30 protein-coding genes and 1 tRNA gene (1 of these 31 only partly in view) are annotated in these 40489 nt (G+C 44.0%); 13 read left to right on the forward strand and 18 right to left on the reverse strand.

Translation table 11 applies throughout. The features are described from left to right. The 3 genes in view from GTK07_RS14235 to GTK07_RS14245 are tightly spaced (at most 3 nt apart) and all read left to right on the forward strand, a layout consistent with a single transcriptional unit that may run on beyond the window. A protein-coding gene (locus GTK07_RS14235) for a rhomboid family intramembrane serine protease (protein ID WP_163635918.1) crosses the window boundary here: on the forward strand, window positions 1-489 show its 3' portion. 246 nt of this gene lie to the left of the window's left edge; only the last 489 of its 735 coding nucleotides appear in the window; the start codon falls outside the window, past its left edge; the stop codon is at window positions 487-489. Window positions 490-492: 3 nt separating this feature from the next. Next, entirely contained in the window at window positions 493-1359 is an 867-nt protein-coding gene (locus tag GTK07_RS14240) for a rhomboid family intramembrane serine protease (RefSeq protein WP_163635919.1), read from the forward strand. A 3-nt stretch (window positions 1360-1362) separates the two neighbouring features. Further along, window positions 1363-2412, forward strand: coding sequence for an endonuclease/exonuclease/phosphatase family protein (locus GTK07_RS14245; protein ID WP_163635920.1), 1050 nt, complete (start codon window positions 1363-1365; stop codon window positions 2410-2412). Here GTK07_RS14245 and GTK07_RS14250 read toward each other — a convergent pair. The 11 genes from GTK07_RS14250 to udk all read right to left on the reverse strand — a co-directional run bounded on the left by GTK07_RS14250 (window position 2401) and on the right by udk (window position 12696). Further along, complete coding sequence (locus tag GTK07_RS14250) at window positions 2401-2709, reverse strand: DUF6122 family protein (RefSeq protein ID WP_163635921.1); 309 nt, start codon at window positions 2707-2709, stop codon at window positions 2401-2403. The genes GTK07_RS14245 and GTK07_RS14250 overlap by 12 nt on opposite strands. 1 nt (window position 2710) lies before the next feature. Next, window positions 2711-3334: a WbqC family protein gene (locus GTK07_RS14255; RefSeq protein WP_163635922.1), complete on the reverse strand. Its 624-nt coding sequence runs from the start codon at window positions 3332-3334 to the stop codon at window positions 2711-2713. Between the two features lie 18 nt (window positions 3335-3352). Then, on the reverse strand, window positions 3353-5095 hold the full coding sequence (gene lepB, locus GTK07_RS14260; protein WP_163635923.1) for a signal peptidase I: 1743 nt from the start codon (window positions 5093-5095) through the stop codon (window positions 3353-3355). A gap of 48 nt (window positions 5096-5143) precedes the next feature. Further along, window positions 5144-5845, reverse strand: a complete 702-nt coding sequence (dapB, locus tag GTK07_RS14265) for a 4-hydroxy-tetrahydrodipicolinate reductase (RefSeq protein WP_163635924.1) — start codon at window positions 5843-5845, stop codon at window positions 5144-5146. A 3-nt stretch (window positions 5846-5848) separates the two neighbouring features. Further along, window positions 5849-6493, reverse strand: a complete 645-nt coding sequence (locus GTK07_RS14270; protein WP_417939466.1) for a DUF5683 domain-containing protein — start codon at window positions 6491-6493, stop codon at window positions 5849-5851. Continuing rightward, a complete protein-coding gene (locus GTK07_RS14275) occupies window positions 6486-7400 on the reverse strand; it encodes a ParB/RepB/Spo0J family partition protein (protein ID WP_163635925.1) in 915 nt (304 codons plus the stop codon). Before GTK07_RS14275 ends, GTK07_RS14270 begins: the two co-directional genes overlap by 8 nt. Then, entirely contained in the window at window positions 7401-8174 is a 774-nt protein-coding gene (locus tag GTK07_RS14280) for a ParA family protein (RefSeq protein ID WP_163635926.1), read from the reverse strand. A gap of 135 nt (window positions 8175-8309) precedes the next feature. Then, complete coding sequence (gene scpA, locus GTK07_RS14285; protein ID WP_163635927.1) at window positions 8310-10382, reverse strand: methylmalonyl-CoA mutase; 2073 nt, start codon at window positions 10380-10382, stop codon at window positions 8310-8312. Further along, window positions 10375-11760 (reverse strand): methylmalonyl-CoA mutase subunit beta, encoded by a 1386-nt coding sequence (locus GTK07_RS14290; RefSeq protein ID WP_163635928.1) that lies wholly within the window; start codon window positions 11758-11760, stop codon window positions 10375-10377. The genes scpA and GTK07_RS14290 overlap by 8 nt, the downstream gene beginning before the upstream one ends. Next, on the reverse strand, window positions 11753-12085 hold the full coding sequence (locus tag GTK07_RS14295; RefSeq protein WP_163635929.1) for an FtsB family cell division protein: 333 nt from the start codon (window positions 12083-12085) through the stop codon (window positions 11753-11755). Before GTK07_RS14295 ends, GTK07_RS14290 begins: the two co-directional genes overlap by 8 nt. Window positions 12086-12087: 2 nt before the next feature. Next, window positions 12088-12696 (reverse strand): uridine kinase, encoded by a 609-nt coding sequence (gene udk, locus GTK07_RS14300; RefSeq protein WP_163635930.1) that lies wholly within the window; start codon window positions 12694-12696, stop codon window positions 12088-12090. Window positions 12697-12889: 193 nt separating this feature from the next. Between udk and GTK07_RS14305 the strand changes: the two genes are divergently transcribed. The 3 genes from GTK07_RS14305 to GTK07_RS14315 are packed head-to-tail and all read left to right on the forward strand — an operon-like array spanning window position 12890 to window position 16371. Next, window positions 12890-13375, forward strand: a complete 486-nt coding sequence (locus GTK07_RS14305) for an acyl-CoA carboxylase biotin carboxyl carrier protein subunit (RefSeq protein ID WP_235932875.1) — start codon at window positions 12890-12892, stop codon at window positions 13373-13375. Window positions 13376-13381: 6 nt separating this feature from the next. Next, the gene (accC, locus tag GTK07_RS14310; protein ID WP_163635932.1) at window positions 13382-14824 is read left to right on the forward strand and encodes an acetyl-CoA carboxylase biotin carboxylase subunit; all 1443 of its coding nucleotides are present in this window, start codon (window positions 13382-13384) and stop codon (window positions 14822-14824) included. 5 nt (window positions 14825-14829) lie between these two features. After that, window positions 14830-16371 (forward strand): acyl-CoA carboxylase subunit beta, encoded by a 1542-nt coding sequence (locus tag GTK07_RS14315; protein ID WP_163635933.1) that lies wholly within the window; start codon window positions 14830-14832, stop codon window positions 16369-16371. 108 nt (window positions 16372-16479) lie between these two features. Here the strand turns inward: GTK07_RS14315 and GTK07_RS14320 are convergent, their stop codons facing one another. Beyond that, window positions 16480-17541, reverse strand: a complete 1062-nt coding sequence (locus GTK07_RS14320) for a Gfo/Idh/MocA family protein (protein ID WP_163635934.1) — start codon at window positions 17539-17541, stop codon at window positions 16480-16482. A gap of 185 nt (window positions 17542-17726) precedes the next feature. Here GTK07_RS14320 and GTK07_RS14325 point away from each other — a divergent pair, with 185 nt between their 5' ends. Then, the gene (locus tag GTK07_RS14325) at window positions 17727-18935 is read left to right on the forward strand and encodes a multidrug effflux MFS transporter (RefSeq protein ID WP_163635935.1); all 1209 of its coding nucleotides are present in this window, start codon (window positions 17727-17729) and stop codon (window positions 18933-18935) included. On the opposite strand, the gene GTK07_RS14330 is transcribed toward GTK07_RS14325, so the two are convergent. The 5 genes from GTK07_RS14330 to nagB all read right to left on the reverse strand — a co-directional run bounded on the left by GTK07_RS14330 (window position 18932) and on the right by nagB (window position 26404). Beyond that, complete coding sequence (locus GTK07_RS14330) at window positions 18932-20014, reverse strand: anhydro-N-acetylmuramic acid kinase (protein WP_163635936.1); 1083 nt, start codon at window positions 20012-20014, stop codon at window positions 18932-18934. The genes GTK07_RS14325 and GTK07_RS14330 overlap by 4 nt on opposite strands. A 2-nt stretch (window positions 20015-20016) precedes the next feature. Further along, window positions 20017-21606: a glycoside hydrolase family 3 protein gene (locus tag GTK07_RS14335; RefSeq protein WP_163635937.1), complete on the reverse strand. Its 1590-nt coding sequence runs from the start codon at window positions 21604-21606 to the stop codon at window positions 20017-20019. After that, complete coding sequence (locus GTK07_RS14340) at window positions 21599-22879, reverse strand: MFS transporter (protein WP_163635938.1); 1281 nt, start codon at window positions 22877-22879, stop codon at window positions 21599-21601. The genes GTK07_RS14335 and GTK07_RS14340 overlap by 8 nt, the downstream gene beginning before the upstream one ends. Continuing rightward, window positions 22876-24393 (reverse strand): glycoside hydrolase family 10-like protein, encoded by a 1518-nt coding sequence (locus GTK07_RS14345; RefSeq protein ID WP_163635939.1) that lies wholly within the window; start codon window positions 24391-24393, stop codon window positions 22876-22878. Before GTK07_RS14345 ends, GTK07_RS14340 begins: the two co-directional genes overlap by 4 nt. Before the next feature lie 73 nt (window positions 24394-24466). Then, a complete protein-coding gene (gene nagB / locus GTK07_RS14350; protein WP_163635940.1) occupies window positions 24467-26404 on the reverse strand; it encodes a glucosamine-6-phosphate deaminase in 1938 nt (645 codons plus the stop codon). Between the two features lie 173 nt (window positions 26405-26577). Here nagB and GTK07_RS14355 point away from each other — a divergent pair, with 173 nt between their 5' ends. Together GTK07_RS14355 and murQ are read left to right on the forward strand one after the other, a co-directional pair. Next, window positions 26578-27327, forward strand: coding sequence for a DeoR/GlpR family DNA-binding transcription regulator (locus GTK07_RS14355; protein ID WP_163635941.1), 750 nt, complete (start codon window positions 26578-26580; stop codon window positions 27325-27327). 5 nt (window positions 27328-27332) lie between these two features. Next, complete coding sequence (murQ, locus tag GTK07_RS14360) at window positions 27333-28145, forward strand: N-acetylmuramic acid 6-phosphate etherase (RefSeq protein WP_163635942.1); 813 nt, start codon at window positions 27333-27335, stop codon at window positions 28143-28145. Between the two features lie 8 nt (window positions 28146-28153). Here the strand turns inward: murQ and GTK07_RS14365 are convergent, their stop codons facing one another. Next, window positions 28154-29272, reverse strand: coding sequence for a PQQ-dependent sugar dehydrogenase (locus GTK07_RS14365; protein ID WP_163635943.1), 1119 nt, complete (start codon window positions 29270-29272; stop codon window positions 28154-28156). Window positions 29273-29426: 154 nt separating this feature from the next. Here GTK07_RS14365 and GTK07_RS14370 point away from each other — a divergent pair, with 154 nt between their 5' ends. From GTK07_RS14370 to GTK07_RS14385, 4 genes are all read left to right on the forward strand, one after another. Beyond that, entirely contained in the window at window positions 29427-37742 is an 8316-nt protein-coding gene (locus GTK07_RS14370; protein WP_163635944.1) for a T9SS type B sorting domain-containing protein, read from the forward strand. Between the two features lie 167 nt (window positions 37743-37909). Continuing rightward, a complete protein-coding gene (locus GTK07_RS14375) occupies window positions 37910-38419 on the forward strand; it encodes a nicotinate-nucleotide adenylyltransferase (protein ID WP_163635945.1) in 510 nt (169 codons plus the stop codon). Window positions 38420-38825: 406 nt separating this feature from the next. Beyond that, window positions 38826-38899, forward strand: a tRNA-Pro gene (locus tag GTK07_RS14380). 226 nt (window positions 38900-39125) lie between these two features. Continuing rightward, the gene (locus tag GTK07_RS14385) at window positions 39126-40358 is read left to right on the forward strand and encodes a site-specific integrase (RefSeq protein WP_163635946.1); all 1233 of its coding nucleotides are present in this window, start codon (window positions 39126-39128) and stop codon (window positions 40356-40358) included. Window positions 40359-40489 lie beyond the last annotated feature (131 nt).

Raw genomic sequence — 40489 nt, forward strand, 5'->3', positions numbered from 1 at the left:
AAGTTCCTGTTTTTCTATTTTTCGGCTGGATTGGGATCTGCGGCGTTACACACAGGAGTCAATTATTTCCTTTTTACCGAAGGAATCAGTGCATTGGAAGGGGCCGGTATTGCCAAAACGCAGATTTTGGATATTTTGACCAATGGGCAGTATAGTCCAGGGTGGTACGACATTGCCTCAAAAGGGACCATTGATAATATGTTAACGGCATTTAATACCCCTGCAGTGGGAGCTTCCGGAGCTATTTATGGTATTTTGGTGGCCTTTGCCTTTATGTATTCTGAGGCAAAACTGATGCTCATCTTCTTACCGGTGCCCATCAAGGCCAAATATTTTGTTCCGCTTTTGATAGCAGGCGACTTGATCTTTGGTATAGGCAATGTGAATACAGGAGTGGCGCATTTTGCCCATATTGGAGGTGCATTGATCGGGTTTATCATGATGTGGTACTGGAAAAAGAACCAGTTCAACAATAAACGTTGGAATTGATCTATGTCGAACGGAGGAATTCAATACCAGATAGCTAGACTGAGCATTGCAGAAAAATTGATTGCGCTCAATGTGCTGGTTTTTCTACTGGACGGACTTTCCACCGCCTTGATGGGGCATTCCCTTTCCACATGGTTTCAACTGCCAAAGGACTTTTTGGAGTTTATCGGGCAGCCATGGTCGTTGGTCACCTATTCCTTTTTTCATGCCGGTTTCACCCACATATTTTGGAATATGATCATGCTCTATTTTGCGGGCCGTATCTTCCTTAACCTATTTGATGCCAAAAAGTTCATCAATGTTTATTTCTTAGGGGTCATAGTAGGTGGTTTGGTTTTTCTGTTGAGCTACAATATCTTCCCGACCTTATTGAACACCAACACGGCATTGATCGGGGCCTCGGCAGGGGTTACGGCTGTGTTGATTTTTGTATGCACGTACATTCCGAATCAAGAGGTACGTGTGTTTTTCTTCAATATTAAATTATGGTACGTAGGGGCATTTTTTGTGTTGATGGACTTGATCCAAATTCCCTACGGAGGTAATATTGGCGGACGGTTGGCCCACTTAGGGGGTGCTTTTCTCGGATATATATATGCCCGTCAGCTTTTTATGGGCAACGACATAGGATCAGGGTTTACCAAATTGTGGGATGGCATTACCAATCTTTTTAAGCCCAAGGAAAAGAAGAGGGCTCCTTTAAGGACGGTCTATAAAAGGAATACTACTGCAGATGGCAAAACGGATTATGACAAACAGGCCAAACAGCGAAAAATAGATGGTATCTTGGATAAGATCAGTAAATCCGGCTACGAAAGCTTGTCCAAGGAAGAAAAGGATTTTTTGTTTAAAGCGGGTAAGGAAGATTGATTTGTGAAGAACCTCTCATTGTTTAATAAGATCATCTTTTTGCTGAACACCCTGTTTGCCTTGGTGTTGGCCATTTCCCTATTGGTTCCCTATGTGCCGACCAATTATATTTCATTCCTTTCATTCCTAAGCTTGGTGGTGCCAATATCAGTACTGGTCAATGCGGTTTTTGTTGCGTATTGGTTGTTGAAGAGGAAAAGGATTTTTTTATTGTCCGGAAGTCTACTGGTGCTTTGGTACCTGTTTTTGGGTTCTTTTTACAAGTTTTCTGGGCAAGAAAAGGTGGATGTTAAAGGAGAAAAAGATTTGTCCATAATGACATTCAATGCAAGGGGCTTTAATCTTTTTAAACAGATGGACGGGAACAATGTAGATACCTTAATCTACAATTTTGTTACGGAAAAAGATCCAGATATCGTCTGCTTTCAAGAATCGTTGTATGCATTAAAGCGCAATAAAGCTTTAAGCCAATACAAATATAAGTTTATTGATTTTATTTATGGAGTGCATAGAGGAAAAGTGATTCAATCCATCTATTCAAAGCATCCTATTATAAAAATAGACTCTATTAGTTTTCCGGGGAGCGCCAACAATGCCATTTTTGCTGATATTTTATTCCATAAGGATACTGTCAGGATATATAATGTTCATCTTCAGTCTTTTAGAATAATACCTGGTTTGAACACCATTAAAAATGAAGAGTCTTCCAAATTGTTTGCTAGATTAAAAAAGGCAATGCTCAAACAATATGAACAGGCTAATTTGATCAAGGAAAGTATGGAAAAGACCCCTTACAAGAAAATATTGGTGGGAGACTTCAACAATACCCAATATTCCAACGTATACCAAGTAATTAAAGGAGAAATGAACGATTCTTATTTTGAACAGGGGAAAGGTTTCGGTAGAACCTATGATCTGTTGAAATTCCCAATTCGAATCGATTATATCCTATCCGACCCCGAATTTGAGGTGCTTTCCCATCAAAATTTCAACGAAAGACTTTCTGACCACTTTCCGGTCATGGCCACATTGCGATTGAACTCAGAGCAATAAACAATCCGTGATATCCGCAAAAATGTGGATGAGGAGGGCAAGCCCGATGATGCGGGTCGCCTTAAAAAATGGGAGGATACCATATCCTGCTATAGCCCAATAGGAATGCAGGGGGTGGAATCCGATGCTGCAACGGTGGGGATCGAACAAAGGGTCGGCCCACAAATGGTCAACATCTATCAAAATACCGGCCCACAGAATCAATATGATTCGAATTCGATCATCCTTGAAAATAAAAAGGGCTATTAGAATGGGCACCAAAAAATGAATCCCGTAGTGGATAAGATGCCTTGCCATTTTAAAAATCCAAGGGTTGCAACTTCAAATAGTCCAAAGCATTGGTTCCTTCATTAAAAAGGAGGTCCAAAATACTCAGGTTTGGTAGAAAACCATGTCGATCTTCAAATACCTGTGGATAGGGTTCAAGCTCCATTTTCCTTTGCTTTTTGGCCTCTGCCAAAAAACGCGCATCTACTTTGTCCGTTGGCTCCAACTCAAAAGTATCGGTCTGTGCATTACCTATCGTCACGCCTATACAATTTCCTATAACTTCAATGGTCTTCAAGTTAAAATCCAGTAATGATGCGTCATCGCCTTCGAATAAAGGTCTAATATCATCCTCGTAAAACTCAAAAAAGGGAGAGGTACGATATGCAGTTTCCAAGGTCCTCCAGTGCTGTTTCTTCCATGGATAGCTGTTATCCATATGAACATCGGCATATTTTTGTCTGCCTTCCTCGCCCCCCGCATGTTTTATCGGGATGTTGAGCATGTGCCTACCTTTATCCGTACAGATGTAACATCGATTTCGGTAGGTCTGCTTCTGAAAATTGTCCTTCACCTCCCAAATCACTTCATTCTTAACCAAAGCCGCAAAAGTGGCAATATTTGGGAAATAGGTGGGATGGAGCAGTAATTTCAATTTTAAAAGTTTAAGAATTTATCCGTTTTGCTTCTTTTTTCGTTTACGGAAGAAATCAAAAACAAACCATCCTATCAAAAGGGCCACAAAATATTTTAAATAGGAAACGGGTTCGCCACTTCCCCCAACAGTGGTAAAGATTCGATCCCAACGGGGTCTCCAATTAGCTATGCCTTCCTGGAAATTGTCAAAACTCATCCATAGGAAAACAGGTTTGCCCACAATGTGGTCAGCTGGCACATAGCCCCAAGTACGGCTATCTTCAGAATGGTCACGGTTGTCACCCATCATCCAATAATAATCCTGTTTAAAGGTGTAGGAGTTGGCTTCCTGACCGTTGATGTAGATCTTATTGCCAGTAATTTTCACATCATTGTGTTCGTAATCCCTTATGATTTTCTTGTAAAGTGGGATGGTCTTGGCATTGATTTCTACTGTAGTACCTGCCTTGGGTATGTAAATGGGACCGAAGTAGTCATTGTTCCAAGGGTATAGGTTAGGTTTTTGAGGGAATGCACCCGCGTATTCGCCTTTGGGCTCCTTGGTCTTCACCACCGAGTCAATGGCGGGATTTTTACGGAGTTGTGCAACCATCTCATCTGTCATGTTGGCCACCCTGGACCTTGGTTTTTCCTCTGTCAACGATAACCTTAACTGGCGTATAACATCCGTTGGGATGCCTTTTTCTTTGGTAATCAATTCAATTTTGCCGTCACGTGTCCTATTACCACCCAAAATATAGGGGGAGAGGGCATTGATCTGACTTTCCGAAACATTGGTTGCAATGTATTTTCGAAGATAATCCGATGCATCAACATCTTCCAAAAAACGGCTAGAGACCCCATTTTGGGCATATACTTCATAATCATACATGGGTTTTGCGCGGTCGGATAGCTTCAATTGCTTCCCGTTGATATAGACATATCCGTCAATGACTTGAAGGGAATCACCTGGAGTGCCCACACATCGTTTTACGTAGTTGGATTTTTTGTCGACAGGTTTCATCACAGCTTTTTGCGCCTTGAAAAACTGGTACAGGGTATCCGATGGGAGACTGAAAACGACAATATCATTTTTCTTGACCTTTTCAAAGCCGGGCAAACGCATATAGGGCAGTTGCAACCTGTTGATCCATGATGTCTTGTAGGTCTCGGGATCAACATCGGCCAAGTAGGAACGTGTTTTGAGTATGGGAAGGGTGTCATGCACCATGGGTGCCGCCAAAGTGGTCATGGGAACCCTGGCCCCATAATGGAACTTGCTTACGAACAGAAAGTCGCCGATCCGCAGGGTGCGCTCCAAAGACCCGGTCGGTATTACGTAAGGTTGAATAAAATAGGTATGGACAAAAGTGGCGGCCACAATGGCAAATACAATGGAACTTACCCATTCGCCAAGACCAGTGCGTGGTTTTAAGCTTCTATCCTCGATGTAGGACACCTCTTCAAAATAGTTGATGTAATAGATATAGAACCCAAGGGTAAGGATCACCAACCAAGTGTCCAAAAGGGAATGTTTGCCAAAACTCCTGATGGTTTCCACCCAAACCACGGGGAACATCAATAAATTGATAATGGGAATGAAAAGCAACAGCACCCACCACCATGGCCTTTTGATGATTTTCATCAGAATGATACCATTATAAACCGGAATTGCGGCTTCCCAAGCTTTTCTACCTGCTTTTACGTAAAGCTTCCAAGTTCCCAAAAAGTGGATGACTTGAATGATCAAGATAAAAATGATCCATTGTGTTCCGTCCATATAAAAGTTTCTTAGTTAGACTCAAGGCCTAAATTGTTGTTACGTTTTTTAGCTTAGGTTTAACACGTCCTTCATAGTAAAAACTCCTGTCTTGCCCTGAATCCATTCGGCAGCGATTACGGCGCCAAGCGCAAAACCTTCCCTATTATGAGCTTCGTGTTTGATTTCAATTTTGTCAACCGCACTTTCATAAGAGATGCTATGCGTGCCGGGCACCATGCCTTCGCGAATGGAATTTATTGCAATGGTCTTATCCCCGGTTTCATTCAACTTCCAATTTTTATAGCTCGAGTTTTGAATGATTCCTTCGGCCAAGGTAATGGCGGTACCACTTGGGGCATCCAATTTTTGGGTATGGTGGATTTCTTCCATGGAAACCTTGTATTGCTCCAATCCTGCCATCATTTTTGCCAAATGGGCGTTGAGTTCAAAAAAGATATTGACTCCGAGGCTAAAGTTGGATGCATAAATAAAGGCCCCGTTATTTTGTTGACATAGTTCAACGGCATCGGCATAATTGGCCAACCAACCAGTTGTGCCACTGATTACGGGGACTCCATTTTTAAAGCAATTGGTAATGTTTTCAAAAGCCGCATCTGGCGCGCTGAAATCGATGGCCACATCCATGGACTTGAAATCGATATCTGTTGCACCGGCATCAATTTTGGCTACAATGGTATGGCCTCTTTCCACAGCGATCTGCTCGATCATCTTGCCCATTTTGCCATATCCAAAAAGACCAATATTCATAGTTTAAAATTTAACGACCAAGGCCATCCCGTAATTGGGTTGGTTGGTCAGTGGGTTCAAATCCAAATAAGGTTTAATGTCGAAGGACAGGTTGTCGTCCACGTTGTATTGTTTCAAATGGGCATCCACGTTGGCATCGATGATGTTCAGGGCGTACAGTGCAATGGTAATTACTAAGGATAGGTCGCGGTCCCGCTGGGCACTTTCTTGTTCCTCTTGGAGGGCCTCGTCCGATACACGAGGGGTAGTTCCATCACCATAAAATTCATCATCCGTAAAACCTGCCAAACGTCGTTTGAAGGCATTCCGAGCTATTCTATATCGCGTATTGTTATAGGAATAGGCATATATACCCGTTCCCATGGCACCCCATACAATCGGGACCTTCCAATATCGTTTATTATAAATCTGTCCAAGGCCAGGTACTATGGCAGAGTAAAAGGCAGCCCTACTGGGAGCTAGGGGATTCACACTTTCCCTTTTGCTTACTTCCTCAAAGGTAATGCCCTTGCCATTCAACCCTTGGGACAAGGAATCCACTTCTTTGGTTTGAGGTTGTTCTTTTTCCTCGGTTTCTTGTTTTTCCTGGGAAAAGCCAATCTGAAGGAACAATAGGGAAAAGAACCAAAAAAGAAGGTTTTTACTCACCAGTCAATAGTTTTTTTATACGCTTGAACTCTTCCTCGGAATGGAAGGGAATCACAATCTTACCTTTGCCGTTGCTGGATGCCATGACATCGACTTTTGCGGAAAGGTAATCTTTTAAGGCATCAATGCCATTGGAGACGAAGCTGGGCACTTGTGCCTGTTTGCCATTCTTGTTCTTTTCTACCGTAGGACTGTCCGAAGGTTCTTTGTAATCTTTCACGATCTTTTCGGTCTCGCGAACGGATAGGCCATTGGAAACAATTTTTTCATAAATGGCGATCTGGTCCTTTTTCTTGTCAATGTTGATTAAGGCCCTGCCATGACCCATACTGATGAATCCATCACGCATTCCAGTTTGAATGATGGGATGTAGTTTCAACAGCCTGAGGTAATTGGTGATGGTAGAACGCTTTTTGCCAACGCGATCACTCAATTTTTCTTGGGTAATCTGGATTTCATCAATTAGGCGTTGATAAGACAGCGCAATTTCAATGGGGTCAAGGTCCTGCCTTTGGATGTTCTCCACTAAGGCCATTTCCAAGGATTCCTGGTCGTTGGCAATACGGATGTAGGCAGGAATGGTGGCAAGCCCCACCAACTTGGAGGCCCGATACCTGCGCTCTCCCGAAACCAACTGGAATTTGTTGAAATCGAGTTTACGAACAGTAATGGGTTGTATGATACCTAGTTCTCGGATGGAACTGGCCAACTCTTCAAGGGCTTCGTCGTTAAAATTGGAACGCGGCTGAAAGGGGTTCATCTCAATGGATTCAATATCCAATTCCACTACATTACCGATGACCTTGTCCGCATTTTTGTCCGAAACGGATTGAATATCGTTCTCGGGGTCCTTCAAAAGAGCGGACAGGCCTCTACCCAAAGCCTGTTTTTTAGTTGCTTTCGCCATTTAAACTTTCTCCTTGTTTTTCTTCAAAATTTCGTTGGCCAAGTTAAGATAATTCGAGGCACCCTTACTGCTGGCATCATATTTAATGATGCTTTCCCCATAACTTGGTGCTTCACTCAGCCTTACGTTTCTTTGGATGATGGTATCGAAGACCATATCCGCGAAGTGTTTTTTCACTTCTTCAACAACTTGATTGGACAAGCGTAGCCTTGAATCGTACATTGTCAATAGCATCCCTTCAATGTCCAGATCGTTGTTGTGTATTCTTTGGACGCTTTTTACCGTATTCAGCAGTTTGCCCAATCCTTCCAATGCAAAATATTCACATTGGATGGGGATCATTACAGAATCGGCAGCGGTAAGGGCATTCAAAGTCAAAAGTCCTAAAGAAGGTGCACAATCGATCAAAACATAATCGTAACGGTCACCAAGGTCTTTAAGTGCTTCCTTTAACATGTATTCCCTATTGTCCTTGTCCACCAGTTCTATCTCGATGGCCACAAGATCAATATGGGCCGGAATAAGGTCTACATTGGGGGAATCGGTGGAGATAATCACATCGTCCACGCCCATGGTATGTTCCAAAAGTTGATAGGTTCCATGTTCCACGGAATCCACATCAATGCCTAAGCCAGATGTTGCATTGGCCTGGGGGTCGGCATCGATCAACAAAACTTTCTGTTCCAGTACACCAAGTGAGGCCGCTAGGTTAACCGTAGTGGTCGTTTTTCCCACACCGCCCTTTTGGTTTGCAATAGCAATAATCTTGCCCATTTCATAGTAAGTTAGGTGCTAAAAATACGATTATTTAAGATGCCAGAAAATGTAAATTGTTAACAGAGGGTGAATAAACCCACCATTAAGCGTTAAAGAAAGTTAAAGTTATATTTATAAGCCATTTAAGAGGGCTCAATCCATCAAGATGTTCAAGATTTCCATGGCCGCATCCGCAATTTTGGTACCAGGACCAAAAACCGCTACGGCACCGTTCTCTATCAAGTGCCCGTAATCCTGTTTGGGGATGACACCACCCACGATGACCATGATATCTTCGCGCCCCAGTTTTTTGAGCTCTTGTACTACTTCGGGAACCAGGGTTTTGTGTCCGCCCGCCAAGGAAGAAATGCCCAAAATGTGGACATCGTTTTCCACGGCTTGTTTGGCCACTTCCGCAGGGGTTTGGAAAAGAGGCCCGATATCCACATCGAAACCTAGATCGGCGTAGCCGGTAGCCACCACTTTGGCACCTCGATCGTGTCCATCCTGACCCATTTTGGCCACCATGATCCGAGGTCTTCGCCCTTCTTGAAGCGCAAATTCATCGGCCATTTTTCGGGCCTTTTCAAAACTTTCGTCGTTTTTGATTTCTTTGGAATACACGCCTGTAAAGGATTGGATTTTAGCTTTGTACCGCCCAAACGCACTTTCCATGGCATCGCTGATTTCACCTAGGGTAGCACGTTCTTTGGCAGCATGCACTGCTAAAGCTAGCAAATTTTTACGGTCTCCAGCTTGTTCATTGGCTTTTTTGGCCGCCGACCTAATTTGTTCCAATGCCTTCTCGACTGCTTTGGTATTTCTGGTGGACTTAATCTGTTCCAGAATTACCATCTGCTGTTTGCGTACTTTGGCATTGTCCACTTCCAAGATCTGAAGGTCGTCCTCGTTTTCCAATTGATATTTGTTCACGCCTACGATAATATCCTGGCCACTATCGATTCGGGCCTGTTTTTTGGCCGCGGCTTCTTCAATGCGCATTTTGGGGATACCTGCTTCAATGGCCTTGGTCATGCCGCCCAATTTTTCCACTTCTTGAATCAGTTTCCAAGCTTCCTCTGCAATATCGTGCGTCAATTTTTCAATCTTATGGCTACCGGCCCATGGGTCCACGGTTTTGGTGATATGGGTCTCCAATTGCAAGAAAATCTGTGTATTACGGGCAATCCTAGCTGAAAAATCCGTGGGTAGGGCAATGGCCTCATCCAAAGCATTGGTGTGTAGACTTTGGGTTCCGCCAAAAGCGGCGGCCATAGCCTCAATCGTGGTTCTGGCCACATTGTTGAAGGGGTCCTGCTCCGTCAAACTCCAACCACTGGTCTGACTATGGGTGCGCAGCATCAGCGATTTGTCACTTTTGGGTTGAAACTGTTCCACCAATTTGGCCCAGAGCATACGGCCCGCCCTCATTTTGGCAATTTCTGTAAAATGGTTCATCCCAATTCCCCAGAAAAAGGAAAGTCGTGGAGCGAACTCATCAATTTTTAAACCTGCCTTTATTCCGGTTCGGATGTATTCAATGCCATCGGCCAAAGTATAGGCCAATTCCATGGCCGCAGGGGCACCTGCTTCGTGCATGTGGTAGCCCGATATACTGATGCTATTGAACTTGGGCATTTTTTTGCTGGTAAACTCAAAAATATCGGCCACAATCTGCATGGAAGGAGTGGGTGGATAGATGTAGGTATTCCGAACCATAAACTCCTTGAGAATATCATTTTGAATGGTCCCGGCCAATTTTTCCATGGGAACACCCTGCTCCTCGGCGGCCACAATGTAAAAGGCCATGATAGGGATGACGGCTCCGTTCATGGTCATGGAAACGGACATTTCATCCAAGGGAATGCCATCAAAAAGAATTTTCATGTCCTCAACAGAATCGATGGCCACCCCAGCTTTTCCCACATCGCCCACAACTCGGTCATTGTCGGAATCATATCCTCGGTGCGTGGGTAGGTCGAAGGCAACGGAGAGCCCTTTTTGGCCCGCCGCCAAATTTCTACGGTAGAAGGCATTGCTTTCCTCGGCAGTGGAAAATCCTGCATATTGGCGAATGGTCCATGGTCGTTGCACATACATGGTGGAGTAGGGCCCCCGGAGAAAAGGGGAGATTCCGGCGGCAAAATTTTCGTGACCGAGGTTTTGGGTCTCGACTCCGATTGACCCTGCGGCCAATTCTAGGTTTTGAAGGTTCTTTCTACTCATGGTCCAATCTTTTTTGTTCCGAAGTTTCTGCCAATCGCTTTTCTATAATGGGCACTATTATAGTTTTTTTAGGCTGCGTCTTTACGAAAGGATACAATTCTAGGTCATCCTTCATGCGGTCCTGTGGATTTTGGTATTTGTTGGTGCCCAACGAAATGATCTTGCCTTCGTCAAACAATTCTTGTTCTTTGGCGGCACTTTCCTTGATTTTTTGTTGGATGGTCCCTTTTTTCAAGGCATCCAAAAATCCTCCGGAAGCCTCCAACTGTTTGAAGAGTGCCAAGGCTTTTTCGGCCAATTGCTTCGTCAATGATTCAATGTAATAGGCACCTTCCGAGATTTCCGCAGCTTCGTTAAAATACCCTTCCTCCTTCAATAACAACAATTGGTTTCTGGCAATACGTTCCCCAAAGGCATTGTCCTTGTGATAAATGGCATCGTAGGGCAGGTTACAAACCGTATCCGCTCCTCCCAAAATGGCCGACATGCATTCCGAAGTGGTGCGCAGCATGTTCACATTGTAATCGTACAGCGTTTTGTTGCGTTTGGAAGGTACGGCCAAGATGTGGCAATCGTTATTCAAATCATAAGCAGGAGCTACGGTTTTCCAAAGCCAACGCAAGGCCCTCAATTTGGCTATCTCAAAGAAATAATTGCTGCCAACCGCCACTTTAAAGGTGATTGGGAAGAATCCCCCGACTGCGCTCGAAAAATGGTTCAAGTATTCATGGGCATGTGCCAAACCGTACGCCAATTGTTGCACCATGTTGGCCCCTGCGTTTTGATAAAGCGACAGGTCCACACCCACCACAGATACCTTTCTTGGAGATTGGGCCAATTTCAAAATTTCTTCCAAAATCTTATGGTCTTTCTCCAAGTTATGGAACCAATTGCCATCTTTGGCCAGATGACCAATTAGGTCGATATGGAGATGGATGGTGGCTTTACCATCTTTTGTAGCGGCCAACAATTTTTTGATGGGTTCCACCGCCAAAAATTCAAATTGAAAATGGACTGGGATTTTAGCTAAATCGATTTCGGAAAGCAGCACATTAAAATCGATTTCTTGGTTTGGAAGCGTAAAAATCAAGCTTTCCACTCCCTTTTGAAGGATTTCACGAGCCTTGGCATTGGCTTTTTTGGCATCGCCTGCGTAGATGGTTTGGGCAATGTTCCACGGATGGTTCTTACCAATGGAAAAGCTAGGAATGCCCTCAACGTCCTCTTCGTTATAAAAAGGCTTCACTTTGATTCCTTCCAACGATTCCCAAACCAAAGCTTCGTTGTAGTCGGCACCTTTTAGGTCGTATTGGATCTTTTGTTTCCATTGTTTGGCGGAAACTTTGGGAAACCCATCAAATAGGCCAGTGTTACTCATCGTGTTTGTTCTTTATGCTGTCTTCGTATTCGATCAAAAAGATTTCTTCCTTATCTTTCTTCATGTAATATTTTTCCCTGGCCAACTTCTCGATTTCCTTTTCATCCGACATTTTTTCCAGAATCTCCTTGTCCTTTGCAATTTCTCCTTTCAAGAACTCTTTTTGCTTTTCCAGTTTTTTGATTTCGTTCCTTAGTTCTAAATGGATCAAAAGGGAATTGGTATCAAAAAAGGCCATCCAGATTACAAATATGGTCAGTACCAGGATGTACGTGTTCGTCATCAACTTAAACCATTTTTTTTGTTTGAGATCCTTGAGCCCCATAGCTACGTCAGTTTATTGTTGATGATGGTACGGACGATATCCACGGCCACCGTATTGTAATGGTTGTTCGGGATGATGATATCCGCAAACTCCTTTGACGGTTCAATGAATTGCTCGTGCATAGGTTTCACCGCGGTTTGATATCGGGTCAAAACCTTGTCAAGATCATGGCCACGTTCCCTAATATCCCTTTGCAACCTCCTGATCAACCGCTCATCGGAATCGGCATGTACAAAAATCTTGATGTCGAACATATCTCTTAGTTTCGGATTGCTCAAGACCAGAATACCTTCCACGATCATCACCTTTCGGGGAGGGGTGGGTATGGTCTCCTGTAACCGTGTTTCCTCTACAAAGGAATAAATGGGCGTGTCTATGGTCTTCCCTTCCCGCAATTGCTCAATATGTTCAATGAGCAGATCAAAATCGATGGAATTCGGGTGGTCAAAATTGATTTTCGCCCTTTCTTGCCGATCCAAATGGGAAAGGTCGTTGTAATAGGAATCCTGGGATATGACCCCCACTTCATTTTTAGGAAGTTGGTCCACAATTTGGTTGACCACGGTGGTTTTACCACAACCAGTGCCCCCGGCAATCCCTAAGATCAGCATACTTCTAATTTTGGTACCAAAAATAAGCAATTGATTAGATCTGCCCTCGGTTTAAAACTTTACATAATTAGTTCCCTTTTAGGAATTAAATGATGACCAAAGTCATAACCTTCCAAAGTTAATGGAACTAGCTTTGTGTGATTCTAACGCATTAATCTTATCTTTATCAGGGTAACCTATGGAAACACTTTTTATGGATAACTCATATTCGGTCAAGGTTGATGCCGACTTTGACTTTAAACTTTCCAAAGACCAAATTTCCTCCTTGGATTTGATTAAAACAGGTACAAACAGCTATCATCTGTTGAAGGATGGCGTGTCTTACCACATTGAGATTTTGGATGCTGATTTTATTGCAGGGACTTATACCATTGGCATCAATGGCCGTGAGCATCAGGCCGTTATCAGTACTCCATTGGACGAACTTATTGAGAAAATGGGCTTTGCCACCAATTCCAACAAGAACATCGATTCCATTGAGGCACCTATGCCCGGATTGATCTTGGATATATTGGTAAGCGAAGGACAAGAGGTGAAAGAGGAAGAACAGTTGGTGATCTTGGAGGCCATGAAGATGGAAAACATCATCACCTCACCTCGGAATGGGGTCATCAAGAAAATAGCCGTCAAGAAGGGAGATGCAGTTGACAAAAAACAGTTGTTGATTGAATTTCAATAAGATATCATGAAAAAAATATTAATTGCCAATCGTGGCGAAATTGCGGTACGCGTGATGAAGACCGCAAAAAAAATGGGAATCCGAACCGTGGCGGTCTACTCCACCGTGGATAGGAATGCACTCCATGTGCAATTTGCCGATGAGGCCGTTTGCATCGGCGAAGCACCGTCCAACCAATCCTATTTGCGGGGTGACAAGATCATTGAAGTGGCCAAACAACTCAACGTGGACGGCATCCACCCTGGATACGGTTTCCTTAGTGAAAATGCCGATTTTGCCGAAGCCGTTGAGAAGAGCGGGATTACTTTTATCGGCCCCAAAAGCAAGGCCATCCGCATGATGGGAAGCAAATTGGCGGCCAAGGAAGCCGTAAAAGCATACAACATTCCCATGGTACCGGGTATTGATGAAGCCATTAGCGATGTGGCCAAGGCCCATGAGATTGCCAATGAGGTGGGTTATCCTATCTTGATCAAGGCCTCTGCAGGCGGTGGGGGTAAGGGTATGCGTATCGTGGAGCGCGAAGAAGATCTGGAATCCGGTATGAAACGTGCCATCAGCGAGGCGACCTCGGCTTTTGGGGACGGTTCCGTTTTTGTGGAAAAATATGTGAAATCGCCAAGGCATATTGAGGTTCAGGTGATGGCCGATACCCATGGTAACGTATTACACTTTTTTGAAAGAGAGTGCAGTGTTCAACGCCGTCACCAAAAGGTGGTGGAAGAAGCTCCATCATCCATATTGACACCGGAAAAGAGAAAGGAAATGGGCATTGCTGCCACCAAGGTGGCTCAAGCCTGTGACTATATTGGGGCCGGAACCGTTGAATTTTTGATGGATGCCGACCACAACTATTACTTTTTGGAGATGAACACCCGTTTGCAGGTGGAGCACCCCGTTACCGAAATGATCACGGGAGTGGATTTGGTGGAATTGCAGATCAGGATAGCAAGGGGAGAGGCCCTGCCCATGGAACAGGAAGATCTTTCCATTCATGGCCATGCGGTGGAACTTCGGGTGTATGCGGAAGATCCTTTAAATGACTTTTTACCCAGTGTAGGGAATTTGGAAACCTATCAACTTCCTGTTGGGGAAGGTATTCGGGTGGACAATGGTTTTGAGGAGGGCATGGATATTCCCATCTATTACGATCCCATGCTGTCCAAGTTGATTGCCTACGGCAAGACCCGCGAAGAGGCCATTGAATTGATGTTGGATGCCATCAACAATTACAAAGTAAAGGGTGTGCAGACGACCCTGCCTTTTGGAAGTTTTGTTTTTGCACATGAAGCGTTCCGTTCCGGAAATTTTGATACCCACTTTGTAAAAAATCATTATTCCCCCGATAAGATTCACGAAGAAAACTCCAAGCATGCCGAAGTTGCCGCTTTGGTGGCCCTTCAACAGTATTTGGAAGATAAAAATATAGTGAGATTACCTTCAAATTGAACCCTATGGATTCCAAGATAAAAACACTACAGGATAAAATTGCCGAGGCCCATTTGGGCGGTGGTATCAAGAGGATAGAAAAGCAGCACGAAAAGAAAAAATTGACCGCTCGGGAACGGGTGCTCTATTTGTTGGATGAAGGTTCCTTTGAAGAAATGGGCATTTTGGTGACCCACCGGACCAAGGATTTTGGCATGGACAAAGAACTCTATTATGGGGACGGGGTAGTTACCGGTTATGGAACCATAAATGGAAGATTGGTCTATGTGTATGCGCAGGATTTTACCGTGTTTGGCGGTGCCCTTTCAGAGACCCATGCTGAAAAGATCTGTAAGGTAATGGACCTGGCCATGAAGGTTGGTGCACCTGTCATCGGATTGAACGATTCCGGTGGGGCCAGGATCCAAGAAGGTGTGCGATCGTTGGGCGGTTATGCTGATATTTTTTACCGAAACGTTCAAGCTTCCGGAGTAATTCCGCAGATTTCGGCCATAATGGGTCCCTGTGCTGGTGGAGCGGTGTATTCCCCTGCCATGACGGATTTTATCATCATGGTGGAGGAGACCAGTTATATGTTCGTGACCGGTCCCAATGTGGTAAAAACGGTTACCAATGAAGAAGTGACCTCGGAGGAATTGGGTGGGGCCAGTACGCATGCCGTTAAATCGGGAGTGGCACACAAGACTTCTGCCAACGATGCCGCTTGTTTGGATGATATTAAAAAATTGCTGGACTACCTTCCACAGAACAATACCCAACTGCCCGAACTGAAACCTTATGTTCTGGGAGATGAAATCAGAGAGGAACTTTGTGGCATTGTTCCGGATAATCCTAACAAACCTTATGATATGCATGAGGTGATCAAGGGCATCATCGATTCGGATACCTTCTATGAGATTCATAAAGACTATGCGGAGAACATCATCACCGGTTTTGCCCGATTGGGAGGAAGGAGTGTCGGGATTATTGCCAACCAGCCCATGTTCTTGGCAGGGGTGTTGGGGGTGAAAAGCTCTAGAAAGGCAGCACGTTTTACCCGTTTCTGTGATGCATTCAATATTCCTTTGCTGGTTTTGGTAGATGTACCAGGGTTCTTGCCCGGTACTGACCAAGAGTGGAACGGCATTATCATGCACGGGGCCAAATTGTTATATGCCCTAAGTGAGGCCACCGTGCCACGGGTTACCGTAATTACCCGAAAAGCTTATGGTGGTGCCTATGACGTGATGAACTCCAAACACATTGGTGCCGATTTTAACTTTGCTTGGCCCAGTGCCGAAATTGCCGTGATGGGAGCGAAGGGGGCCAGTGAGATTATTTTTAGACGCGAAATCGCCGAGGCCGATGATCCAGTAGCCAAATTGAAGGAGAAGGAAACCGAATATGCCGAAAAATTTGCCAATCCGTATAGGGCTGCAAGGCGCGGTTTTATAGATGAGGTCATCCTTCCGCAGGACACAAGGCGTAAATTATTAAAGGCTTTTGCCATGTTAGAGAAAAAACATGTGGAACCTCCAAAACGCAAGCACGGGAATATTCCGTTGTAAAAGTGTTCAGGTCTATACGAGTCATTCTGAGCAAAGCGAAGAATCTATTTTATGTGTAAAAGGTAAAGGGGTTTGATACGAATGTCACTAACTCGCGCGAATGACTTCTTACAAATCTATGGTCCTTCCTGTCCTGACGGATTCATCTGCAGCCAAAACAATTTTAAGGCTATTGATGGCATCGTTCAAGTGGTGCGTTAGGTCCAAATTATTGACAATAGCCTTGAGAAAATACTCTTGTTCCAAAAGGCAGAGTCCATCATGGTCTGGCTCATCTTCGGTACTGATGATTTCGTCCTTTTTATTGAAATTACCTTCATTGTCCAAAGAGCTATGGTGTAGTTTCAAGCTTCCGGTTTTGGTATGTCCTTCAACATCATCCGAAGCCCCTTTATTAAGATCACTAATGGAAACACAGCCCTTTGGTCCCATTACATCTTTGATGAAAAAAGCAGTTTCGCTCATCATGGGCCCCCAACCGGCTTCGTACCAACCTATGGACCCATCCTCAAACCTAACCTGCAGTTGTCCATAATTATACATGTCGCCATCAATTTCATTGGATAATCTTGCACCAATGGCAGACACACTAACTGGCTTAGATCGTGTCATGGAACACATGACATCAACATAATGGACCCCACAATCCACAATAGGAGACATGGATTTCATGAGTTGTTTGTGCGTATACCATTGGTTTCCACAACTTTGCTGGTTCAAATTCATCCGCATGACTAAGGGTTTTCCTAACGTTTGGGCTATTTCGGTAAACTTGGCCCAAGTAGGATGTACCCTTAAAATATAGCCCACTACCATTTTCTTGCCCTTTTTTTTGGATAGATCCACCAAGGTTTGGGCTTCTTCCACAGTTAAGGCCAATGGTTTTTCCACAAAAACATGGGCATTGGCCTCCAAGGCCATTTTTACGTAATTGAAATGGGTATCGGGATAAGTGTTGATGGATACCACATTCGGTTTGGTGGTTTGCAAAGCTTGGGCATAATCGGAAAAGGCAGCAACTCCTCCCAGTTCGTTGGAAAGTTGCTCCCGACTTTTAGCTCCACGACTGACCAACCCTACAATTTCAAATCCTTCCAATTTGTGATAGGCCTGGGCATGGGATGTTCCCATGTTGCCGCAACCCACGACCAAAGTTTTTAATTTTCCCATGTTTACATGTATAAACCTTAAAGATAAGGCTACTTCAGGTTTTTAAAGACTTGACAAGGGCTGATTCTAGGTAGAACTAAAAAGATTTTTGCATTTTCCTTGATTTTCTTTGTGCCTGTGTCTCCAGATCATTAAACCTTTCATAAAAGCTTTATTGGTATAACGGGTATGCCTATTTTTGCACCATGCAAAAAACAGCCCAAAAACCCAACTTTGAATTTGTGGCCATGATGGCCGCCTTAATGTCGATCGTAGCCTTGGCCATAGATGCCATTCTACCGGCCATTTCCAACATTGGGGAGGCCATTAAAAGCTATGACTCCACGGATAACCAATTGTTGGTCACTATGATTTTCTTGGGACTTGGGGTAGGACAGTTGTTTTTCGGGCCTATTTCAGACAGTTTTGGCAGGAAACCGGTGGTGTATGTGGGATTTATCATTTTTTTGGTGGCCAGTATCATTTGTTTGGTGGCACCTTCACTGGAAATTATGGTAGTCGGAAGGATTCTACAGGGAATAGGACTTTCCGCACCGCGTACCATGGCCATTTCCATCATCAGGGATACGTACCAGGGAGATTATATGGCAAAAGTCATGTCCTTCGTGGTGGCTTTCTTCATCCTAATTCCAGTGGTGGCACCGGCCATTGGTAAGTTGATTTTGGATGCTGCAGGTTGGCAGTCCATTTTTTATGTTCAGATGTTTTTTGTGTTCGTCGTTGCGCTTTGGTTTTGGAAAAGACAACCCGAAACCTTGCATCCCGAATATAAGATTCCCTTCTCCAGTCATGTGTTCGTTGATGGTTTGAGGGAGTTCGTGAAATACAAGGAAACTGTGGCCTTCACCATTACTTCCGGTTTGGTGACTGGTGCCTTTTTGGTGTATTTAAGTTCGGCCCAACATATTTTTGAAGACCAGTATGCGCTCAAAGAAGTGTTTCCGTACATATTTGCCGGGTTAGCCATTTCCATTGGGCTGTCCACTTTTTTGAACGGGACCTTGGTGATGCGCTTTGGTATGCGGAAATTGTCCCTTATGGCCACCATTGTATTTTGTTTGGTCGCTTTGATCTATTCCGTGGTGTTCTTGAACTCTCCCAACCCCAGTATTTATGTGTTGGTAGGTTTTTTATCCGTCCAGTTCTTTTGCCTTGGGTTCATGTGGGGTAATTTTCGGTCCATCGCCATGGAACCCATTGGGCACATAGCAGGAATAGGGGCGGCCATCAATGGGTTTGTCTCCACGGTGCTCTCCATTCCCATCGCTACATTCATCGGTGAGTTCGTTAAGGACAGTGTTTGGCCCTTGTTTGCGGGATTGGCCATCTGTGGATTGTGTTCCTTGGCCATTTTCTTGTTGGTCCACCGACCCAAGAAAGTTGTTACGGCTTAGTCCGAAATCGGAAAGAACACTTCCCCACTACAAGAATCCTGTATAGCTCCGGTAACGGAACGCAACACATTGATTTTGCCTTCAAGACGAAGTACACCCATCAACGCAAAAACCAAAGCCTCCTTGTATTCAATCAAGATTTTGTCAGGTATCACCAGTTCAATAGTAGGGCCCAACTTTTCTTGAAGGATATCCATGAAAAATTGATTTAAGGCCCCTCCACCAGTAGCAAGTAATCTGCTTGTGGGTTTATTCCCATGTTTGCGCACAGAAAAGGCAACTTGCTCACAATTGTGGTGGATCAAGGTATGCAATTTATCTGCATGGGTGCCTGATGATGCATCGATCAAAGGAACCACTTTACTTGTAAACCATTCATACCCGGTAGATTTAGGGTGAGGCGAACAGTAATATTCCAGACTGTTCAACTTTTTCAGCAAGTCGTGATCCAAACTTCCCGAACGGGCAAGTTCTCCATTTTCGTCATAGGAAAGCCCCAACTGGTGGGTAATATAGTTCAAGGGCATGTTGGCCATCCCAATGTCATAAGCGATACGCTCACCATTGTTTTCAAAAGAAATATTGCTGATACCGCCCAAATTCAAACAAAAATCGAATTCATGGAACAAAAGACGATCACCTATGGGGACCAATGGAGCTCCCTGTCCTTTTAGAGACACGTCTTTGGTTCGGAAGTCGCAAACCACTTGTTTGCCACAGGTGTTGGCCAAGACTTGTCCATCGCCCAATTGAAAGGTAATCCCATCTTCAGGTCGATGGTGTGAGGTATGTCCATGACTGGCAATGAAATCAATTTCTTCCTCCAGTTCGTCTATGAATTGTTTGGATTGTTCCCCTAGCCATTTGCCATAATCTTGATGCAACTGGGCATGATCTGGTTCTGAAAGATAGATGGCATTCTTGAGGTAATTCCTCATTTCATCGGAATAGGGGATGTCCTTGGTCTGTTTTATGTCAAAGTTCCAATGTCCATTTTCTTCCCAAATATGACAATAGGCCATGTCCAACCCATCCAAAGAGGTGCCTGACATCAGCCCCAATACTTTATAGATGCTCATGATTAAAATGTTTTCAATTTAATTGGAAGCGATCCGGTAGCGGATATTTTTCCTGTGAAATGTTGCAGGGCCACTTGTTGGAATTCAGGAAAATCCTGATAGATGAGGACAACGTTTGTTTTGGGCTGAATTTCTAAAATGTCCAAAACATAAGGATTCCCGAACAGATATAGAAGAACCTTTTTTGTTTTGAACAGGTATTTTATGGTCTTCAAAACACCATCCTCAAAACCGAATCGATCCTTAGGTTTTACGGCAGGTGGGAAAATGGCCAAAACCACTGTTTCTGTTTCATCATGTTTTAGCCGGAATATTTCTCGGTCAGAAGAAGTATTCAAAACCGGGTGACCAAATGCCTCCTCCAAACCTTTCGAAAAAAGGTTGGTTTTACTATTTGTAATGGCGACATTCAGAAAGTTTGAAGTTTGAATTTCTTCAAGCAGTTCAGGGGAACCAAATCTTTCGGTCAAGCAATTTTGGGCTACCTGTTGGTTGATTTTGGATGCCGTTTCCCAGTCCAATTCATCTGATTTATTTGTATTGGAAAATGCTTTTTCCTTCAGTTTCCAGATCCGATGGAAACTTTCTTCTATTCGGTCTTCTGTCTCCTGATGAAGAATGATATCAATACCTTCCTTGATATTTTCACTAAAACAGAGTACATCCATTCCAGCAGAAAAAGACTTCGCTTCCAACGTTCCTTTTTCCGGAAAGGTCTTGGATACAGCGTGCATGTTCAGTGCATCGGAAATGATGACACCGTCAAATCCCATTTGATTCCGCAATAAACCCGTAATGATTTTATTTGAAGTGGTCGAAGGTCCTTCGCTGTCCAATTGCGGCAGTAACAAATGTCCGACCATAACCGAATCCACACCTTTTTGGATCAACTCCTGAAAGGGATAAAGTTCATTGTTTTGCAACTCTTCCAAAGATTTGTCGATTACGGGCAAACCTAAATGGGAATCGGTTGCAGTGTCCCCGTGACCTGGGAAATGTTTGATGGAATTCAAAATTCCAGCATCGGACATGCCTCCAATGAATGCTTTGGCTTTGGTAAATACTTTTTGCTTGTCATCCCCAAAAGAACGATAGCCGATCACTGGATTTTCGGGATTGCTGTTGATGTCTACCACGGGAGCCAAGTTCCAATGGATACCCGCACTGAGGCAATCTCTGCCTATGGATTTGCCAATTTGGTAAATAAGATCCTCCCCATTTTGCAATGCCCCCAAAGTGATGGCATAAGGATATTGAGGGGTATTTTCAATGCGCATGGCCAATCCCCATTCCGCATCAATGGCGATCAATAGTGGAATTTTTGCTGCTTTTTGATAACGGGCAATGAGTTCTACCAATCGACCATAGCTTTTTTCATTATAGACAATCTGTTTTTTGCCTTCAAAATTGGTGGCAGCACTGGCACGGCTATGGAAGAAACAAAGTGACCCGATATTGTAATTCGCGATCAGTTGTTCCATTTTCTGGACTTCTTCTTCGGTATCGTTGATAAAAACAGCAGGCATGAACAGTTGGCCCACTTTCTGGAATAGTGTAACCTGATCTTTTGACGGCAAATGAATTTTATTCATCAGTTTCCATGGTTTTTTTGCCGTAATCGGCGGGGTAATCCAAATATTTCAACACGATAAACGCAGGTATGGCTGCAATGACCACCCAAATGAAGAAGCCATCATACCCCAACCATTCCTGAATATAGCCACTGAGCATTCCGGGGAGCATCATGCCCAAAGCCATAAAACCCGTGGCAATGGCATAATGAGAGGTTTTGGAAGCACCATCGGCCACATAAATCAGGTACATCAAAAATGCGGAAAAACCAAATCCATAACCGAACTGCTCCAAAACAACGGTGCCCCCCACGGCGTATATGCTGGTACTTTGTGTAATGGCCAAAAGGGCATACAGCGCGTTGGGCAGGTTCAGGGCCAAAAGCATGGGCAACATCCATTTCTTCAGTCCGTCGCGCGATATCAATATCCCCCCAACAATACCTCCCAAAGAAAGCATGATGATCCCCACCGTACCATAAATGGTGCCCACCGCTTCCGTGGAGTAGGCAAGACCACCCACTTCCAATTTGTCCAAAAGAAAAGGCGAAGCCATTTTAACCAATTGTGATTCGCCCAAACGGTAGGTGAGTATAAACAACAACGCCCAGCCAATTTGTTTTTTTTGGAAAAAGGAGGCAAACACTTCCAAAAACCCTGAGGGTTTCGCTTCCTTTTTACTTGTCGATTCTTCAAACTTGGGGGCCGCAATGAAATTGGAAATGGTCAGGGCCAGCATCAAAACGGAAGCACTGATCATGGTAAGGGACCAGGCTTTCGTATTGTCCACGAATCGGTTCTCCAAGTATCCCGCAAAGATGACGAGGAGTCCTTGGCCCGTTATCATGGCCAAGCGATAAAACGCGCTCCGTAGGCCAATAAAAAAGGATTGTTTTTTCTGGGTTAGTCCTATCATGTAATAGCCATCGGAAGCAATATCGTTGGTGGCCGAAGCGAAGGCTGCCATCCAAAAAAAGGCAAGGGTTATGGTAAAGAAGGAGTTGGAGGAAACGAAGAAACCGATTCCTAAAAAGGCCAATGAAATGACCAATTGCATCATCAAGAACCATTTGCGTTTGGTGCCGTTGAGGTCCACTATAGGGCTCCATAACGGTTTGATGACCCACGGTAGGTACAACCAACTCGTATATAGTCCAATTTCTGCGTTTCCAATGCCCAAGCGTTTGTACATGATCACGGAAACGGTCACCACCAAAATATAGGGGATTCCTTGTGTGAAATACAGGAAGGGAATCCAAAGCCAGGCGTTTTTGTCTTTCGGCGCTACATTCATTTTGGGTGTTTTAATTGGTTTTCATTAGTGTTGTTTTGGATTAGTGTCTGCATGTCACTTTCATTACCGTAGACATCCATGATGGTGATTGCAAGGTTCTTTTTTACATGTTTTGGTGCCAATTCCGTCCAAAAACAGTGTTGGCCCTTGTTTTCAGCAAAGTACTCCTTTGCCAAAAGTTGTCGACTTTTACCTTGGGTTTTATATAGGTTGATGAACCTTGGGATGCTGTCCGAATGCGAAAGACAAAGTCCTATATTTTCTTTCTGTATTTGGAAAAATTCAATGTAGGGAGATGGAATGTTTCGTTTGACCTTGTTCAATGGACCTGGATTTTTCGCTGGGAACCGATAAAATTTCAGTTTCAGTTTTTGGTTCACTTTTTCATGTTTTCCAATCAACGATTTGGCGCTGAAAAAGATATTCCCGTTCACATGTTCCAAATTCCTTGAAAATTTGAGCTGTTTTGGGATTTCGTTGCTCTTGTCCCAAGACTTGTCGCTATTGTTCTTGATTTTATAGGCACCATTCCCTATGTAGAGATTGGTGTTGGGTGTGGCATTGTTCCACCATGAGGTGATTTTTTTATGTGAAGCTACCGGAAAGTCCATGCTCCAATATACTTGGGGAGCCAAATAGTCCAACCAACCTTTTTGGACCCAAAGTAAGGGGTCGGCGTAAAGATCTTCATAGGTGGTCTGTCCTGCTTGGGTGTCCGAACCCTTGGGGTCGGTACTCCGGTTTTTCCATACCCCAAAAGGACTTATGCCGAATTGCACCCAGGGTTTTGTTGTTTTGATGGTTTTGTGGATCATTTTAACCAAGGAATCCACATTGCTCCTTCGCCAATCGTCCAAAGTTTGATTGGGCAGGGCATATTGGGAAAAAGTTGTTGCATCTTCAAAAACTTCCCCATCTACTTTATAAGGATAGAAGTAGTCATCAAAATGGATGGCATCTACCTCATGATTGGAAACCAGTTCCTTTACGATTTGGTTGAATTTATTCCGTACTTCCGGAAGCCCAGGGTTGTAGTAGTATTTTTGTCCGTATTTCACCATCCAATTGGGATGTTGGTAAAAATCGTGGGTTTCCGCCAAGACTGTGGTATCCAGATTTACCGTGGCCCGATATGGATTCAACCACGCATGGAATTCCATGCCATGTTTGTGGGTTTCCTCTATCATCCATTTGAAGGGATGATCAAATCCCTTTGGGGCTTCTCCCTCTTTCCCGGAAAGATATTTGGACCAAGGGGCAAGGTCTGTTTGGTAAAATGCATCACCAGCGGTGCGCACTTGGACTATGGCTGCGTTGAAATTTAGTTTCTTATAAAAATCCAGTATGGCAATGAAGTCCTTTTTTTTCTTCTCAACATCATCTTCCGGGTTTTTGGGCCAGTCGATGTTGGCCACGGTAGCAATCCATACACCCCTGAATTCTTCCTTGGGTGCTTTTGAAACCGCACAGGATAGGAGCAAAATTAAGGGGATGAAATAAAGGATTTTTCTCATAAAGGCTAATAAAAAAGGCCTACGGTGAACTAAATGTAGGCCTTTTTTGAGTAAATCAATCTATTGTGCACGATTAGAAATGGTACCGTACAAAACCTTCCATGGCCTCATATTCAGCCATGCCCAAGGCGTTGTAACGATTGGCGGTATCCTTGTTCCTTTGCTCGGCACGTTGCCAGAACTCCCTTTCATCATTGCCGGGGAACATGGCGCTGTCCTTTTGGGATTGGTGTTTGAAGATGGCATTTTTCTTTCTTGACATATCCTTGGGTCCAATAGGTATGGCCATTTCCATATCTGCAATGTCCCATTCCTGCCATGCGCCCCTGTACAGCCACACATAACAGTTTCGAATCCAATCCACCCTGTCATCCTTTAATTTTTGCAAGGCCCTAAAAACACTATCCAGGCAGACCCTATGTGTGCCATGCGGGTCCGAAAGGTCACCTGCCGCAAAAATTTGATGGGGTTTCAATCTGTTCAACAAGTCGTAGGTTATTTGAATGTCTTCATCGGATAGTGGTTTTTTTCTAACCGCTCCAGTTTCGTAAAAAGGAAGGTTGAGGAAGTGTGCGTTCTCTTCTTTCACCCCGCAATATCTACAAGCTGCCAAGGCTTCTCCTTTTCTGATAAGCCCTTTGAATTGCTGCACCTCTGGACTGTCCACTTCGCCTGGTTTCTTGCTGGCCAGGAATTCGCGTACCTCTTTGAATTTCTTTTTAAGCTCTTTGTTTTCTTTTTGAATGTCGGTCGCGAAATCCAAAAATCGGATAACCTCATCATCAAATACTGCTATATTTCCTGAAGTTTGGTAGGCTACGTGCACATGATGTCCCTGATCTACCAGTCTTAGCAACGTACCTCCCATGGAAATTACATCATCATCGGGGTGTGGACTAAAGATGAGCGAAGTTTTTGGATATGGTTCTGCCCTTTCCGGTCTTTGACTGTCATCGGCATTGGGTTTTCCTCCGGGCCAACCCGTAATGGTGCGCTGTAGTTCATTGAACACATTAAGGTTGATTTGTTCGGCGGAACCGATTTCAGCGATCAGATTACCCATGCCGTATTCATTGTAATCCTCGTTTGTCAACTTTAAAATAGCCTTGCCCAATTTCTCCGATAACCAAATGGTTGCTTTCTTGATCAATTTATCGTTCCACTCACATTCCGTAACCAACCACGGAGTCTTTATCCTGGTCAAGTTGGAAGCTGCGGCACTATCCAGAACGAAATCACAATTTTCATGATGTTGAAGGAAGGTGGCCGGTACGGACTCCTTGATCTTTCCTTCCACAGCCTGGTGAATGATGTTCGATTTTCCTTCGCCCCAAGCCATTAGGATGATCTTTTTGGCTCCCATGATGGTGCCTACCCCCATGGTGATTGCTCTTTTGGGAACATTTTCTTCCCCAAAGAAATCACTGGCGGCATCCAATCGCGTAACCCTGTCCAAACGCACCAACCGGGTTTTGGAGTTTAATGAGGATCCAGGTTCATTGAATCCAATATGTCCTGTTCTACCGATTCCGAGAATTTGGATATCGATTCCTCCAACATTTTGGATTTTCTCCTCATAATCCATGCAATATTTTCTGATTTCCTCTTTGGATAGGCTTCCGTCCGGAATATGAACGTTGTACGGTTCAATGTCGATATGGTCAAAGAGGTGTTCGTTCATGAAACGCCTGTAGCTATGGATGGAAGTAGGGTCCATTGGGAAATACTCATCCAAATTGAAGGTTACGACGTTTTTGAAACTTAGACGACCTTCCTTGTAAAACTGTACCAGATAATCATAGACCTTGGTAGGGGTGGATCCGGTGGCCAAGCCAAGTACGGCTTTTTTACCCTCTTCTTGTTTTTGTTTGATAAGACCGGCAATTTCGTTGGCCACATACCAAGAGGCACTTTCTGAGTCTTGATAAATATGGGTGTTGATTTTTTCGAACTTGACAGTTTCAGTGTCCTGAGGTTCAAGTTTCGTTGGATTTTTGACCAATTCTTGCATGTTTTGTCGCTATTAAGGGTTTTAAACAGGACAAATATAGAATATTTTGCCGTTATTTGCAGTATTTTTGCTGTTTTTTGCTTTTTTAACACAATACTTATATTGAACCGTAGATAAACTGCATGATCTGGAATAGTTTTCTACTTTTGAATTTGAATCCAAATAAGATTATAATGCTCAAGGAAGAACGACATCGGGCCATTCTCAATGAAGTGGAACTCCATAACAGAGTGCTTTTGACTGATTTGGCCGAAAAGTTGGATGTTTCCATTGATACGGTAAGAAGGGATGTTAAAGAGTTGGATGCGGAGAATATGCTGACCAAAGTACATGGCGGAGCAGTGTCTTTAGGATTTGTAAACCAAAGCCCGGTCCGTAGCAATGTTTATGCACTTGACAAAAAAGTGAATATTGCAAAAAAGGCCTTGGCCTTATTGCGTAACAACAGTGTGATTTTGATCGATGGAGGAACCACTTGCCTGGAATTGGCCAGATTGTTGCCCACGAACATCAAACTCACCTGTTTCACCCTTAGTCTTCCGGTGGCAATGGAATTGTTGGCAAAACCCAACGTGGAAACCATATTCATTGGAGGCACACTTTCCAGGGATTCGCAAATTGCCGTGGGCTCCAGTACTATAAATGCATTGACCCAGATTAAAGTGGACTATAGTTTCATCGGGACGGGATATGTAGATACGGAATTTGGGCTGACCGAGTTTGACTGGGAAGTGGTGCAGACAAAGAAAGCGGTGATCAATGCTTCCAAGAAAACGGTACTTTTGTGCATATCGGAAAAATTGAATTCACAGCATCGTTTTAAAACTTGTGACCTGAATGTGATCAGTACCATGGTGACGGAACTGGAAGCTTGGGACAAGAAACTCGATGCTTTCAAAAATATGAACATACAATTATTGTAAGAGTGGTGGAAAAACACATTAAGATAACGGAGAAACCGTCTTTGTACGACCGATTGGAGGAGATGGACGCGTTGGAGATCGTATCCAACATCAATAATGAAGATAAAAAGGTGGCCCATGCTGTGGAGCAGGTTTTACCCAAGGTGGCCCAAGTGGTGGAAGAAACCGCAAAGCGCTTTGGAAAAGGGGGGCGATTGTTCTACATAGGGGCGGGTACAAGTGGTAGATTGGGTATTTTGGATGCTTCCGAGATTCCACCCACTTTTGGAATACCACATGATCGTGTTATTGGGCTTATCGCAGGTGGTGATTCTGCCATTAGAAAAGCAGTGGAATTTGCCGAAGATGATACCGCTCAGGCATGGAAAGACCTTCAGAAGTACAACATAAATAATAATGACGTCCTGATTGGGATTGCCGCATCAGGAACTACGCCCTACGTGTTGGGAGGAATTTCCGATGCCAAGGCACACGGAATCTTGACTGTGGGAATTACCAATAACCCCGGGTCGCCACTGGCTTTGGATTCGGATATTGCCATAGAGATCAATGTGGGACCAGAGTTTTTAACAGGTAGCACCCGTATGAAGAGTGGCACAAGCCAAAAACTGGTACTGAATATGATATCTACCGGACTGATGGTCCGCATTGGCCGCGTAAAGGGCAATAAAATGGTGAATATGCAACTCAGTAATACCAAACTGGTAGATCGTGGGACCCGTTACATTATGGAAGAATTGGGCTTGGGCTATGAAGAGGCGGAAAAGGCCCTTAAAAAGTATGGCTCCGTTAAACTGGCCGTAGAAGCCCTAAAGTAAACTTCAGTTTATTTAGGCACCAATTTAATAATACCTTTGCCTTCAATACCTACATAAATGTAACCATCAGGTGCTTGGCGTACATTTCGGACACGTCCCATGGCGTCCAACAGCTTTTCCCGGTAGACGACCTTGTTGTTCTTGATTTCCAATCGTTCCAAGTATTGAAAGGATAAGGAACCCACCAACAGATTCCCTTTCCATTTGGGATATTTGCTTGAAGAAACAAATGTCATTCCAGAAGGTGCAATGGAAGGTGTCCATTGATAGATGGGTTGTTCCATTCCTGGCCTGGAGGTCTCATCGGTGATTTTTGTTCCACTATAGTTGATTCCGTAGGTGATTATGGGCCATCCATAGTTTTTTCCTTTTTGGATAATATTGATCTCGTCACCACCCCTAGGTCCGTGCTCATGCTCCCACAGTAAACCTGTTTCAGGATTAACGGCCAAACCCTGTGGGTTTCGGTGACCATAACTGTAAATGGCCATTTTGGCCCCATTGGTTCCAATGAAAGGATTGTCTTTTGGAATACTACCATCGTCATGGATCCTATAAATTTTTCCGCCATCCCTTTTGATGTCCTGCGGATTCACGTCCCTGTCGCCACGTTCCCCAATAGAAAAGAAAAGATAGCCGTTACGATCAAACTCTAATCTGGATCCAAAATGTTGTCCGCGGGTACTGTTGGGAACAGCTTTGTACAACACTTGTTGGTCCACCAATTTGTTTTTGGAAAGTTTGGCCCTCATGATGGCCGTATTTCCACCCTTGTCATCCCCATCGCTGGAGGCATAGGAGAAATAGACCCAGCCATTTTCTTTGTAATTGGGATGCAATTCAATGTCCAGTAAACCTCCTTGGCCTCGATTGTATACTTCGGGGACATTTTCAATTTCGATGTTTTTCCCCGATTTGTGTAGGATCAGTTTCCCGGATTTCTCGGAAACCAGGATTCCACCATCTGGAAGAAAAGCCATGCCCCAAGGGTTCTGAATGCCTTCAACCACGGTTTCTACAGTAAAATCAAGGGTTTTCGGAAGATTTATGCCCAAATCGGGTTGTTGGGCGCAAGACGTACTAAGCAGTACAACGAAAAAATAGGGAAATAAGAGACTTTTTTTCATAGTTTTACGTTGAAATAATAGATTTTATAGATAAACGGTTACTTTTTGGTAATCGGGTGTGTTCAAGATAAAGAGATTTTTATAAGAATAGATAATTACTTATAGAATATTAAGGTCCCAAATCTGAAATATTCTCTTAACAAGACTTAACCCTATGCTCCCACAGAAAACAAGGCATTTGCTATATGTCGTGTTGTTGGTGTTCATATCAATCTTCGGTTCCACGGTATTGGCAAAAACAGGTGTCAACAGGATACTTACCAAAGTGGTATCCTCCATCACCGAGACAGATGCAGAAGAAAAAGCTCCGGTCCAAGCAACCGAAGCCCTAAAGGAAACCAACGAGGATCTGTTCACTCCTAGTACGGCAATGTTCGCAACCATCATTATTGGCGCAAATGAAGAGGTGGTATGTCCCAATGATGGAAGTACCTTGGCCAAATTCTTTTTATGTGGAACCAGTGATGTCAGGACCATTTCTCTTTCCCAATCCGGTAGCACATATCAATGGCAGAAGTTGGATCCCAATACTTGTGCCGCTACGGTGGTAGACGATTGTCCTACCATCAACGGAGCCTGTACATGGAACACCGTCGGAACCGGACCAACCTTTAATCTTTCCACTTCAGGTGAGTTTAGGGTAAGGGTCAATTCAGGACAGTATTACTATTTCAAATCTTCACTGAACCCCTTGGATCCACAATTGATCAAAGAGGATATCATTTGTGGGAATCCTGGTAGGGTAGAGGTGACCAATGTGCCTGCAGGATACGAATACAGTTTGAACACTGCGGCAGGACCGTACCAAGATGCCCCTTATTTTGATATTGCTTCACCAGGGGACTATCGTGTTTATGTGCGTTTGAAGAATGTTTCGGCCAGTGCCTGTGTGTTCCCGTCCAATTTGGTGACCGTAGGGGATTTGGATATCAACGTAGATGTTACGGCTAATGATATTCTTTGTAGTGGGGAGTTGGGTAGTATCGATGTTCTGGTATCCGGTGTTCCTGGTTTCTATACCTATCGATTGGTGAAAAACGGGGTGACCGTGGATACTTTTGGTCCAAATGGTGCCGATACCTATACGTTTGCCAATGTTAGCCCGGGAACCTATAGTATTAGAGTGGAAACCAACAACTGTTCTGAAACGGTTACAAACGATGTTAATGGCGATCCCATTGTAATCGGTGGGGGAATCAGTCCTTTGGCCGTTTCGGCTACCGCTTCGGATAGTTTTGGTTGTGGGGCCACATCGGTCAATGTGAATTTGACCACTTCAGGAGGTACCGCCCCCTACCGATTTAGCGTGGATGGAACTCCTTTTGGTTCGCCTTATTCCGGTACCACAAGCTTTACCGTAACCTCTGCTGGTACCTATTCCATTTTGGTGGAAGATGCCAACGGCTGTCAACGAAGTGCGTCCGTGGATGTACAGGATATTCCACCACCTATTTTCAACATTGTGGAACAAGATGCCAATTGCGGTGGTGCCAATGATGGTAGGGTGACCATCAACGTGACCAATGGATATGGCTATGAAATTGAATATAGTATCAACAATGGGGCAACCTTTCAGATAAGCAATGTATTTTCCAATTTGGCTCCAGGTTCCTATAATGTGGTGTTGAGGTACGAACAGGATTCCTTTACCTGTACTACGGCTCCCCAATCGGCCACAATTGGCACGCCATCGACCATTACGGCAACTGCGACCCCAAATAGCATTCCTTCCTGTACCAATGAAACTGGGGGGCAAATCACTATTTCTGGGGTATCCGGCGGTACGGCACCCTATGAATACAGCATTGGCTCTGGTTTCGGTACTAATCCTGTCTTTCCAAATTTGGGTGTGGGAACCTATACGCCCATGGTGCGAGACGCCAACGGTTGTGTACAGGCCCTTCCAGATGTGGTGTTCAATACGTTGAACAAGCCTACGGACCTTGCCTTCAGTATTTCTAGTTTGAATTGTATCACTACCACCGCTTCTGTTGACGTTGTGGTAACAGGTGGAACAGGACCATACACTTATGAAATCATTGCACCTTCTGCCAGTGCCATCAACAATGGTACTAACAGCACCTTTACCGGATTGGGATTGGGTACTTATACGTTTAGGGTAACGGATAATGTGGGTTGCTCCTATGATGAAAATTATGCCATTACCGATATCAGTTCCATTGGTGTTGCCGCCCAACAGACCAAGGTGGTTACCTGTGTTGGAGGTATAGACGGTGAAGGACGCTATTTGGTGGATGGATTTAATTCCACTTACAGCTATAGTATCGATGCAGGGCCAGTTTTTACAGGGCAAAGTAGTGGTATAGTGCCTTTAACTGGATTACCTGCAGGTAGTTATGTTATTTCCGTAACGGATGAAGAAACCAATTGTACCGATACAGCTACTTTGGTTATCGAAGAACCTTCCACGGCTTTTGACATTTCTGGGCTGGATGTTACAGCCATGAGCTGCCAGAATGGAAATATTGGTGCCGTGCGCATCAACACTGTTGGAGGCTGGGGAGGAAATCGCTATACCTTGATCCAACCCGATAGTTCCGTGCGCGGACCTAAAAATGGCAGCACATTCTCCAATCTATCACAAGATGGAACCTATCAGGTTCGCGTTACCGATGCCAATGGTTGTACAGTAACTGATAGTTTTACCCTGACCCGTTTGGATGCTCCTACCTTGACCTTGGACAATGGTGCTTCGGATTTCTGCTATGATAATTTTACCGCATCCACGTTGGTGGTGAATGCCGCTGGTGGTTTGGCTCCATATCAATATCGGATCAACAACGGTGTCTTGGGCGCCAGCAATACATTTGCTGGGTTAACGCCGGGTACTTACACTATTGAAGTGGTGGATGCCAACGATTGTAGAGACACGGTTACGGCTACCATTGCACCTCAGGTGATTGCAAATGCGGTCACCATTCAAGAATTGGATTGTGCGGGACCTCCGGGACAGATTCAGGTGAATATCAGCAACGGATATACTTCAGGTGGTAATTATGATATTTATGAAGTGAGTATCAACGGGGCAGCCTATACTTCGGACAATAACAATATTACGGGAACCTCCTTTGTGTATAGCGTCCCCAATGATGGCTCCATTATTTCGGACACCACTTTTCAGTTCTTGGTGACAGATAGCAGGGGATGTACCACGGAATCCAATATGGTGACCATTTCACCACCTGAAACCATTGCGGGTTCAGCGGTAGGAATCGATACCCAATGCGGCGACAATACGAGCGGTATCGTGCAATTGATTCCAGATACTACCCAAGGGGTTCCTCCTTATACATTTAGTAACGATAACGGGGCCACTTTTGGAACCCAAAACTACTTTTCTGGTTATGGACCCGGTACCCATGGTGGTTTCGTGATCCGTGATAGTAGAGGGTGTGTGAGCCCAGAATATACTGTAACCATCGGGGCCAGTGATCCTTTGGATACCACTGCGACCCCAACCAATGCCATTTGTTCGGCAGGGGCGGTGAACGGTTCCATTTCAACAACCATCAACAATGGTGTAGCACCGTTTGATTATATTTTGTTGGATGTGGCCGGTAATTTGGTAGCTTCCTCCACAGGAACAGCAAGTACCACCGTGAACTTTCCAAATCTTCCTTTGGGCAATTATACCGTGGTGACTACCGATGCTTCAGGATGTGAGGACCGTGATGAAGTGATCATCGATCAAAATCAGTTGGATTTGATTCCTTTGGACCCAGATCCCGCTATTTGTTCCGATACATCCTTCCCATATCGTGTTCAAGCGACTGGAGGAACGGCGCCTTACGAGTTTAGATTGGTGGGAGATCCGATATTTCACCCTGCAACATCAGGTGGAGATACCTATGACTTTACCGGTCAGGTGGTTCCGGGTGTTACCTATTTTGTGGAAGTAAGGGATGCCAATGGTTGTACTTATATTGAAGAAATTGATCCTATTGGCCCTTCCAATCCTGTTACGGTGGTGGCAACCACTACAGCGGCATCCTGTAACGTTTCGGGTAGTGGTTCCATTGACTATGAAGTTTCGGGGTTCCCAAATAATCCGGCAAATTTTACGGTAACACTTCAGAATACAGATACAGGTGCTACCGTTTCAGGTCCCAATACTTTTACTAACGAAATACTTCCGTTTTCAGATACGTTTACAGGTCTTGCACCTGGTAATTATCAAATCATTGTAAATGACACCGATACCGGATGTAGCGGAAGTACCTTGGTCTTTATTGGCTTTAGTTCCCCATCCATCACCATTGATAATTTTGTGGAAGCAACCTGTAATGCAGGAGCTTTGGTAACCGTTAGGGGATTCGGAGGAACTGCACCTTTCAATTATGCCTATGTGCCATCAGGAAGCCCTGCACCGACTGTTTTTGCGTCGGCAACCACTTTTGAAATTCCGGGACCTTATCCAACCGATTATGATTTCTATGTTCAGGATGCCAACGGTTGTACCGCTCTGACCACATTGACCGTGACCCAGGAGGCGGGGGTTCCAAATCCTGTAATCGATGTGGTGAACCAATGTACGGCAACCAGTGGATACCAAATCAATATGGTTTCACCATTATCTACAGGATCTGGTCTTCCTGAGGAAACCTTCCAGTACGATATTGGTAGCGGTTTTCAAACAGGTACCACTTTTATCGTGCCTAATCCAGGTAGTTATGTAATTACGGTGAGGGATGGCAATGGCTGTACCAATACGGTCACCGCAGAAGTATTCGATTTCTTTGCCATTACGGCGGATGCTACCTCATTCCCAACCTGTAATGCGGGAGACGGAGTGATTACGGTAAACACCACGGGAGGTAGTGGAAATTTTGAATACCAATTGAGGGATATGGATAATGGTATGGCCAATATAGGACCTCCACAGTACACCAATGTATTCAACAATGTTTTGCCTGGAAACTATAATATTTTGGTTACGGATTTAAATTCAAATACCGCTCCACTGTGTTCCGATGAAGCCATTGTGAATGTATCCACCGTGAACAGTCCTGTGATCACGGCAACTCCTAGCAGCGATGTAACCTGTTTTGGAGCGGATAACGGAACCATTTCGGTTGAATTGCAACCAGGAAGCGATACGGATACCCCGTTAAACTACATTTTGTATGTTGGAGCTACATCAACGATCGTGGCCGGACCGCAAGGTTCTCCGGTTTTTGATGACCTTCCGCCCAACACCTATCAGGTTGAGGTGGTTTCGGATAGGGGATGTACCGATCGCTCAGGCAATATCTTGATAGATGAGCCAACCGAATTGATGGCCAATGCCGTGAACACCCAATTCAGTTGTAATCCGTCCAGTAACCAATTCAGTACGGCAACCATCACCATCTATACCGATACCAATGGAGATGGAACGGGAACCGCTACGGGAACGGGTCCCTACACCTATAGCATGAACGATGGTACCCCACAATTTGATGGTACCAACTTCCAGACGAGCAATACCTTTGAAGTCATCGATAATGGTACCAACCAGACCATTATTTTAACTGCAAGGGATCAAAATGGTTGTGAGGAAACGTCAACCGTGACCATAAACACGCCGACGGATATCACTTTCAGCTATAATGTGAACCAAATCACTTGTGATGCTTCGGGAACAGGCGTTGCGCCAGGTTCCATCGATATTATCGTAAACGAAGGCCCTGGAAACTACGAAGTGGAAATCTTGCCTTTGGGCTCAGAACCTGCAAGAAGTTCAGGTGGTACCGATCGTGTTACTTGGGATATTTCCACACCAGGGGATTACATTTTTGCCGTGACCGATGTGGGTAGTGGAGGTTGTACCTATTTGACCACGACCATCAACATGCCCGAGTACAACAATATTGAAGCTATCATTGCCGAGGTACAGCCTGTTACCTGTTTCAACGGAAATGACGGGGTGATCAGTTTGCAGATCAACAATTATAGTGGCGTTTATAATTATGAGGTATTCAGCAGAAACAGTTCAGGAGTTGAAACTTCTACCGGTGTGACAGGTACTTTCGATACTAATTCGCCCATAAACACCCCAGAATTAATTCCCAATGTGCCCGCAGGTAATCTTGTGGTACATATTGAAGCCATGGCATCACCATTCTGTGATGAGATCAGTAATGTGGTAACTGTTAGATCTCCGGATAGGACATTGACCGTGAGTGCTGTCCAAACTTCCCCGGTAACCTGTAATGTTCCTGGTTATGGTGAAATTACGGTAGCAGGTGATGGTGGTTGGGGAACCTATCAATACCAATTGATGGATTCAGGTGGAAATATCTTGGTCGATTATCCCAATACCACTCCGGTGTTCGAAAATCTATCGACGGACACCTATACCATCAATGTGAGAGATCTTAGGGGATGTGAATCTTCTACAAACATCAATTTACCATTGCCAACCCCTATTGCTGCGGATATCCAAATCGTACAACAATTAGCTTGTAACAACGATAACAATGGTATTATAGAAGCGTATAATGTGGGGGGTGGACAAGGCCCCGGCAATTATCTGTACCAGTTGAACCGGATTACGGACGGGACCAATAGCGGTCTTCAGACTACCCCAACCTTTGCCAATTTGTCGGCAGGGGATTATACCATCACCATTTTTGATGGTTGGAACTGTAGTTTCACAACTATACCGATCACCGTTCAGGATCCAGAAATTGTGGTTGCGGAATTGGTGGAACTTCAACCTCCAGGTTGCGGAGATTTGGGTAGAATGGAACTCATGGTCACCAATCCGGAAGCGGGAGTGGATTATTTCTACCGCAGATCAGGTACTTCCGACCCTTTTATTCCTTTTGGGGCTGGAATGACCAATGTGGAAATTGCAGCCGATATTACCCTGGACCCAGGGCCATTCCAATATGATGTGCAAAATTCCAACGGTTGTCCTTTTGAAAGATCCAACCAGATTTCGTTGGATCCTGCGGCACCTTTGGTCATTGCCTTGGATTTGACCAACGCGACCATCAATTGTGCAGGGGAAGCAACAGGTATCATCCGTTCTGAAGCTTTTGGGGGTATCGGTAGTTATATTTATACCTTGGTGAATTCCAATACATTGCCGCCCAATACGTCAACCATAGTCAGACCTGCGCAAACTTCAGGTATTTTCAGGGAATTGAACCCAGGAACGTATTATGTGTATGCAGAAAGTGGAGGGTGTACCGCCATTTCCGACCCAATCGTGATCGACCCAAAACCACCTTTGGTATTGGAATATTTGGAAGCTGTGCCCGTAATGTGTGCCGGTGATGCGAACGGACAGATCATTATTGAGGCCAGTGGAGGTACCGGGGCTATCCGATATTCCATTTCGGACAATTTGAGTGAGTTTTTTGAAGGAAACGACCCGAATAATCCCAATAGAAAAATCTTCAACGATTTGGCTCCTAGAACCTACGATATCATCATTCAAGATGATCTGGGTTGTACCATTACCAGAACGGTGGAGATTACCCAACCTATGGAATTGTTGGCAGGGGTAATTTATACCACTCCGGAAACCTGTATGGGCGATGGTGACGGAACTATGACCCTTCAGGTATCAGGTGGAACCGCTCCTTATTTCACTAGCGTAAATTCTGCGGAGGATGCCGATTTTGTGCAAAACGACACCATGTTCTTTGAAAATCTTCAAGGTGGTGAAACCTATGTGATTTTTGTGAGGGATGCCAATGGATGCCAGACCAACGTGGTGGGCGAAATAGGCATTGGAGTGGACATTGTGGCCGAACCTGTTGTGGAATATGGCTGCGAAGGAATCTTCCCGAATAGCACCACTACCATTAATATTGCAGATAGTTCGCAACTTTCAGATCTTCTCTTCTCTTTGGATGTGGATGATGTGGAAATGGCTACCGATCAGCGCGTGTTCGGAGATCTTCCTGCTGGAGAACATACTGTTTTCATTTATCACGCCAACGGATGTGTAACGTTTGTGGAGTTCTCCATTGATGCATACGAACCATTGACTTTGGAAGCCATCAAAACAGGACCCAATGAGGTGACCGCCATGGCCACGGGTGGATTTGGAGGCTATGAGTATTTCTTCCAAGGGGAATCCTACGGAGAAGTGAACGTGTTCAACATCAATGTCGATTCCAATATCAGCATTATGGTACGCGACCAAAATGGTTGTGTGGCCAATTTAGTTATGCCGTTCAATTTTGAAGGGATGCCTACAATGCCGCCATTCTTCACCCCGGATGGTGACAACCTTAACGATTATTGGTATCCAGGAAATAGGGAGTATTTCCCGGATATTGATGTAATCATCTATGACCGTTATGGCAGGGTAGTGGCGCGTTTGGATCAAGTGAAGAAATGGGATGGTAATTATGATGGGAAACCTTTGCCTACTGGAGATTACTGGTATGTGGTAAATGCCAACGACAGGGAAAAGCAAAGATTCGTGGGTCATTTCACTTTGTATCGATAACGAGCAGGTTTTACCCCATAATAAAATGACATTTTTTGGATGGACAATGCTGTTTCAAACTGATTTAAATCATGGCATATCAAGTATTTGTGATGTAGTTTAGGTTGCTTGTGGATAAAGGAGCTCCGATTTCCCTTTCGTAAGTGTTTAACTTAAAATTAAAGATCATGAAAAAGCTATTGTTAGTTCTTTTTGTGATGGGAATTGTAGCACCTATGCAATCTCAAATCATTAAGACGGAGGAATTGTCAGAGGTAGTTGTGTATGCCACAAATTACAAGTATCTGAACAGTATTGACACCAAGGAGGAGGCATCCATTCCTGTGGAAATGCTAAGACGTAAAGTAGCAGCTTTTGATGTTAAGGAATCTGGGTATTATCAAGATGATTACGATGTTTATAATATCGAATTCTATATTCCAGAAGGTAAAATCCTAGCTGCATATGATAAGGACGGAAAAATTATCCGTACTGCTGAAAGATTCAACAACATTAACCTGCCCAATTCTGTTAAGGAAGCTGTTTTGGAAAGATTCCCCGGTTGGACCATCACCAAGGACACATACATTACCACGTATTACGATAAGAAAGGTGTCACCAAAAAATACAAATTGAAATTGGAAAATGGGGACAAGGTGTTACGGGTGAAAATGGATGAAACTGGTGAATTTCTATAACCGAACAGTTGAGGTTGGTTATATTGTGGACCATAATAAACTAAACGAGTATTGATGATACAGGTGGATAGAAATAGGTGGCCACCGAAATTCATGAAAATAGTAAGGAACAATTATGGTAAGTAAAAGCTTAAAAATTAATTGAATGGCCCAACACGCTAGCTAGTTTGGGCCATATTTTTTGGATTACTACCAAATCCAAAACTATTAAGAGGAGAAATTTGCATTTCAATAAAGCGGCAAAAGTTTTAAAAGGTCTAGATAGAAATCTCAACAAAATTTTTATTTTTGCAATCCGTTTTCGGGATGTGGCCCTTCGGTAAGCTCGGGATAAACTGCACCACTGTTTACAGCTATTCTTGAGCAAGTTCAAAAGCCACGATCATCAGAAAACGAATTTAATGATCGGGATGTGGCGCAGTCTGGTAGCGTACACGCATGGGGTGCGTGTGGTCGCTGGTTCGAATCCAGTCATCCCGACTTACCTTATTTAAGTAAAATCAAAACACTGTTTATCTTATGATTTTCAGTGTTTTGTGTTTTTAGGCATATCGTTTGAATTCATTTAAAACCATCTAAAATCATATCAAGCGTGTTCCCATCGGGAGCAAACACTTACAGTTCTTGTTGTAACTTTAAATGACTTTTAGAACCATTTTTCTTGTGTTTTGACTTTCACAGTATTCACACTCTAAAAGGTTACAACATGCAGAAAAACAATCGTTTAACAATCAATTTCTTTACAAGAAAGCACAAGGTTCAATCCGAGAACCTAATTGTCTATTGTAGGATCACCATCGATGGTGAGCGCACCGATTTTAGCATAAATCGGGAGATAAAAGCCAATTTATGGGACAATAACCGGAAAAGAGGCAAAGGTTTTTCCAGTTATGTGATTTCCCTGAACAAGTACCTAGACCAAATTTATACAGGACTACATGAGGCCCATAGATTGATGATGGCAGAAGAAAAAGTTATCACTCCACTATCTATTAAAGCAAGATTTTTTGGGGAAGATGAGGGTGGAAAAACATTGAAACAATTGATTGCCTATCATAATGGAACCATGCACACTTCGTTGCGCCCGGGAACAAGAAAGAACTATCACATCACAGAAAGATGTGTAGGTTTATTTTTAAAGGAAGAATATGGGATGGAGGATATAAGGCTCAAAAAATTGAATTATCGTTTCATATCCGACTTTGAACAGTACCTAAGAAAGTACAGGCCATCAACACGGACCAAGTGCACCAATAATGGTGCCATGAAACACATGGAACGGCTTAAGAAAATGTCAAGATTGGCCGTTCGATTGGATTGGATAACAAAAGACCCTTTTGAAAATTATAAGCTTCGTTTCGAGAAAACTGAACGGGAGCACTTGACAAAACGAGAGTTGCGGTTAATTGAAGAGACCACTTTCAAAAAAGAGGGGGTTGAGAAATGCAAGGATGTGTTTCTCTTCTCGTGCTATACTGGCCTATCCTATATCGATGTCAAGGCATTGACACCAGACCATGTTCTTAAAGGTATAGATGGAAATGATTGGTTGTTCACCAAACGTATAAAGACGGACGAAAAACTCAAGATACCCTTACTTCCACAGGCAAAGGAAATCATCAAGAAATATGAAGACTCGCCTGAAAGAAAAGTGATGAAAGTCCTACTACCTGTTTACAGCAATCAAAAGGTCAATTATTACCTAAAGGAAATCTGCAAAGCTTGTGGGATAAACAAGAAGGTGACATTCCATACGGCTAGACACACTTTTGCCACTACAATAACCCTTTCCAACGGTGTTCCTATTGAAACTGTTTCAAAAATGCTCGGCCATACCAAACTATCCACGACCCAGATTTATGCAAGGGTACTGGATTATAAAATTGGGCAAGATATTCAGGACTTAATAGAAGTAATGACAAAAGGGAATGTGGAATGATTAGTGGATAAGCCGGGTAAACTGACCCACCTTCGCCGGATAAAACTGACCATAGCAAACGAACTGCCCAGATTTGATCTATCCTTGGGTTAAACTTAGTTTTTATTTTTTAATTTTCTTCTCATCGATTC

The organism is Flagellimonas sediminis (assembly GCF_010500845.1).
In the GTDB taxonomy this organism is placed as follows: domain Bacteria; phylum Bacteroidota; class Bacteroidia; order Flavobacteriales; family Flavobacteriaceae; genus Flagellimonas; species Flagellimonas sediminis.

What these genes read in the sequence shown, in the direction of transcription:
- GTK07_RS14240 (WP_163635919.1), top strand. Translation starts at nt 493, where the DNA reads ATGTCGAACGGAGGAATTCAATACCAGATAGCTAGACTGAGCATTGCA.
- GTK07_RS14250 (WP_163635921.1), bottom strand. Translation starts at nt 2,709, where the DNA reads ATGGCAAGGCATCTTATCCACTACGGGATTCATTTTTTGGTGCCCATT.
- lepB (WP_163635923.1), bottom strand. Translation starts at nt 5,095, where the DNA reads ATGGACGGAACACAATGGATCATTTTTATCTTGATCATTCAAGTCATC.
- dapB (WP_163635924.1), bottom strand. Translation starts at nt 5,845, where the DNA reads ATGAATATTGGTCTTTTTGGATATGGCAAAATGGGCAAGATGATCGAG.
- GTK07_RS14275 (WP_163635925.1), bottom strand. Translation starts at nt 7,400, where the DNA reads ATGGCGAAAGCAACTAAAAAACAGGCTTTGGGTAGAGGCCTGTCCGCT.
- GTK07_RS14280 (WP_163635926.1), bottom strand. Translation starts at nt 8,174, where the DNA reads ATGGGCAAGATTATTGCTATTGCAAACCAAAAGGGCGGTGTGGGAAAA.
- scpA (WP_163635927.1), bottom strand. Translation starts at nt 10,382, where the DNA reads ATGAGTAGAAAGAACCTTCAAAACCTAGAATTGGCCGCAGGGTCAATC.
- GTK07_RS14290 (WP_163635928.1), bottom strand. Translation starts at nt 11,760, where the DNA reads ATGAGTAACACTGGCCTATTTGATGGGTTTCCCAAAGTTTCCGCCAAA.
- GTK07_RS14295 (WP_163635929.1), bottom strand. Translation starts at nt 12,085, where the DNA reads ATGGGGCTCAAGGATCTCAAACAAAAAAAATGGTTTAAGTTGATGACG.
- udk (WP_163635930.1), bottom strand. Translation starts at nt 12,696, where the DNA reads ATGCTGATCTTAGGGATTGCCGGGGGCACTGGTTGTGGTAAAACCACC.
- GTK07_RS14305 (WP_235932875.1), top strand. Translation starts at nt 12,890, where the DNA reads ATGGATAACTCATATTCGGTCAAGGTTGATGCCGACTTTGACTTTAAA.
- accC (WP_163635932.1), top strand. Translation starts at nt 13,382, where the DNA reads ATGAAAAAAATATTAATTGCCAATCGTGGCGAAATTGCGGTACGCGTG.
- GTK07_RS14315 (WP_163635933.1), top strand. Translation starts at nt 14,830, where the DNA reads ATGGATTCCAAGATAAAAACACTACAGGATAAAATTGCCGAGGCCCAT.
- GTK07_RS14320 (WP_163635934.1), bottom strand. Translation starts at nt 17,541, where the DNA reads ATGGGAAAATTAAAAACTTTGGTCGTGGGTTGCGGCAACATGGGAACA.
- GTK07_RS14325 (WP_163635935.1), top strand. Translation starts at nt 17,727, where the DNA reads ATGCAAAAAACAGCCCAAAAACCCAACTTTGAATTTGTGGCCATGATG.
- GTK07_RS14330 (WP_163635936.1), bottom strand. Translation starts at nt 20,014, where the DNA reads ATGAGCATCTATAAAGTATTGGGGCTGATGTCAGGCACCTCTTTGGAT.
- GTK07_RS14335 (WP_163635937.1), bottom strand. Translation starts at nt 21,606, where the DNA reads ATGAATAAAATTCATTTGCCGTCAAAAGATCAGGTTACACTATTCCAG.
- GTK07_RS14340 (WP_163635938.1), bottom strand. Translation starts at nt 22,879, where the DNA reads ATGAATGTAGCGCCGAAAGACAAAAACGCCTGGCTTTGGATTCCCTTC.
- GTK07_RS14345 (WP_163635939.1), bottom strand. Translation starts at nt 24,393, where the DNA reads ATGAGAAAAATCCTTTATTTCATCCCCTTAATTTTGCTCCTATCCTGT.
- nagB (WP_163635940.1), bottom strand. Translation starts at nt 26,404, where the DNA reads ATGCAAGAATTGGTCAAAAATCCAACGAAACTTGAACCTCAGGACACT.
- GTK07_RS14355 (WP_163635941.1), top strand. Translation starts at nt 26,578, where the DNA reads ATGCTCAAGGAAGAACGACATCGGGCCATTCTCAATGAAGTGGAACTC.
- GTK07_RS14365 (WP_163635943.1), bottom strand. Translation starts at nt 29,272, where the DNA reads ATGAAAAAAAGTCTCTTATTTCCCTATTTTTTCGTTGTACTGCTTAGT.
- GTK07_RS14370 (WP_163635944.1), top strand. Translation starts at nt 29,427, where the DNA reads ATGCTCCCACAGAAAACAAGGCATTTGCTATATGTCGTGTTGTTGGTG.
- GTK07_RS14375 (WP_163635945.1), top strand. Translation starts at nt 37,910, where the DNA reads ATGAAAAAGCTATTGTTAGTTCTTTTTGTGATGGGAATTGTAGCACCT.
- GTK07_RS14385 (WP_163635946.1), top strand. Translation starts at nt 39,126, where the DNA reads ATGCAGAAAAACAATCGTTTAACAATCAATTTCTTTACAAGAAAGCAC.